At 69.9% G+C, this 55,195-nt stretch carries 57 protein-coding genes, 1 tRNA gene and 1 pseudogene (2 of these 59 only partly in view); 23 read left to right on the top strand and 36 right to left on the bottom strand.

The annotated features are described in order from the left end of the window. Positions 1-452, bottom strand: partial view of an ABC transporter ATP-binding protein gene (locus ACWDR4_RS02745; RefSeq protein ID WP_450402976.1) — the 5' portion only. 154 nt of this gene lie to the left of the window's left edge; only the first 452 of its 606 coding nucleotides appear in the window; its start codon is at positions 450-452; its stop codon lies off the left edge, out of view. 440 nt (positions 453-892) lie between these two features. Between ACWDR4_RS02745 and ACWDR4_RS02740 the strand changes: the two genes are divergently transcribed. Beyond that, positions 893-1,180, top strand: a complete 288-nt coding sequence (locus ACWDR4_RS02740; protein WP_450402974.1) for a hypothetical protein — start codon at positions 893-895, stop codon at positions 1,178-1,180. Continuing rightward, a complete protein-coding gene (locus tag ACWDR4_RS02735) occupies positions 1,170-1,826 on the top strand; it encodes an endonuclease/exonuclease/phosphatase family protein (protein WP_450402972.1) in 657 nt (218 codons plus the stop codon). The genes ACWDR4_RS02740 and ACWDR4_RS02735 overlap by 11 nt, the downstream gene beginning before the upstream one ends. 4 nt (positions 1,827-1,830) lie before the next feature. Here the strand turns inward: ACWDR4_RS02735 and ACWDR4_RS02730 are convergent, their stop codons facing one another. The 5 genes from ACWDR4_RS02730 to ACWDR4_RS02710 all read right to left on the bottom strand — a co-directional run bounded on the left by ACWDR4_RS02730 (position 1,831) and on the right by ACWDR4_RS02710 (position 8,489). Then, positions 1,831-4,170 (bottom strand): bifunctional serine/threonine-protein kinase/ABC transporter substrate-binding protein, encoded by a 2,340-nt coding sequence (locus ACWDR4_RS02730; RefSeq protein WP_450403349.1) that lies wholly within the window; start codon positions 4,168-4,170, stop codon positions 1,831-1,833. 35 nt (positions 4,171-4,205) lie between these two features. Beyond that, the gene (locus ACWDR4_RS02725; protein WP_450402969.1) at positions 4,206-6,413 is read right to left on the bottom strand and encodes a bifunctional serine/threonine-protein kinase/ABC transporter substrate-binding protein; all 2,208 of its coding nucleotides are present in this window, start codon (positions 6,411-6,413) and stop codon (positions 4,206-4,208) included. After that, complete coding sequence (locus tag ACWDR4_RS02720) at positions 6,410-7,027, bottom strand: hypothetical protein (protein WP_450402967.1); 618 nt, start codon at positions 7,025-7,027, stop codon at positions 6,410-6,412. Before ACWDR4_RS02720 ends, ACWDR4_RS02725 begins: the two co-directional genes overlap by 4 nt. A gap of 292 nt (positions 7,028-7,319) precedes the next feature. Next, a complete protein-coding gene (locus ACWDR4_RS02715; protein WP_450402965.1) occupies positions 7,320-8,042 on the bottom strand; it encodes a hypothetical protein in 723 nt (240 codons plus the stop codon). Positions 8,043-8,075: 33 nt separating this feature from the next. Beyond that, positions 8,076-8,489 carry a DUF6924 domain-containing protein gene (locus ACWDR4_RS02710; RefSeq protein WP_450402963.1) on the bottom strand — a complete coding sequence of 138 codons (414 nt, stop codon included), beginning with the start codon at positions 8,487-8,489 and terminating at the stop codon, positions 8,076-8,078. A gap of 62 nt (positions 8,490-8,551) precedes the next feature. Between ACWDR4_RS02710 and ACWDR4_RS02705 the strand changes: the two genes are divergently transcribed. Then, positions 8,552-9,523, top strand: a complete 972-nt coding sequence (locus ACWDR4_RS02705; RefSeq protein WP_450402961.1) for an NAD(P)-dependent alcohol dehydrogenase — start codon at positions 8,552-8,554, stop codon at positions 9,521-9,523. Positions 9,524-9,608: 85 nt separating this feature from the next. Here the strand turns inward: ACWDR4_RS02705 and ACWDR4_RS02700 are convergent, their stop codons facing one another. After that, a complete protein-coding gene (locus ACWDR4_RS02700; protein WP_450402958.1) occupies positions 9,609-11,636 on the bottom strand; it encodes a flavin monoamine oxidase family protein in 2,028 nt (675 codons plus the stop codon). A gap of 302 nt (positions 11,637-11,938) precedes the next feature. On the opposite strand from ACWDR4_RS02700, the gene ACWDR4_RS02695 reads away from it, so the two are divergent. Further along, positions 11,939-12,247, top strand: a complete 309-nt coding sequence (locus tag ACWDR4_RS02695; RefSeq protein WP_369033468.1) for a hypothetical protein — start codon at positions 11,939-11,941, stop codon at positions 12,245-12,247. Between the two features lie 84 nt (positions 12,248-12,331). On the opposite strand, the gene ACWDR4_RS02690 is transcribed toward ACWDR4_RS02695, so the two are convergent. Then, entirely contained in the window at positions 12,332-13,288 is a 957-nt protein-coding gene (locus ACWDR4_RS02690; RefSeq protein WP_450402955.1) for a GlxA family transcriptional regulator, read from the bottom strand. A 95-nt stretch (positions 13,289-13,383) separates the two neighbouring features. On the opposite strand from ACWDR4_RS02690, the gene ACWDR4_RS02685 reads away from it, so the two are divergent. Continuing rightward, positions 13,384-13,836 (top strand): hypothetical protein, encoded by a 453-nt coding sequence (locus tag ACWDR4_RS02685; protein ID WP_450402951.1) that lies wholly within the window; start codon positions 13,384-13,386, stop codon positions 13,834-13,836. A gap of 92 nt (positions 13,837-13,928) precedes the next feature. On the opposite strand, the gene ACWDR4_RS02680 is transcribed toward ACWDR4_RS02685, so the two are convergent. Further along, complete coding sequence (locus tag ACWDR4_RS02680; RefSeq protein ID WP_450402949.1) at positions 13,929-14,435, bottom strand: hypothetical protein; 507 nt, start codon at positions 14,433-14,435, stop codon at positions 13,929-13,931. A 100-nt stretch (positions 14,436-14,535) separates the two neighbouring features. After that, positions 14,536-15,864, bottom strand: coding sequence for a DUF445 domain-containing protein (locus ACWDR4_RS02675; protein ID WP_450402946.1), 1,329 nt, complete (start codon positions 15,862-15,864; stop codon positions 14,536-14,538). Positions 15,865-16,113: 249 nt separating this feature from the next. On the opposite strand from ACWDR4_RS02675, the gene ACWDR4_RS02670 reads away from it, so the two are divergent. Continuing rightward, complete coding sequence (locus ACWDR4_RS02670; protein WP_450402943.1) at positions 16,114-17,460, top strand: SGNH/GDSL hydrolase family protein; 1,347 nt, start codon at positions 16,114-16,116, stop codon at positions 17,458-17,460. A gap of 268 nt (positions 17,461-17,728) precedes the next feature. On the opposite strand, the gene ACWDR4_RS02665 is transcribed toward ACWDR4_RS02670, so the two are convergent. The 4 genes from ACWDR4_RS02665 to ACWDR4_RS02650 form a co-directional block, all read right to left on the bottom strand. Then, complete coding sequence (locus tag ACWDR4_RS02665; RefSeq protein ID WP_450402941.1) at positions 17,729-18,463, bottom strand: DUF1707 SHOCT-like domain-containing protein; 735 nt, start codon at positions 18,461-18,463, stop codon at positions 17,729-17,731. 42 nt (positions 18,464-18,505) lie between these two features. After that, positions 18,506-19,513 (bottom strand): ABC transporter ATP-binding protein, encoded by a 1,008-nt coding sequence (locus tag ACWDR4_RS02660; protein ID WP_450403346.1) that lies wholly within the window; start codon positions 19,511-19,513, stop codon positions 18,506-18,508. A 2-nt stretch (positions 19,514-19,515) separates the two neighbouring features. After that, on the bottom strand, positions 19,516-20,340 hold the full coding sequence (locus ACWDR4_RS02655) for an ABC transporter permease (RefSeq protein ID WP_450403343.1): 825 nt from the start codon (positions 20,338-20,340) through the stop codon (positions 19,516-19,518). Between the two features lie 109 nt (positions 20,341-20,449). Further along, positions 20,450-21,250: an ABC transporter permease gene (locus ACWDR4_RS02650; protein WP_450402938.1), complete on the bottom strand. Its 801-nt coding sequence runs from the start codon at positions 21,248-21,250 to the stop codon at positions 20,450-20,452. A gap of 212 nt (positions 21,251-21,462) precedes the next feature. On the opposite strand from ACWDR4_RS02650, the gene ACWDR4_RS02645 reads away from it, so the two are divergent. Further along, complete coding sequence (locus ACWDR4_RS02645) at positions 21,463-23,928, top strand: transglycosylase domain-containing protein (RefSeq protein ID WP_450402935.1); 2,466 nt, start codon at positions 21,463-21,465, stop codon at positions 23,926-23,928. Positions 23,929-24,000: 72 nt separating this feature from the next. Here ACWDR4_RS02645 and ACWDR4_RS02640 read toward each other — a convergent pair whose 3' ends face one another. Both ACWDR4_RS02640 and ACWDR4_RS02635 read right to left on the bottom strand, forming a co-directional pair. Further along, positions 24,001-24,357 carry a GroES family chaperonin gene (locus tag ACWDR4_RS02640; RefSeq protein WP_369033459.1) on the bottom strand — a complete coding sequence of 119 codons (357 nt, stop codon included), beginning with the start codon at positions 24,355-24,357 and terminating at the stop codon, positions 24,001-24,003. A gap of 21 nt (positions 24,358-24,378) precedes the next feature. Further along, complete coding sequence (locus ACWDR4_RS02635) at positions 24,379-24,708, bottom strand: DUF3618 domain-containing protein (protein ID WP_450402932.1); 330 nt, start codon at positions 24,706-24,708, stop codon at positions 24,379-24,381. Between the two features lie 165 nt (positions 24,709-24,873). Here ACWDR4_RS02635 and bcp point away from each other — a divergent pair, with 165 nt between their 5' ends. From bcp to ACWDR4_RS02615, 4 genes are all read left to right on the top strand, one after another. Continuing rightward, the gene (bcp, locus tag ACWDR4_RS02630) at positions 24,874-25,341 is read left to right on the top strand and encodes a thioredoxin-dependent thiol peroxidase (RefSeq protein WP_389358045.1); all 468 of its coding nucleotides are present in this window, start codon (positions 24,874-24,876) and stop codon (positions 25,339-25,341) included. 245 nt (positions 25,342-25,586) lie between these two features. Then, positions 25,587-27,764, top strand: a complete 2,178-nt coding sequence (locus ACWDR4_RS02625; protein ID WP_450402928.1) for an RICIN domain-containing protein — start codon at positions 25,587-25,589, stop codon at positions 27,762-27,764. Positions 27,765-28,150: 386 nt separating this feature from the next. Then, complete coding sequence (locus ACWDR4_RS02620; RefSeq protein WP_450402925.1) at positions 28,151-28,864, top strand: HNH endonuclease signature motif containing protein; 714 nt, start codon at positions 28,151-28,153, stop codon at positions 28,862-28,864. Positions 28,865-28,953: 89 nt separating this feature from the next. Continuing rightward, positions 28,954-29,036: transfer RNA gene (locus ACWDR4_RS02615), tRNA-Leu, on the top strand. A 65-nt stretch (positions 29,037-29,101) separates the two neighbouring features. On the opposite strand, the gene rdgB is transcribed toward ACWDR4_RS02615, so the two are convergent. The 4 genes from rdgB to ACWDR4_RS02595 form a co-directional block, all read right to left on the bottom strand. Then, entirely contained in the window at positions 29,102-29,704 is a 603-nt protein-coding gene (gene rdgB, locus ACWDR4_RS02610; protein ID WP_450402922.1) for an RdgB/HAM1 family non-canonical purine NTP pyrophosphatase, read from the bottom strand. A gap of 43 nt (positions 29,705-29,747) precedes the next feature. Further along, on the bottom strand, positions 29,748-30,176 hold the full coding sequence (locus ACWDR4_RS02605; RefSeq protein WP_450402919.1) for a hypothetical protein: 429 nt from the start codon (positions 30,174-30,176) through the stop codon (positions 29,748-29,750). Positions 30,177-30,308: 132 nt separating this feature from the next. Continuing rightward, complete coding sequence (rph, locus tag ACWDR4_RS02600; protein ID WP_450402916.1) at positions 30,309-31,046, bottom strand: ribonuclease PH; 738 nt, start codon at positions 31,044-31,046, stop codon at positions 30,309-30,311. Between the two features lie 128 nt (positions 31,047-31,174). After that, complete coding sequence (locus ACWDR4_RS02595; RefSeq protein WP_450403341.1) at positions 31,175-31,453, bottom strand: glucose PTS transporter subunit EIIB; 279 nt, start codon at positions 31,451-31,453, stop codon at positions 31,175-31,177. 192 nt (positions 31,454-31,645) lie between these two features. Between ACWDR4_RS02595 and ACWDR4_RS02590 the strand changes: the two genes are divergently transcribed. Further along, positions 31,646-32,893: a PTS transporter subunit EIIC gene (locus ACWDR4_RS02590; protein ID WP_450402914.1), complete on the top strand. Its 1,248-nt coding sequence runs from the start codon at positions 31,646-31,648 to the stop codon at positions 32,891-32,893. Between the two features lie 76 nt (positions 32,894-32,969). Here ACWDR4_RS02590 and ACWDR4_RS02585 read toward each other — a convergent pair whose 3' ends face one another. Further along, entirely contained in the window at positions 32,970-33,722 is a 753-nt protein-coding gene (locus ACWDR4_RS02585; RefSeq protein WP_450402912.1) for an MBL fold metallo-hydrolase, read from the bottom strand. 205 nt (positions 33,723-33,927) lie between these two features. Between ACWDR4_RS02585 and ACWDR4_RS02580 the strand changes: the two genes are divergently transcribed. Continuing rightward, complete coding sequence (locus ACWDR4_RS02580) at positions 33,928-34,395, top strand: type II toxin-antitoxin system PemK/MazF family toxin (RefSeq protein ID WP_450402909.1); 468 nt, start codon at positions 33,928-33,930, stop codon at positions 34,393-34,395. 53 nt (positions 34,396-34,448) lie between these two features. On the opposite strand, the gene ACWDR4_RS02575 is transcribed toward ACWDR4_RS02580, so the two are convergent. From ACWDR4_RS02575 to clpS, 7 genes are all read right to left on the bottom strand, one after another. Further along, entirely contained in the window at positions 34,449-35,399 is a 951-nt protein-coding gene (locus ACWDR4_RS02575; RefSeq protein WP_450402907.1) for a PLP-dependent cysteine synthase family protein, read from the bottom strand. 16 nt (positions 35,400-35,415) lie between these two features. After that, positions 35,416-35,694 (bottom strand): MoaD/ThiS family protein, encoded by a 279-nt coding sequence (locus ACWDR4_RS02570; RefSeq protein ID WP_235478314.1) that lies wholly within the window; start codon positions 35,692-35,694, stop codon positions 35,416-35,418. 121 nt (positions 35,695-35,815) lie between these two features. After that, complete coding sequence (locus ACWDR4_RS02565; protein WP_450402904.1) at positions 35,816-35,914, bottom strand: putative leader peptide; 99 nt, start codon at positions 35,912-35,914, stop codon at positions 35,816-35,818. Between the two features lie 99 nt (positions 35,915-36,013). Further along, positions 36,014-36,436, bottom strand: coding sequence for a Mov34/MPN/PAD-1 family protein (locus tag ACWDR4_RS02560; protein WP_450402901.1), 423 nt, complete (start codon positions 36,434-36,436; stop codon positions 36,014-36,016). Between the two features lie 142 nt (positions 36,437-36,578). After that, complete coding sequence (locus ACWDR4_RS02555) at positions 36,579-37,991, bottom strand: amino acid permease (RefSeq protein WP_450402898.1); 1,413 nt, start codon at positions 37,989-37,991, stop codon at positions 36,579-36,581. Between the two features lie 231 nt (positions 37,992-38,222). Next, positions 38,223-38,828, bottom strand: a complete 606-nt coding sequence (locus ACWDR4_RS02550; protein WP_450402896.1) for a DUF2017 domain-containing protein — start codon at positions 38,826-38,828, stop codon at positions 38,223-38,225. A gap of 60 nt (positions 38,829-38,888) precedes the next feature. Beyond that, the gene (gene clpS, locus ACWDR4_RS02545) at positions 38,889-39,197 is read right to left on the bottom strand and encodes an ATP-dependent Clp protease adapter ClpS (protein ID WP_053741646.1); all 309 of its coding nucleotides are present in this window, start codon (positions 39,195-39,197) and stop codon (positions 38,889-38,891) included. A gap of 87 nt (positions 39,198-39,284) precedes the next feature. On the opposite strand from clpS, the gene ACWDR4_RS02540 reads away from it, so the two are divergent. The 5 genes from ACWDR4_RS02540 to ACWDR4_RS02520 all read left to right on the top strand — a co-directional run bounded on the left by ACWDR4_RS02540 (position 39,285) and on the right by ACWDR4_RS02520 (position 43,889). Continuing rightward, positions 39,285-40,625 carry a nicotinate phosphoribosyltransferase gene (locus ACWDR4_RS02540; protein ID WP_450402894.1) on the top strand — a complete coding sequence of 447 codons (1,341 nt, stop codon included), beginning with the start codon at positions 39,285-39,287 and terminating at the stop codon, positions 40,623-40,625. A 166-nt stretch (positions 40,626-40,791) separates the two neighbouring features. Next, entirely contained in the window at positions 40,792-41,376 is a 585-nt protein-coding gene (locus ACWDR4_RS02535) for an isochorismatase family protein (protein ID WP_450402891.1), read from the top strand. 229 nt (positions 41,377-41,605) lie between these two features. Beyond that, the gene (locus tag ACWDR4_RS02530) at positions 41,606-41,950 is read left to right on the top strand and encodes a histidine triad nucleotide-binding protein (protein WP_450402888.1); all 345 of its coding nucleotides are present in this window, start codon (positions 41,606-41,608) and stop codon (positions 41,948-41,950) included. Between the two features lie 14 nt (positions 41,951-41,964). Continuing rightward, positions 41,965-42,873: a ribonuclease Z gene (locus tag ACWDR4_RS02525; RefSeq protein WP_450402886.1), complete on the top strand. Its 909-nt coding sequence runs from the start codon at positions 41,965-41,967 to the stop codon at positions 42,871-42,873. Between the two features lie 20 nt (positions 42,874-42,893). After that, positions 42,894-43,889 (top strand): adenosine deaminase, encoded by a 996-nt coding sequence (locus tag ACWDR4_RS02520; RefSeq protein WP_450402883.1) that lies wholly within the window; start codon positions 42,894-42,896, stop codon positions 43,887-43,889. 3 nt (positions 43,890-43,892) lie between these two features. Here the strand turns inward: ACWDR4_RS02520 and ACWDR4_RS02515 are convergent. Further along, positions 43,893-45,100, bottom strand: a pseudogene (locus tag ACWDR4_RS02515) (MFS transporter). A gap of 494 nt (positions 45,101-45,594) precedes the next feature. On the opposite strand from ACWDR4_RS02515, the gene ACWDR4_RS02510 reads away from it, so the two are divergent. From ACWDR4_RS02510 to ACWDR4_RS02490, 5 genes are all read left to right on the top strand, one after another. Beyond that, on the top strand, positions 45,595-46,722 hold the full coding sequence (locus tag ACWDR4_RS02510; RefSeq protein ID WP_450403339.1) for a carbohydrate kinase family protein: 1,128 nt from the start codon (positions 45,595-45,597) through the stop codon (positions 46,720-46,722). Positions 46,723-46,887: 165 nt separating this feature from the next. Further along, a complete protein-coding gene (locus tag ACWDR4_RS02505) occupies positions 46,888-47,946 on the top strand; it encodes a PhoH family protein (protein WP_450402880.1) in 1,059 nt (352 codons plus the stop codon). A gap of 13 nt (positions 47,947-47,959) precedes the next feature. Further along, the gene (ybeY, locus tag ACWDR4_RS02500) at positions 47,960-48,457 is read left to right on the top strand and encodes an rRNA maturation RNase YbeY (protein WP_450402877.1); all 498 of its coding nucleotides are present in this window, start codon (positions 47,960-47,962) and stop codon (positions 48,455-48,457) included. Beyond that, the gene (locus ACWDR4_RS02495) at positions 48,454-49,794 is read left to right on the top strand and encodes a hemolysin family protein (RefSeq protein ID WP_450402874.1); all 1,341 of its coding nucleotides are present in this window, start codon (positions 48,454-48,456) and stop codon (positions 49,792-49,794) included. The genes ybeY and ACWDR4_RS02495 overlap by 4 nt, the downstream gene beginning before the upstream one ends. Further along, positions 49,791-50,150 (top strand): MmcQ/YjbR family DNA-binding protein, encoded by a 360-nt coding sequence (locus ACWDR4_RS02490; protein WP_450402871.1) that lies wholly within the window; start codon positions 49,791-49,793, stop codon positions 50,148-50,150. The genes ACWDR4_RS02495 and ACWDR4_RS02490 overlap by 4 nt, the downstream gene beginning before the upstream one ends. A gap of 7 nt (positions 50,151-50,157) precedes the next feature. On the opposite strand, the gene ACWDR4_RS02485 is transcribed toward ACWDR4_RS02490, so the two are convergent. The 7 genes from ACWDR4_RS02485 to ACWDR4_RS02455 form a co-directional block, all read right to left on the bottom strand. Next, on the bottom strand, positions 50,158-50,532 hold the full coding sequence (locus ACWDR4_RS02485; RefSeq protein WP_450402869.1) for a hypothetical protein: 375 nt from the start codon (positions 50,530-50,532) through the stop codon (positions 50,158-50,160). 49 nt (positions 50,533-50,581) lie between these two features. Further along, on the bottom strand, positions 50,582-51,775 hold the full coding sequence (locus ACWDR4_RS02480) for a hypothetical protein (protein ID WP_450403336.1): 1,194 nt from the start codon (positions 51,773-51,775) through the stop codon (positions 50,582-50,584). Between the two features lie 197 nt (positions 51,776-51,972). Continuing rightward, positions 51,973-52,392 carry a hypothetical protein gene (locus ACWDR4_RS02475; RefSeq protein WP_450402867.1) on the bottom strand — a complete coding sequence of 140 codons (420 nt, stop codon included), beginning with the start codon at positions 52,390-52,392 and terminating at the stop codon, positions 51,973-51,975. After that, complete coding sequence (locus tag ACWDR4_RS02470; RefSeq protein WP_450402864.1) at positions 52,386-53,153, bottom strand: M23 family metallopeptidase; 768 nt, start codon at positions 53,151-53,153, stop codon at positions 52,386-52,388. Before ACWDR4_RS02470 ends, ACWDR4_RS02475 begins: the two co-directional genes overlap by 7 nt. Positions 53,154-53,212: 59 nt before the next feature. Next, positions 53,213-54,088 carry a C40 family peptidase gene (locus ACWDR4_RS02465; protein WP_450402862.1) on the bottom strand — a complete coding sequence of 292 codons (876 nt, stop codon included), beginning with the start codon at positions 54,086-54,088 and terminating at the stop codon, positions 53,213-53,215. A 183-nt stretch (positions 54,089-54,271) separates the two neighbouring features. Further along, positions 54,272-54,754, bottom strand: coding sequence for an RNA polymerase sigma factor (locus ACWDR4_RS02460; RefSeq protein ID WP_450403335.1), 483 nt, complete (start codon positions 54,752-54,754; stop codon positions 54,272-54,274). A gap of 148 nt (positions 54,755-54,902) precedes the next feature. Continuing rightward, positions 54,903-55,195 carry the 3' portion of a M15 family metallopeptidase gene (locus ACWDR4_RS02455; RefSeq protein WP_450402859.1) on the bottom strand. It continues 406 nt past the right edge of the window, so the window shows 293 of its 699 coding nt (coding positions 407-699); its start codon lies off the right edge, out of view; the stop codon is at positions 54,903-54,905.

Here is a 55,195-nt window from a genome sequence, read left to right as displayed (position 1 = left end):
GTGTCCCAGTCGAACCCCTGATACGGCTCGTCCAGCAACAGCACTTGAGGATCGTGCATCAGCGCCAGCGTCACGTTCAGCTTCTGCCGCGTCCCGCCGCTGAGAATCCCTGCCCGCTCATCGGCGTAACCGGCGAACCCCAGCACGTCCATGACCTGCTCGGCATACCGCAGATCGGTCAGACGGTAGGCCCTCTGGAAGAACCTCAAGTGCTGGCGGACAGTCAGCGCGTCGTTGAGGACCACGTGCTGCGGGCAGTAACCGAACCGACCACCATGACGGACCGTGCCGCGTGAGGGCCGCAACTCACCGGAAAGGATCTTCAGCAGAGTTGATTTACCGGCGCCGTTCTCCCCGACGATCCCACACAGCGTTCCTGCCCGAAGCCGTATGTCGATGCCCCGCAGGACCACACGCCGACGGTAGGCGTGATGCACATCCCTGACCTCCACGCCCGCCTCCCCCGTACAACCGGACCAACCACGACCGGGTTTCCCAACGACCATGGCGCGGAGAAGATACGGGCCGGAGATACGAGCCCCATGTCAACGGTTCGACGTCGGTGTGCCAGGACAGGTCCTGGTGGACGACAGGTCCTGGTGGACGATGATCAGCGGTCCCGCCTCGACCGACACGTCCGCGCCGGCCATGACGAAGAAACCGAATCCCGCGCCGGAGAACTCGTCGTGCAGGGAATCCCTGGTTCCAGGGTGCGCGCATCTCTATGAGGTCGCCAGTTGCCGGTTGTCCGGGCCTTGATGACAGCTGAGGTTGCGGGTCGGGCCCGTTGGAGGAAGCTGGAAGTACGGGGAACATGAGGGAACTGCGGGGGTGGTTTCGAGTCGCTGGTCCCTTTCTCTCCCCCTTTCCTTGCCCCTTCCGGAGGTCCCGGATGACCACGCTGCGACTGGCCACGTTCAATGTCGAGAACCTCTTCGCGCGCTGGCGCTTCAAGGACGGCGTGAATCCCGCGGACGCAAACAAGCGGGGCTGGATGGTCGATCGGACTCAATTCGCCGAGCTGGGTCAGGACGAAAAGGCCATCACCGGAGCCGCGTTGCGCGAGGTCGGCGCGGACGTGCTCGCGCTCCAGGAAGTGGAGAACGTGGACACGCTCAAGCCACTTCCGCGCGCGTTCGCTCGGTGCGGCGTATCCGTACGTCGCCGGGGTGGACGGTAACGACCCGCGGCTGATCGATGTGGCCGTACTCTCCAGGTTCCCGATCACCCACATCCGCTCCCACCAGCACTTCCTGGACCCTGCCAGCCCTACGACGGCGCTGTTCTCCCGGGACTGTCTCGAAGTCGACGTGGAGGTCGGGGCGGGCGCCTCGAAAAGGACGGTGACGCTCTACGTCAACCACTTCAAGTCGATGAGTGGTGGCCGGAGACAGACCCGCGAGAAGCGAGTACAGCAGGCCGCGAAAGTCAGGGAGCTCGTCACCGAGCGCTTCGGTCCCACCCCGGGCGACAGTCCGTTCGTGATCCTGGGAGATCTCAACGACTACATGGAGACGAACGCGGAAGGAAGCCCGGCCATAGGCGATCTGGTCGACTGGGACCAGGTGGAGAACGTCGTGACCCGACTGCCCACGGACGAGCAGTGGACCCACTTCTGGGCCGAAGAAGACGAATACCGGCAGCTGGACTACCTGTTGCCGTCGGCCTCGCTCGCCGCCGCGACCGTCGCGGTCCCCGAAATCTTCCGCCAGGGACTGCCACTACGGGCGGTCAAATACACGGGACCGCACCTCATAGGCGTGGGAAAGGACAAGCCCAAGGCTTCCGACCACTGTCCGGTCGTCTTCGAGCTCGAGGTCGCGTGAGGACTCAAGTCTCCTTGACCTGGTCGTAGCGGCCCAAGAAGCGCGGCGTCCCGTTCCGCACACGGTGGAGGAAGAGCCCGCCGACCCAGTGGAACTCGCCGACCGGTGCGTCGAATTCGATGGTCTTGGCGAGCCCCTTGTACGTGGTCGCCCGGAGTCTGCGCACCATGGCGCCCCGCTCGGCGGCCTCGGCGTCGCCCAGCTCGCGCAGGCCCTGGGCGACGAAGAGCAGCGCGTCGTACGCCTCCAGCGCGAAGTGCTCTACGGCGCGTACCGCGAAGCGCTTCCTGTACGTCGTCACGAAGCTGGACGCGGCGGGCAGTGCGGTCGGGTCGACGTAGGTCGTGGCGATCACCCAGCCCTCGGCCGCCGGGCCCGCCTCCGTGAGGAACGCGGCCCCCAGGACGGGTTCCGGCGCCATGCACGTACCCCGGAAGCCGGCCTGTCGCAGCTCGCGGGCGCAGCGGGCGGCCCGGCTCGGTGAGATCCCGCCGTACACCACGGCCTCCGCCCCGGAGGCGAGCACGGCGGCGGCGACCGGGCCGAAGTCCTCGCTGTCCGCGGGGACGACATGGGTCGTGGTCGTGCCCTCGGAGGGTGGGTACGTGGCCAGGTCCTTGACGATCTGCCAGCTGACGCGGCTTGCCGCCCTGTCGTCGACGAGGGCGGTCCTGCGGCTCTTCTCGGTGTGGGTGAGGTAGTGGATGAAGGCCGTCGACAGAGAAGCCTCGTCGGGTCTGAGCTGGAAGAACGCGCGGGTGGCGGTCTTCGAGTACACGTTGACGCCGGAGGAGACGGTCACGTAGGGCAGCAGGGCCTTCTCGTAGGGGGCGGTGGCGGCCTCGGACGAGGCGTTGCCGGTCGGGCCGATGACGACGAGCACGTCGCGGTCCGCGACGAACCTGCCGGCCACCTCCACGGCCCGCTTCGCCTGTCCCGCGTCGTCGAGGACCTTCAGGGCCAGGTCGAAGGTACGGCCGTCACGAGGGCGGGAGTTGACGTGCTCCACGGCCAGCCGCGCGCCCCGCTCCTGGGCCCGGCCGATCGCCTTGTCCGCTCCGGACAGGTCCGCGTGCAGCCCGATGACGTACTGGGGCAGGGGTCCGGAGCCTGTCGAGGCGGCACCGCCCGACGCCGGTCTTGAGGCGGCCCAGGCAGCGAGTCCGCCGCCGGTCAGGGCAACTCCGGCCGCCGAGCCCAGGGTCAGCAGGCGGCGCCGGGAGAGCGTGGGCTGCTCCGGCGGCTGTACGAGCGTGGCCGGCCCGGGGTCGGGCAGGGCCAGGACAGCGGCCGAGCGTTCCGCGATCAGCCGGGGCAGCGCGGGCGGCAGCCAGGCATCCTCCCTGTCGTCCTCTCCGGCATCCTCCCAGCCGTCCTCCCGAGAGCCTTCGCGCGCGCTCTCCCGAGAGCTTTCCCCCACGCTCCCCCGAGAGCCTTCCTGCGCGCTCCCCCGTTCGCTCCCCTGTCCACCCGCACCACCCGCACCGGCCCCACCGGCACCACCGGCACCACCGCCACCACCGCCACCCGCCCCACCACCCACACCCGCCAGCGCATCCCGTACCTCCCGCGCCGTCGGCCTCGCTCCCGGGTCCTTGGCAAGGCAGCCCGTGAGCAGTGGGACCAGCGTCCACGGCGCGGCGTCGAGGTCCGGTTCCTCGTGGACCGTGCGGAAGATGACGGCCGCCGCCGTGCCCGTGCCGAACGGGCGGCGGCCGGTCGCCGCGTACGCCAGGACGCAGCCCAGCGAGAAGACGTCGCTCGGCGGGCCGATGTCGCCGGACCGTGCCTGCGCCTGCTCAGGTGAGAGGTAGCCGGGCGAGCCGATCACCACGTCGGTCGCGGTCAGCGCGGTGGCCGTGGTGGAGCGCGCGATGCCGAAGTCGATCAGCCGGGGGCCGTCCAGGGCGAGCAGGACGTTGTGCGGCTTGACGTCCCGGTGCACCAGGCCCGCCGCGTGCACCTCGGTGAGCGCCTCGGCGAGGCGGGCGCCCAGGGCTCGTACCGTACGTTCCGGCAGCGGCCCGTGCAGCGTGACGGCCTCGGCGAGCGAGGGGCCGGGGACGAAGCCGGTCGCCAGCCAGGGCTCGTGGGCCTCCGGTTCCGCCGCCGTGACCGGGACGACCCAGCGCCCGGTGAGTCCGCCCGCCGCCTCGGCCTCGCGGCGGAACCGGGTGCGGAAGTCGGGGTCGGCCGCGTACTCGGCGCGGATCACCTTCAGCGCGACCAGCGCCCCGCCCGTCGAGCGGGCCAGGTAGACCACGCCCATACCGCCCGCGCCGAGCCGGCCGAGCAGCCGGTGGCCGCCGACGGAGGGCGGGTCGCCCGGCTTGAGCGGGTGCACTCCTACGTGGCTCTCCGAGTGCATCCCGCTCACCGCTACAGCTCTTTGGGGGCTTCGCCGACGAAGCGGAACCGGCCGCCCTCGACCCGGTGCAGGAAGATTCCCCAGCCGGTGAACTGGCCGTCCGCCGGCCTGAAGGTGAACTGCTTGGTGATGCCCTGGTAGCTGCTCTTGCGCAGCAGGCCCACCAACTCCTTGCGGCCCGGCGGCCGTCCGCGCCTCGTGGCCTTCACCAGCTCCTGGAGGACCAGGTTGACGGTGTCGTACGCCTCGGCGGCGTAGTAGCCGGGCGCGGCACCGTAGCGCTTGCGGAAAGCGGCGGTGAAAGCCGCCGCCGCGGGCACGGCGGTGGGGTCGACGAAGGAGGAGCACAGCACCCACCCCTCGGCCGCGTCCCCCGCCAGCTCCAGGAAGGCCGGGTCGATCACGGCCTGCGAGGCGATCCGCGGGCTGTCGAACCCGGCCGCCGACAGTTCCAGGGCCGCCCGGGCCGCGCCCTGGGCGTAGCCGGCGTAGGCGAAGGAGCCGATCCCGGCGCGCAGCATGTCGGCGATGACGGGTCCCAGGTCGTCCGTGCCCGCCGGGATCACCCGGGGGTAGGCCGGCCGGCTCATCTCGCGCAGCATCCAGGCGGTGATCGTGGCGGTCTCCTGGGCGTACGTGCTCCCGGTGCGGTCCTGGAGCAGCCCGGGGCGCCGCGTGTCCGTCTGCCGCAGGAGGTGGATGCTGATCGGGAGGGCGACGGCCGCGTCACTGGGGCGGCACTGGAGGAAGGACCGGTACTCCTCACTGGCCAGGGTCAGTTCTCCGGCCGAGACAGAGAGCAGCGGCAGCAGTGCCTCGTCGTACGTGCCGAGGACCGCCTGGGCCGTCGCGCTGCTGGTCGGGCCGAGCACGGCGAGCACGTCGGCGTCCCCGATCAGCTTCTTGGCGGCGGCCGGCGCCCGCTCCGCGCTGCCGCCGTCGTCGGCGGTCTTGAGGGTCAGCTCGAAGGGCTTGTTCCTACGGGAGTTGAACTGCTCGACCGCCAGCCGCGCGCCCCGCTCCTGCGCCTGCCCCACCGTCTTCTGCGCCCCGCTCAGATCCGCCTGTACGCCGAGGGCCCAGCGGCGGGCCGCCGGTGCGGCCGGGTCGTCCTCGTCGCGCAGGGCGGCCCAGGCCGCGGCCCCGCCCGCCGCCAGGAGCACCGCCGCGCCGGAGGCCAGGAGCAGCCGCCGGCGGCCGGGCGACGCCGGCGCCGTGTCGTCCGGTGCGTCGACGACGGTCGGCTCGATGTCGGGGAGCGCCAGCATCTCGGCCGAACGCTCGGCGATCACCTGTACGACGTCCTCGGGCAGCCAGTCGAGCTGCCCGCCCTCGGGGATCGCGTCCTCGACCAGCAGGACCGTGCCGATCTGCTCGGCCGTCGGACGGTCCGCCGGGTCCTTCGCCAGGCAGAGGCGCAGCAGCGTCAGCAACTCGACGCCCGCTGTGCCTTCCCCGGATTCCCCGGATTCCCCGCCTTCCCCGCTTACCTCGGATTCCTCGGCTTCGATGCCCGCGAGGTCGGGTTCGTCGTGGACCGTGCGGTAGAGCAGGGCGTCGACCGTGCCGGTGCCGAACGGCGGACGGCCGCTCGCCGCGTACGCCAGCAGACAGCCCAGCGAGAAGACGTCGCTCGGCGGGCCCACCTCCGCGCCGCGTGCCTCGGCCTGTTCGGGGGAGAGGAAACCGGGCGTGCCGACGACCATGTCGGCGGAGGTGATCGCGGTCTCGTCGGTCGCGCGGGCGATCCCGAAGTCGATCAGGCGCGGACCGTCCACGGCCAGCAGGACGTTGGCGGGCTTGACGTCGCGGTGGACAAGGCCGGCGGCATGCACCTCGCGCAGTGCGGCGGCGAGCATGCGGCCCAGGACGCGCACGCTCCGGGCGGGCAGCGGACCGTGCCGGGCGACCGCCTCCTCCAGCGAGGGGCCCGGCACGAAGGCGGTGGCCAGCCAGGGCGCCGCCGCGTCCGGGTCGGCGCCGGTGACCGGTACCGCCCAGGGGCTGCTGACCCGGCGGGCCGTCTCGACCTCACGGCGGAACCGGGCTCGGAAGTCCGGATCGTCCGCGTACTCGGCCTGGATGACCTTGACGGCGGTCAGTGTCCCGGCCTCCGTACGGCCGAGGTAGACCACGCCCATGCCGCCGGCACCGAGCCGGGCCAGCAGCCGGTGTCCGCCGATCGAGGAGGGGTCGGTGGGGAGCAGCGGGACGCTCATTCCGGCGCCTCCAGTCCGTCCTCGGCGAGGCTCAGCATCCGGGTCACTCCCTGAGTCAGCGCGGCGTCGACCTCTGCGTCGGTCCGGCCCTCGGCGCCCCTGCCGACGCCGGCCACGGTGACCTGGCCCACGCGGCTCTGCACCCAGTGGTAGTAGAGGGGGCCGCCGAGTTCGTCGCTGAAGTACTTGCCGTATTCCGCGAGCGTGTCCTCGGAGGTGAAGTTGTTCCGCAGGCCGTAGTCCGTCCCCTGGGAGCTCAGTTCGGTGATCCGCTCGCCCTGGCGGAGCTGCTGGTCGGGGCAGCGCAGCGCTTCTTCGAGGGTCCCGGCCATCTCCCAGTCGGCGTCCGTCTCGGCCCGGTGCACGGTGACGACCGCGGCGACACGGATCGGGCCCTTGCCGTCCTCGGCGGGCAGTTCGCTGTAGCGGGTGAGGGTGGCGAGCACCGTCTCGGGCAGCCGCTCGCGCTGCCAGACGCAGTTCACGTCGAGCGCGGGCCGGAAGGCGGGGTCACTCTCGTACGGGTCGCGCTTCACGAAGCCGGGGCCCCAGTTGACGGGCGCCGCGGCGACGGCGCGGGCCAGGCGCAGGGCCTCCGCGCGGGTCTTCGGCACGCGGTCGGGGTCGGGGGTGAAGCCCAGACCTGTGGTGGCGGAGGTGGGAGTCGGGGCCGGGCTGGAACGTGTGCCGCTGCTCGCAGCCGCGCCCTCGGAACCGGCGGGCTTGGCGGAATCAGCGGAATCGGCGGTCCCGCCCCCTCCCGTTCCTGAACAACCGGCCAGTAACAGGCCGGTGGCCAGTAAGACGCCGCAGCACCGCCGCGCAGGTCTTCGGATCACCGTCAACGCCCCCACTCCGCAACCGTGTTGCCCCCGCGTGGAGCGTAGCGACTATGCCTCCGGCGCACTACGAAATGGCCGCCTCCCGTTGACGGATTGCCCGTCTCTCCTCCCGCCAACGCCCCCACGCGAGCCCGAACCCCACCCCGGCGATCAGCGCCGGCACGGTCAACTCCGTTGCCAGTGAGGCCACCCAGTCCGGGTTCATCCGTCGCGTCAGACCGCTGGTGAACCGGCAGGTCGCCTGCGGTGGAAGGAAGCTGTACGACAGAGTCGTCGGCGGGTTGTACTTCCAGTCCGCGCCCGCCGCGCAGGCCGACGACGGGCCCGCGAGCAGCTTCCAGCCGGCCAGTGCGTAGAACATCAGGAACGCCGAGCCGGTCACGAAGAAGGCCACCGCTGTACGGCGCAACTTCGCGGCCCTGGACACCGGCATCACCAGAGCGCCGCCGAGCCGTGGCTCGAACCACTCCGCGACCAGGGCCACGAGCAGGCAGACGACCAGGACCAGCATGCTGAGCCACAACAGCCCGCCGAGGACGAACCCGCCCCCGATGGACGTCACGTCCCCGTGCTCGAACTCGCAGATCGTGGCCGGGGGAAAGGCCCGGTTCCGGATGTCCCCCAGCTTGCCCGGGCCCGTCACCAACCCCTGCGCGCACTGCTCGTCGAACTCCAGCATGCCGAACAGCGCCAGCGCCGAGCCGACCACCACCGCGCCGAACGAGATCCCGGCCGCGATCCACAGGCCGCCCGTCCGGTAGCCGCCGTACGTGCGCGTGTTTGACATTCGCGCACAGTAACGGAGCGCGGGGCCGGTGGGTCAGAAGCCCCGGTGCACTCCGTCCTGGTCGACAGCCGCCGCGAACTCCCAGAAGTCCATGTTCGCGATCGACAGGTTGTTCTCGATGCCCCACAGCTCGCTCGCCACGACCCGGAGACAACGCCCGTACTCCTGCCGCAGATCCACGACGAGAAGGGGGAACTCCCGCGAGGCCAGGGCCGGCGCGTCCGCCAGGACGAGGATCGGGTGCTCGTACGCGGCCGGGAGCGCGGCGAGCGCCTCCTCCGTCGTCAGTCCGGCGAACCGCTGGTCGGTGACGAGTTCGACGTACGGCAGGAAGTCGTCCTCGCTCGGTGTGGCGAGGGCCTGGCCCAGGGCCTCCCACTCGGTGTCGCCGGAGAAGTCGGTACGCAGCACCAACGTGCCTGCGGTGCACGGCAGTTGTTCGGTCATCCGCGCAGAGTACTGCCGCTGCGGAGGTGTGGACCGAGGCGCGTCGCCGCTACAGTCCGCCCATGAAGGCAGCCGTGCGTGACCGGTACGGACCCCCGGACGTCGTCCGGATCGTCGAGATGGACAAGCCCTCGGTCGGAGATCACGACCTCCTGGTGAGGGTGCACGCGACGACCGTCAACCGGACCGACTGCGCCTACCGCGCCGCCCGGCCCTTCTTCATGCGCGCGCTCACCGGGCTCACCCGGCCGCGGCTCACCGTGCTCGGCACGGAGTACGCGGGCGTGGTGGAGGCGGTCGGCGGCGGCGTCCTGTCCTTCGCCGTCGGTGACCGGGTGTTCGGGTACAACGAGGGCCCGTTCGGAACCCATGCCGAGTACGTGTCCGTTCCGCACGACGGGGCCGTCGCGACCATGCCGGGCGGCATGACCTTCGAGGAGGCCGCTCCCGGTACCGAGGGCGCGCACTACGCGCTGGCGTTCGTCAGGAAGTCGGGCGTCGGGGCCGGGCACGACGTCCTCGTGTACGGGGCGACCGGCGGTATCGGCTCGGCGGCGGTGCAGTTGCTGAAGCAGCGCGGGGCAACCGTGACCGCGGTGTGCGACACGGCGCATCTGGAGCTGGTGAAGGGGCTCGGCGCGGACCGGGTCGTCGACCGCACCGCCCGGGACTTCACCCGGGACGAGCAGCGCTACGACGTGGTGCTCGACGCCGTCGGCAAGAGTACGTTCGGGCGCTGCAGGCGGCTGTTGAAGCCTGGCGGGGCGTATTCGTCCTCGGAGTTGGGCCCCTGGGGCCAGAACCTGCTCCTGCCGCTCGTCACACCGCTGTTCCGGGGGCGGAAGGTGCTGTTCCCCTTCCCCGTGGAGGGTCAGGAGATGGTGCGGTTCCTCCGGGAGCTGATGGCGGCCGGGGAGTTCAGGCCTGTCATCGACCGGCGGTACCCGCTGGAGCGGATCGCCGACGCCTACCGGTACGTCGAGACCGGCCAGAAGATCGGGAACGTGGTCATCACCGTCGTACCGCCGGACTGACCTGAACCGACCTCGGCTGCAGCCCCAACTGGCCTCAACCGAGTGCAGAAGAGCCCAGTCCGGCGTAGCGGAAGCCCCTGCCGGTTCAGCCCGTGTGGACCTTCAGTGCTGTCCGGACAGCGGATTCGAGTGCGCCTTCGATCCAGGCGGGCTTGATGGAGGTGTGGCAGCCCGCGAAGTGCAGCGGCCCCTCGGAGGTCGGGACGTCGGGGAACAGTTCCGCGTGCTGGCCGGGGAAGAGGACGGAAGCCTCACCGTAGGCGTAGTGGTCGCGCATCCAGGACTGTGTCCTGCACTTGTTGGTGAAGAAGACCTCGCACCGGCGGCCGAAGACGGCCTGGATCCCGGCGAGCGCGCGCAGATACCGCTCCTCGTCGGCGAACGCGTCCCACTTGAGGGCGTCGTCCGCCCAGCTGTAGGAGGCGAGCATGACTCCTCCGTCGCTGCCCTCCATGGGGCTCGCGTGTTCGAAGTACATGAAGCGGTTGGCGTTGTCGCTCACGGATCCGCCGCCACGGACATGCGCGGCCTCCGGTTCGCCGCTCACGCCGGGCCCGGGCCGGAAGACGGTGAAGCACTCCTTGAGTCCGCCGGGGATCGTCACGCCCAGGTTCTTCACGGACGCGTGCGCGCCTAGGTGCCTGGCGTCCCTGACCCCGCCCGCCCGGTACTTGTCGTAGAGATTGCCCTCGATGGAGTTCAGCGCCTCCCGCCACTGCTCCTCGGTGAACTCCCACCAGCGCTGGGAGAACTCCACCAGCACCTTGGTCGCGGCGTCGTAGTGCAGCTCCGTGACGGCCCGGCGCTTGCCGTAGGAGAGCGGCGGGTCGAAGGTCACGTGGCGCAGTCCGGAGAAGGGGACTGTGACGATCGCCTCGTCGCCCTCGAAGACCTCGGTGGCACCCCCCTCGCCGGTCTGGCACTCCTCCGACACGGTGTGCACCCTCACCTTGCCGCCGTCGCGTTCGATGCGTACGGCGCGCCGGTCGAGCCTGACCTTTCCCTTCACCGGCGCGTACAGCGCGTCGGCAAGCACCGCTGTGCCGCCCTTGAGCTCCCAGAACTTGGTGCTCGGGGCGATCAGCACGCTGGAGAGGAAGCTGTGCACGAAGGAGAGGTGCAGCCGCGAGGTCAGGTTCTGGATCGTGCCGATGAGGTCGACGGTCCTGGTGTCGAGCCCGGCGACCTCGGTGAGATACCGGTACATGGACCAGTGACCGTACTTCTTCAGGACCGTGATCCACCCGTTGACGAGGGCGGTTCCTTCCTTGTCCTGGACCAGCCGACGTGCGGGTGCGAGGGCCTCGGTGAGGATGGCGGAGGCGGTCTTCGTGCGGTTGGGGCCGGTGACGCCGAAGGTGTCGTTGATCTTTTCGGGGTTCTTCTCGTAGTCGGCGCGGCGCATGTGCACGCCGTTGACATGGATCCAGGTGCGGTTGGCCTTCCGCTCCGGGTTGTCGACGTCCACGTCCACCAGATAGAACTCCTGGCGCGCGAGGTCGAACTTCTTGATCAGCGCCATGAGGAGCGGGTGGCTGTCGGGCAGCCGCATGGCCCCGGCCTCGGCGTACTGCCTGGGGTCGGCGAACGGCTGCTCGCCGTTCTCGTGGCCGCCCTTGCGGAAGGTCTTGATGCGCCCGCCGACGCGATTGCCGTTGGCCTCGATCACGACGACCTCGTGGCCCGCCCGGTTGAGCAGGTCGGCCGCGAGCAGGCCGGCCGGTCCGGCGCCGATGACCAGCACGCGTTTCGTGGCCTTCGCCCGCCCGGCGGGCAGGCCGTTCTCGATGGCCCTGAGGTATGCGGGGACAAGGGAGTTGTCGTGCTCGTCGTAGACGGCGATGGCGCGGGCGACCGTCCGGTACGCCTGGTGGTCGATGCCGGGCGGCGCCGTGGCCGGTGCCGTGGCCGGTGCCGTGGCCGGTGCCGTCGAGGGTGCGGTGGCAGGACTCAGCGCGGTCGCGGGCGCGGCGGAGGCGACGGCGAGCCCGGCGGCGAGCGCCGAGGCACCGGTCGCCGTGACCACGGCGCGGCGCGAGGGTGGGGAGGCGGGTGAAGCACTCGGAGCGAGCTGCTCTTCACTCTGCTGTGTGCTCAGGTTCTGTGTGCTCATCACGTTTCACTCTTGGCGCATGGGCCGTGCGGAGTAAGCGCATTCACACGGAAGAGGACCGCAAACCACTCGAACCACTGAGATCGGCTGGTCACCGGGAGGCGAGAAACGCCTTCATCTCGTCGTACAAGCGTCTCGGCGGGCCCTCCCGGTATTCGGACGGGACCGGCCTTGTTTTTCCTGAACCTGGATCGCGGCTGGGCGCCCACCGGGCCGCCGCCACCCCGCCGGACGAGGCGTCCAGGATCACGCGTTAGCCTCGCCCCGTACGACATGACCGACCGCGCGGGAGGCAGGCCACCATGGCGAAGACGACGAAGGTTCCTACGGCGCTCGTGGCGGCCGGCGGGCTCGTCGGCGGGTACGGCGTCGCCCGCTGGAGCAGGAACCGGCAGCTCGGCGGGGCCGTACTGGCCGTCGCGGGGACTGTCGCCGCGCAGCAGTGGCGGGAGCAGGCGGGGGTGGCTGCCGCCGGGGCGCTGACCGTCGCGTATGTCGGCGCCTTCGCGGGATCGCACCCCCTGGCCAAGAAGGTGGGTGCATGGCCGGCGGTGTTCGGGGTCGCCGGGGCTGTCGCGCTCGCGTCCTGGGTTGTCGCCGACCGGCGTTAGGGGTTGTCTGTCCGGTGCGGCGCCGTTGTGGCTGGTCGCGCAGTTCCCCGCGCCCCTAAAAGGGGGGGCCTGCGGCCCGCCCTTCTAGGGGGCTGTCTGGAATGTCCTTCTGTATGTGTGCGGGCTTGTTCCTACCACCCTCTTGAAGCGGTCCCGGAAGGCCGTCGGTGAGCCGAAACCCGTCTGGGCGGCGATCCGTTCGACCGGGTAGGTCGTCGTCTCCAGCAGGTGCTGCGCCCGCCGCACGCGCGCCCGGTGCAGCCACTGCAGGGGCGTCGTACCGGTCTGCTCGCGGAAACGGCGGTTCAGGGTACGGGTGCTCATGCCGGCCTGTGCCGCGATGTCGGCCAGGGTCAGGTCGTCCCGGTCCGCCTGCTCCTCCAGCCAGCGCAGCACCGGTTCCATCGTCGCGCCCGCCGGGGCCGGCGGCTGGGCCTGGACGATGAACTGGGCCTGCCCGCCCTCCCGTTCGAGGGGCATCACGCACATCCGGGCCGTCTGCGCGGCGACCGCCGAGCCGTGGTCGTTGCGGATCATGTGCAGGCACATGTCCATGGCCGCCGCCGCGCCCGCCGAGGTGAGGAACCGGCCGTTGTCGACGTAGAGGACGTTCGGGTCGACGGTCACCTTCGGGTACATGGCCGCGAGATCCTGGGCGGCGATCCAGTGCGTGGTCGCGCGCAGCCCGTCCAGCAGTCCCGTCGCCGCGAAGAGGAACGCGCCGACGCAGATCGAGGCGATCCGTGTCCCGTTCGCCGCCGCCGCGCACAGCGCCTCCGCGACGCCCGGCGGCAACGGCAGGGTCGGGTCGGCGGTGCCCGGCAGGATGATCGTGTCGGCGTCCGCGAGCGCGTCGAGCCCGTACGGCGCCCGGACGCTGAACGGCCCCGCGCCCACCTCGTCCCCCGCCGTCACCGAACAGACCCGTACGCGGTACGCCTCCCGCCCGTCCGGCAACCGCGCCCAGCCGAAGGTGTCGATCGGCGCGGAGAGATCGAACGGGATGACCCCGTCGAGGGCCAGTACAGCGACGGTGTGCATGGTGAGAGCGTAGAGGCCGGCCCTGGCGAGAATCCGTTGACCCCTGGCAGAACCGCCACTTCTGCGTGCCCCTCCCCCGCGCCTAGCGTCACCCCGTGACCAAGTTTCTCCTCGCCGTCCATGTCCTTGCCGCGATCGTCGCCGTCGGTCCCGTCACCGTCGCGGCCAGCATGTTCCCGCCCAGCGCGCGGAAGGTGCTTGCGGCGCCCGACGATCTCCGGGCGCGTGAGGTCGTACGGCTGCTGCATCGGATCTGCCGGGTGTACGCGGGAGTCGGCATCGCCGTGCCTGTGTTCGGGATCGCTACGGCGAGCAGTATGGGGGTGATGGGCGATGCGTGGTTGATCGTTTCCATGGGGCTGACTGTGGCGGCGGCGATCGTGCTTGTTGTGCTGGTGCTGCCTCGGCAGGAGAGTCTGCTCGTCGAGGGTGGGGCGGATCGGGCGGTGACCGTTCAACTCGGGATGTTCACCGGGGTGTTCAACCTGTTGTGGGCGACGGTGACGGTGTTGATGATCGTGCGCCCGGGTTCCACTACAGGGGCGTAGGGCCGGTAGTACGTCGTCTGCGGGTTCGTCGTGGCTGGTCGCGCCCACGCGGCGGTAGCCGCAAATCGATACAGCCCCGCGCCCCTAGGGGTTCACCGCAGGCCCCGCTGGGAGCTCACGGCCGACACCAAACCCTCCATCGACTCCTCCTCCACCCGGAACGCTCGGCCCACTCCCGCCGCGACCAGTGCGCCCGCCGCGATCACCAGGGTGAAGAAGGCCCAGGTCAGGGGCCAGGCGTTGGCGAAGCCGTCGGGTGGGCCGGTATGCGTGCGCAGGGAGATGTACATGAGGGCCGCCGGGGGGACCGCCACCAGCAGCAGGGGCCAGCCCCGGCTGTCGCGGTAGCCGAAGTAGGCGGCCAGGAGGAGGAGTACGACGCCCAGGGCGACTACCCCGACGCCCGTCACCGGGGTCGTCTCCTGGGTCGAGCCCACGCTCTCGACGCGGTTGCGCAGATCCCAGGGGACGCAGACGACGTACGACGCCGAAGCGACCACGACGCCGAGTGCGCGCGTCAGCCAGCGCTCGGCCCAGGGACGCGCCCCCAGCGGCCGGAGCAGCTTCCCGGTAGTGCCAGTACCAGTCATCTCGGTCATACGTACGAGGGTTCCCTGTTCGGGGGCGGTCCGACAGAGTACGGATACTCAGGTGCGGGTACCTGGTTGCTGTACCTGGCTGCTACCTGGTTGCCGCCGGTCACACCCCTACCGCCCGCGAGAGCGTGTAGATGAGCAGGCCGGCCAGTGAGCCGACCACCGTGCCGTTGATGCGGATGAACTGCAGGTCGCGGCCGATGTGCGCCTCGATCTTCTTCGTCGTGTGCTCGGCGTCCCAGCCCGCGACCGTGTCCGTGATCAGGGAGGTGATCTCGCCCTGGTAGGTCGTCACGACGTACACCGCCGCGCCCTCGACCCAGCCGTCCACCTTGTTCTGCAGCCCGGCGTCGACCGACATCCGCGACCCCAGCGACAGCAGCGACGCCCGTACGCGCAGCCGCAGCTCGCTGCGCTCGTCCTCCGCCGCCGAGACGATCATCGAGCGTACGGCCGTCCAGGCGGACGCGATCAGGTCCTGGACCTCGCCGCGCCCGAGCACCTCGGTCTTCAGCCGCTCGACACGCGCGCGGGTGTCCGTGTCGGACTGGAGGTCGGAGGCGAAGTCGGTGAGGAAACGGTCGAGGGCGCCGCGCGCCGGGTGGGCGGGCGCGTCGCGCATCTCGGTGACGAAGCGCAGCAGCTCCTTGTAGACGCGCTCGCCGACCTTCTTGTCGACGAACTTCGGCGTCCAGCCGGGCGCGCCGCCCTGCACGGCGCCCATGACCTCCTCCTCGTGCAGGACGAGCCAGTCGTGGGCGCGTACGCAGATCAGGTCGACGACCCGCTTGTGGCCGCCGTCGGCGACGACCTTCTCCAGCATCTTCCCTATGCCGGGCGCGATCTCCTGGGCGTCGGCCCGCCGGGTGATGGCCTCGCCGACGACCGCCTGGACGTCGGAGTCGCGGAGGACCGTGAGCGCGCCGCGCAGTGCGGCCGACAGCTCCGCCGTGACACGGTCCGCGTGCTCCGGCTCGGCGAGCCAGACGCCGAGCCGGCTGCCGATGCCGACGGCCCGCAGCCGCTGCCGTACGACGTCCTGGGAGAGGAAGTTCTCACCCACGAACTCCCCCAGCGACACACCGAGTTGGTCCTTCTTGGTGGGGATGATCGCGGTGTGCGGGATGGGCAGGCCGAGGGGACGGCGGAAGAGGGCGGTGACCGCGAACCAGTCGGCCAGCGCGCCGACCATGCCGGCCTCGGCCGCCGCGGCGACATAGCCCGCCCAGGCACCGGCGCCCTGGTCACCGGCCCACTTGGCGAGGACGTACACGACGGCGACGAAGAGCAGCAGCCCGGCCGCGGTGAGCTTCATCCGGCGTACGCCGCGCATGCGCTCCTCGTCGGCGGGACCGAAGGCGGTCATGGCACGCCCCGGGACGGTACGGCCGCCCGTACCGCCCACACCGTCCCCTGATCCTGTCGCCGCCACTTCCGTCCGTTCCGTCGCTTCCGTTCTCTCCACTCGATCCACTTGCTCCACCGTTCAGTGATCCTTCTCCGTGATCCCTCACACATTGTCCCTTCCTGACCTACTCCCGGAACGGAACAGGAGTTCCCCACGTATATCCGGAGGGAGCCCGGACGCAGCATTCGGCGGGCGCCCACAGGCCCATCCCGCATCATGGGCTCAGCCCACCGGAGCCCCACGCTCCCCGCCGTACGAGGAGTCACGCATCCCATGACCAGGCGCCACGGTTATGGCCTGCTCGCCGCGATGGTCACGCTCGTCGTGGCCGTTTCCGCCGCGATCTACGTCGGGGCGACCCTCGACGACGGCAGCCGGCACACGAAGGCCGTCAGCCGCGCCCGCGGCGACTCGGGCAACGCCGTCGCCCCCGCGTCCACCGGCGCGTGGGTCGGCACCTGGGCCGCCTCCCCGGTCGACGGCGAACCGGGCACCCAGGCGAAGGGCCTGGCCGGCCGCTCCCTGCGCAACGTCGTCCACACGGCGGCGGGCGGTACGAGTGCCCGCGTCACGCTCTCCAACCTGTACGGCAAGCAGCCGCTGACCATCGCGCACGCCTCGATAGCCGTCGCCGCCGCCGAGAACAGCGCTGCCGCCGACGCCTCGACGATGCGCCGGCTCACCTTCGGCGGCAGCCCCTCGGTGACGATCCCGGCCGGACGGCAGATCGTCTCGGACGCGGTCCGGGTGACCGTCCCGCGCGACACCGACCTCCTGGTGACGACGTACTCGGCGGTCCCGTCCGGCCCGGTCACCTACCACCCGCGCGCCCGCCAGATCTCGTACGCGGCGGTGGGCGACCGCACCGAGGACCCGACGGCCACGGCGTACACCGAACAGACCGAGGCCTGGCGGTACGTCACCGCCGTGGACGTCCTCAGCAACCAGGCCGACGGGACGGTCGTCGTCCTCGGCGACTCGCTCGCCGCGGGCAGCACGTCCAGCGTGGGCACCAACAGCCGGTGGCCGGACGTCCTGGCCGACCGCCTCCACTCCGCGGCGGAGTCCGGCACGGACGTGCCCCGCTACAGCGTCGTCAACCAGGGCATCGGCGGCAACCGCGTCCTGCGGCACGGTGGCATCGGCACGCCGGCGCCCAACGCCAGCGGGCTGACACGGTTCGGGCGGGACGTCCTCGACCGTACGAACGTCAAGGTCGTCGTCATCGACCTGGGCGTCAACGACATCCTGCGCGCCCCCGACCCCAAGGCCCTGAGCGCGTCCTCGATCGTCGCGGGGCTGCGCGAACTGGTGGCCGAGGCGCATGGGCGGGGCCTGAAGGTGGTGGGGGCGACGCTGATGCCCTTCGGGGGCTTCCACGGCTACTCGGCGGCCACGGAGGCGCTACGGCAGTCCGTGAACGCGCAGATCCGGGCGGGGCGGGTGTACGACGCGTACGCGGACTTCGACAAGGCGGTGCGCGATCCGTACGACCCGCGCCGCTTCCGGGCGGAGTACGACTCCGGGGACCATCTGCATCCGAGCGACCGGGGGTACGCGCGGATGGGTCAGGTCTTCGACCTGGAGAACCTGAAGGGGGCGGCACCGGCGAAGCTGTGAGCCACGGCTGAGGGCCGGTGGGGGCTGGTCGCGCAGTTCCCCGCGCCCCTGAAAGCCCGTCCGTCCCTCGCTGTTCGGCTGCGGGCCCGTGGGGGCTTGTCGCGCAGTTCCCCGCGCCCCTGAAGGGGCGCCCCAGTTGGCCGGGGTTCGCAGGTACCCGCATAGCTGCGGGCATGCGTGCCGCTAGGGGCGGCACGGGTGGGCGCAGGCGGCGCCCCGTTAGCGCCGGGCTGCGCGACCCACCCCCGAGCCCAGCAGCGCTACCGGCTCAGTCCTCGTCCCGCTTGTGCAGGTCGTGCATGCCGTGGTGGAAACCGGAGCCGGAGCCGGAGCCGCCAAGCTCGCGGCCCTCCCTCCGTTCCAGTTTCTCCTGGCGCCGTTCCTCCTTCAGGCGCTGTCGTTCCGCCTTCGGCAGTTTGCGGGACACCCCTACCCCGCCCCAGAACGTGAACCCCTGGATGATCACCCGTGGCGCACCGGGGTCGCCAAGGACCCCTTCCTGGCTGTGGTCGAAGCCCCCCATGATGCCGATGCCCCGCACCACGACCTCGACGCCGGGCGGCACGATCACGCCCATGCCGCCCATGATCACGGCACAGTTGACGACCACCTCACCGTCCGCGAAGTTCGCGTCCCGCAGATCGATCTCCCCGCCGCCCCAGAACACGAACGTGTTGAACCGCCGGGGCATCGTCCAGCGCCCCTTGCGCTGGAACCCGCCCATGACCGCGACACCCCACCGCGAGGACCCCTCGCCCCCGACGATCCGGTCCGGCCAACTCCCGTCCCCCACAGGCCTCTTGACCATGTTCACCGCGGCCCCCGGCAGGTCACGCGTGATCGGCGTCAACTCACCGTACGTACGCGCCTGGTACGTCGCGTCCAGCCGTTCCTCGAACTCGGCCATGTCGAGCCGGCCCTCCGCGAGGGCGTCCCGCAGGACCTCGGCGACTCGTTCACGATCGGCGTCGGAGGCGCGCAGCTCCGGAAGGTCGTCCGTCATACAGGCAGCCTACGAGGTCCCACCAGATCCCCGCGAGGGCCGCTACGGGACCGCCTTCCCCGACTTCTCCCCTGATTTCCCCGCCTGCTCCGCGTACATCTTCGCGATCACCGCCTCGATGTCCGGCTCCCGCACCGACAGGTCCACCAGCGGATACTCCGCCGCGATCCGCGCGACCAGCGGAGCCGCCGACTCCGACGCCGGGAACGCCAGCCACTGACGGGGCCCCTCGACCCGTACGACCCGTGCCGACGGCACCTCGATCGGCGGCAGCTCGCGCTCCAGGTCCACGACGAGGGTCCGCTCGCTGTCGCCCACCTCGTGCAGGCCGGTCAGCGGGCCGTCGTACATCAGGCGGCCATGGTCGATGACCATGACCCGCGAGCACAGCTGTTCGATGTCCTGGAGGTCGTGGGTCGTCAGCAGGACCGTCGTGCCTCGTTCGGTGTTCAGGTCGCGCAGGAACTCGCGGACCCTCGCCTTCGAGATCACGTCCAGGCCGATCGTCGGCTCGTCGAGGTACAGCACCTCGGGGTCGTGCAGCAGCGCCGCCGCGATGTCGCCCCGCATCCGCTGGCCGAGGGACAGTTGGCGGACCGGTACGTCCAACAGGTCGGCCAGTTCGAGGAGTTCGACGCAGCGGTCGAGGTTCTCCTTGTAACGGGCGTCGGGAATCCGGTACATGCGGTGCATCAGGCGGTACGAGTCGATCAGCGGGAGGTCCCACCACAAGGTTGTCCGCTGTCCGAACACCACACCGATACGCCGCGCGAGGCGGGTGCGTTCCCGGGACGGGTCGATGCCCGCCACGCGCAGCCGGCCGCCGCTGGGGGTGAGGATGCCCGTCAGCATCTTGATGGTCGTGGACTTCCCGGCGCCGTTGGGGCCGATGTAGCCGACCATCTCCCCTCTCGCCACCCGGAACGAGATCGAGTCGACCGCCCGTACCTCGCGCCGCTCGCTCCGCATGAACCCGGTCTTCTTGCGTACGTCGAACACCTTCTCGACGCCGTCCAGTTCGATGAAGGACTCCACAAACGGCTCCACGATCACTAACTCCCCGTGCTCCGGTACGAACGAAGTCCCGCCCGCCAGGCCAGCCCGGCCAGCGCGCAGCAGCCCGCCGCCACGACCGGCGGCAGGAACGCCACCCACTCCGGCAGGTCGAGCGGGTAGGGGCGGCCCAGCACGTACAGCGCGGGCAGCCAGTTGACGAAGGCCAGCGGGAAGACGAACGTCACCCCGCGCACCAGGTCCTGCGCGAAGAGGCCCGGCGGATACTGCAGCAGCGTGGCGCCGCCGTACGTGAACGCGCTCTGCACCTCGGCGGCGTCCCGCGCCACGAACTGGAAGGCCGCGCCCCCGACGAACACCGCGCAGAAGATCGCCCCGCCGCTCACCATCATCACCGGCACCAGCAGCACCTTGAGCGCCGTCCAGTGGACGTCGTCGAGGGCGAGCAGGGCGTAGCCGAGCACCAGCAGGCCCTGGGTGATCCGGCCGAGGCGGCGCAGGGCGAACCGGTCGGCGGCGACCTGCGCGAGCACCGGCGCCGGCCGCACCAGCAGCGTGTCCAGGGTGCCGTCGCGGACCCGGCGCCCCAGCCGGTCCATCGACCCGACGACGAGGTCGGCGATCCCGAACGCGGTCGACGACAGCCCGTACAGAAACGCGATCTCGGGGAGCGAGTAGCCGCCGAGGCTGTCGATCTGCGAGAACATCAGCACGATCGTCAGGAAGTCGAGGGCGGTCGCCACGAAGTTCCCGAACGTGGTCATCGCGAAGGAGGCCCGGTAGGCCATCGTGGAGCGGATCCACATCGCGACGATCAGACGGTAGGCCCGTACGCCGTCGAGCACCCGGGCGGTACGGCTCAACGGCCCGTCGTCCCAGCCGTCGCCGTCCCGGTCGTCACCGGTTCGCGAACCGCCCCCGGCATCGGACCGCACCGCACCCGCGACACCCGCGACATCCACGACGCCCCCGTCATCCACCCTGAACCACCACCCGCCGAGTAGCGACCGCCTGCACCGCGCGCCCCGCCGCCAGCAGCGCGACAGCCCACCCGGCCTGGAAGGCATACGTGCCCACCGGATCCGCCTCCCCCATCAGGACGTCCGCCGGCGCCTGGATCAGCGCCGCCCACGGCAGCGCCCGCACGATCTCGCCGAGCACCCCCGGGAAGACGTTCAGCGGGAGCACCATGCCCGAGCAGAAGACGCCCGCGAGCCACGCCATCTGGATGATGCCCGCGCCGTCGAGGAGCCAGAACGCGGCCAGGGACACCAGGAAGCGGATGCCGTAGCTGACCACCACCCCCAGCACCACCGCGACCAGGAACGACAGCCAGGGCAGCACGGACGTCGGCAGCGTCAGGTCGAAGGCCCACGCGCCGAACGCGACCGGGATCAGCCCCCGGCCCAGCAGATGGAACATGGCCCGGCCCAGGTCCTGGGCCAGCCACCACAGCTGGAGGTCGGCGGGCCGGTAGAGGTCGATCGCGATGTCACCCGTACGGATGCGCTCGATCAGCTCCTCCTCGAAGCCCGCGCCCATCACGCACATCGTCATCAGCAGCGCCTGGCCCAGCCACACATAGGTCAGGGCCTGGGACTGGTCGTACCCGCCGAGGTGCGGTCGCTCGTCCCACAGGGCGATGTAGGTGTAGGCCAGGATCACGCCGAAGACGGTGTTGGTGAACACCCCCGCGAGTGTGGCCGCACGATAGGTGGCATACCGTCGGAAACCCCCCGCAGCGACGGCCGCGTACAACCGCCCAGAACCCACGACACCAGTCCTCTCCCCCGTACTCGGACCGAAACACAGGAGCCTAGTCCGCACCCTTCCCCGCCCGCCACGCGTTTTCCGGCAGGACGCGTGCCGAGGTCAGGGAACTGATCGCGTGGTGCGACAGTCTTCAAGAGGGGGCGTAAAAGACGTTTGAACGCGTGAGAGGTCGTACGGGAACGTACGACGCGAAACAGGAGTCCGTGCACCACATGAGCGACCAGCCAGAGCCGCAGCAGCCGACGCAGGGCTGGGCACCGACAGAACCCGAACTGCCCGAAGGCACGGAGGGCGAGAAGCCCGGTGAGTCCGGCAAGCCCGGGAAGCCGAAGCGGCCCCGGCGCACCGGATGGCGTCGGCTGGTCCCGACCTGGCGGTTCGTGCTGGGCACGTTCGTGCTCGGGATCCTGCTGGTCGTCGGCCTGTTCGCGTTCGGCTACTACGCGGTGAACATCCCGGCGGCGAACGCGGCGGCCACCAAGCAGAGCAACGTCTACCTCTACGCCGACGGCAGCCAGCTCGCCCGCGACGGCGAGGTCAACCGGGAGAACGTGCCGCTGTCGCAGATCTCCAAGGACGCCCAGCACGCCGTACTGGCCGCCGAGGACCGCGACTTCTACACCGAGTCGGCGGTCGACCCGAAGGCGATGCTGCGCGCCGCCTGGAACACGGTGACCGGCAAGGGCAAGCAGTCCGGGTCGACGATCACCCAGCAGTACGTGAAGAACTACTACCTGGCGCAGGAGCAGACCGTCACCCGAAAGGTGAAGGAGTTCTTCATCTCGATCAAGCTGGACCAGGTGAAGTCGAAGGACGAGATCCTGGAGGGCTACCTCAACACCAGCTACGCCGGCCGCAACTCGTACGGTTTGCAGGCCGCCGCCCAGGCCTACTACGGCATCGACGCCATCGACCTGACCGCGGGCCAGGGCGCCTACCTCGCCGCGCTGCTGAACGCGCCGAGCGAGTACGACGTGATCGCCCACCCCGAGAACCGGCCGGCCGCGCTCGCCCGCTGGAACTACGTCCTCGACGGCATGGTCAAGAAGGGCTGGCTGACCGAGGCCGAACGCAAGGCCACCACCTTCCCCGAGCCGAAGCAGTCGATCGTCTCGACGGGCATGTCCGGCCAGCGCGGCTATCTGGTCAAGGCGGTCGACGACTACCTCTTCGACAACAAGATCATCACCGAGGAAGAACTCCAGGCCGGCGGCTACCGCATCACGACCACCCTGCAGAAGCCCAAGCAGGACGCCTTCGTGAAGGCGGTCAACGACCAGGTGATGAAGAAGCTCGACAAGAAGAACAACAAGGTCGACAACTACGTCCGCGCGGGCGGAGTCGCCATCGACCCGGCGACCGGCAAGGTCCTCGCGATGTACGGCGGCATCGACTACACCAAGCAGTACGTCAACAACGCGACCCGCCGTGACTACCAGGACGGCTCCACCTTCAAGCCGTTCGTGTTCACCTCGGCCGTCGAGAACGGCTCGGTGACCCAGGACGGCCAGACGATCACCCCGAACACGTACTACGACGGCACCAACGAGCGCCCGGTCCAGGGCTGGAACGGCGACGAGTACGCCCCCGAGAACGAGGACCAGGTCTCGTACGGCGACATCACGGTCCGTACGGCCACGGACAAGTCCGTCAACTCGGTGTACGCGCAGCTGGCGGTGGACGTAGGGCCCGCGAAGGTCAAGCAGACGGCGATCGACCTGGGCCTCCCCTCCGACACCCCGGACCTGAACCCGTACCCGTCCATCGCCCTCGGCACGTCGACGGCCAGCGTCCTCGACATGGCGGAGGCGTACGCCACGCTCGCGAACCACGGCAAGCACGGCACGTACACGATCATCGAGAAGATCACCAAGGACGGCGAGGCCGGTTCGGTCACCCTCCCGAAGCAGAAGACGAAGCAGGTCGTGTCGCGGGAGGCCGCCGACACGACCACCTCGGTCCTGCAGAGCGTGGTGGAGAGCGGTACGGCGACGGCCGCGCTGGAGGCCGGCCGCCCGGCGGCGGGCAAGACCGGCACCGCCGAGGAGGACACGGCGGCCTGGTTCGCCGGCTACACCCCCGACCTGGCGACGGTCGTGTCGGTGATGGGCCAGGACCCGGACACCGGCAAGCACAAGTCCCTCTACGGCGCGATGGGCCTCGACCGCATCAACGGCGGCGGCGCCCCCGCCGAGATCTGGGCCCAGTTCACGAAGGCGGCCCTGAAGGGCAAGAAGGCGAAGGAGTTCGACCTCCAGCTCCAGGAGGGCGCCGAGGAAGAGCAGGCCCCGCCCGCCGACACCCGGCCCGACCCCGGCACGGACGCCGGCCAGGACAACGGCGGCACCACGGACGGCGGCCGGGAGACCCCGGGAGCGACAACCGGCGCGACAACCGGGGCCACCCCGACGACCGGCGGCACGACGACGGACGGGACCACCGCCACAGGCGGCACGACGACGACCGGCGGTACGACGGACACCGGCGGGACCACCACGACCGGCGGTACGACGGACACGGGCGGCACGACCACCACCGGCGGTACGACGGACACCGGGGGCACGACGACCGACGGCGGCACCACCGACACCGGCGGCACGACGGACACGGGCGGGACCACGGGAGGGACGACACCGGGAGTGACGACGGGCGCGCTGACCACGTCGAGAAGGAACTGACACCAGACCGACGCCGACGGGAAAGGGGCTGGTGACGATGGTCACCAGCCCCTCCTCGCTCTTGCCGCTGTTCTACAGGTACAGGCCGGTCGAGTCCTCGGAGCCCTCGAACCGGTCGGCGGCGACGGCGTGCAGATCACGCTCACGCATCAGCACGTAGGCGACGCCGCGCACCTCGACCTCGGCGAGGTCCTCCGGGTCGTACAGGACGCGGTCGCCCGGCTCCACCGTCCGTACGTTCTGCCCGACCGCGACGACCTCCGCCCAGGCCAGCCGGCGCCCGACGGCCGCGGTGGCGGGAATCAGGATGCCGCCGCCGGAACGCCGCTCGCCCTCGCTGGTGTCCTGCCGCACGAGCACCCGGTCGTGCAGCATCCGGATGGGCAGCTTGTCGTGATGGGTGCTCTGCTCATTGCTTTTGGCGCTCACACTCCGAACCTACCTGCCTCGTCAGCCCTTGCGCCGCCGGGTTCCCAAGGCGAGCAGCCCCACGAGCCCCGCAGCAACGAGGGCGACGGGCACGATCCGCTCCAGCCGGGGCGCCCCGTCCTCACGGACGAACCGCCCCTTGACGTCCCCGACAACGCGGTTCACGCCGACGTAGGCACGCCCAAGGGTGTGATCGATGTGGGAGACGACCTTGGCCTTGGCATCGCCGACGATCGTCTTCGGGTGCACCCGCACCCCGATCTCGTCGAGCGTCTCGGCCAGCGTCTCGCGACGGCGCTTGATGTCCGCCTCGATCTGCACCGGTGTTCTGCTGTCCGAGGTGTCCGCCACCGTACGCCCTCCGAAGTCCGCTGATGCATTGATGCACTGCTGCCCTGCTCCGGACAGTCTGTCAGCTCTGCTCGGGACCGCACTGTCAGCACCCCCGGTTAGGCTCGACCCGCGCCCTTCGAGGGCGCACGTGGACGCACCAGGACGTACGAGGAGACCAGACGGATGAGCGAGCGACTCCAGCCCGGGGATGTGGCCCCCGCCTTCACCCTGCCCGACGCCGACGGCAACGAGGTGTCGCTGGCCGACCACAAGGGCCGCAAGGTCATCGTCTACTTCTACCCGGCCGCCCTGACCCCCGGCTGCACCAAGCAGGCCTGCGACTTCACGGACAACCTCGACCTCCTGGCCGGCGCGGGGTACGACGTCATCGGTATCTCCCCCGACAAGCCGGAGAAGCTCGCGAAGTTCCGCGAGAAGGAGGACCTGAAGGTCACCCTGCTCGGCGACACGGACAAGACGGTCCTGGAGGCGTACGGCGCCTTCGGCGAGAAGATGAACTACGGCAAGACGTACGTCGGTGTCATCCGCTCCACGGTGATCGTGGACGAGGAGGGCAAGGTCGAGCGCGCGCTGTACAACGTGCGGGCGACGGGACACGTGGCGAAGATCATCAAGGACCTGGGGATCTGAGGGGCCTGGGTATCTGAGGCCCAGTTCCCCCCTTCCCCCTCCCTTCACGGGCAGCCCGTGCCGGTTCTATTCCGGCACGGGCTTTTTGCGTCGCCGCACCTTCAATTCACCTTCACCAACCCTTGCTTCACCAGCTGACACAGGTGACCCACAGCCATAGGTTCAGACCAAGCACCTCGCGTCACACGCGCCTCTCACGAGTCGAACGCATCATCCGTCCCCCCACGGAAGGCTCTCCCCCACCTATGTCCAGACCTCTGTCCCCAGCCGTCTCCCTCGCGGCGGCGGTCACCGTCGCCGCCGCCTCGCTGGTCGCCGCCACCCCCGCACCGGCGGCAGCCGCGCTGCCCAGCGACTTCGCCAGCGTCATGAACGCCGCCAGCGGCCGGTGTCTCGACGCCCGCTCGGCCGCCACGGCGAACGGCACCGCCGTACAGCAGTACTCCTGCAACAACTCCACCGCCCAGCAGTGGAGTTTCACCGACACCGGCGGCGGCTACGTCCGGATCAACAACCGCAACAACACCAGCCAGGTCGTGGATGTCACCGGCGTGTCCACGGCCGACAACGCGGCCATGCAGCTGTGGGCGTGGGGCGGCGGCGCCAACCAGCAGTGGCTGCCGGTCCACGAGGGCGGCGGCGCCTACCACTTCGTCAACCGCAACAGCGGCAAGTGCCTGGACGTCCCGGCCGCCTCGACCGCCGACAGCGTGCAGTTCGTGCAGTACACCTGCAACGGATCAGCGGCCCAGCGCTTCCAGGTGACGCCCGTGGCCCAGTCGACGGCCAACCCCGACCTCGGCCCGAACGTGGTGATATTCGACCCGTCGATGTCGTCGACGACGGTCCAGAACCGGCTGAACGGCATCTTCTCGCAGCAGGAGACGAACCAGTTCGGCTCCCAGCGCTACGCCGTGCTGTTCAAGCCGGGCGCCTACAACGCGGACGTCAACGTCGGCTTCTACACCCAGGTCGCGGGACTCGGCCTGTCCCCGGACGCGGTGACGGTGAACGGGGCGGTGCACGCGGAGGCCGACTGGTTCCAGGGCAACGCGACGCAGAACTTCTGGCGCGGCGCCGAGAACCTCTCGGTCAACCCGACCAGCGGCAGCGATCGTTGGGCGGTCTCGCAGGCGGCGCCGTACCGGCGTATCCATCTGCGCGGCAACCTCGCCCTGGACGACGGCGGTTGGTCGAGCGGCGGGCTGCTCGCCGACAGCAAGATCGACGGGCAGGTCAACTCCGGCAGCCAGCAGCAGTGGCTGACCCGCAACTCCCAGCTCGGCAGCTGGACCGGCGCCAACTGGAACCAGGTCTTCGTCGGCAGCCAGGGCGTGCCGGGCACCAGCTTCCCCAACCCGCCGTACACGACGGTCGCGCAGAGCCCGGTCAGCCGGGAGAAGCCGTTCCTCTACGTCGACGAGAACGGCGCCTACCAGGTGTTCGTGCCGTCCGTGCGCACCAACTCCACGGCGACCAGCTGGGCGAACGGCTCCCCCACCGGCAACTCACTGTCCCTGAGCACCTTCTACGTCGTGAAGCCGGGCGCGACCGCCTCGGACATCAACGCGGCGCTGGCGGCGGGCAAGAACCTCCTGGTCACCCCGGGCGTGTACCACCTGAACCAGACGCTCCAGGTGAACCGCGCCGACACGGTCGTCCTGGGTCTCGGCCTGGCCACGTTCATCCCGGACAACGGCATCACCGCGATGAAGGTGGCCGACGTCGACGGCGTGAAGATCGCGGGTGTGCTCTTCGACGCCGGCACCACCAACTCGCCCTCCCTGCTGGAGGTCGGCCCGGCCGGCTCCGCCGCCTCCCACGCGGCCGACCCGAGTTCCCTGCACGACGTGTACTTCCGCGTCGGCGGCGCCGCCGTCGGCAGGGCGACCACGAGCCTCGTCGTCAACAGCGACAACGTCATCGGCGACCACACCTGGATCTGGCGCGCCGACCACGGCGACGGAGTCGGCTGGAACACGAACACCGCGGACACCGGCCTGATCGTCAACGGTGACAACGTGACGATGTACGGCCTGTTCGTCGAGCACTACCAGAAGTACCAGACCATCTGGAACGGCAACGGCGGCCGGACGTACTTCTACCAGAACGAGATGCCGTACGACCCGCCGAACCAGGCGGCCTGGATGAACGGCTCCACACTGGGCTACGCCGCCTACAAGGTCGCCGACTCGGTCACCACCCACCAGGCCTACGGCCTCGGCAGCTACTGCTTCTTCAACGTCAACCCGGGCGTGGCCGCCGAACGCGCCATCGAGGCCCCGAACCGCTCGGGCGTCCGCTTCCAGAACATGGTGACGGTCTCCCTGGGCGGCGTCGGCACCATCTGGCACATCGCCAACGGCACGGGCGGCCCGTCCAACACATCCACCAACGTGGCCAACCTGACCAACTACCCATAGCCCACCGCTTGTCGGCCGCCTCTCACCCGGGGGGCGGCCTCCTATTTCGGGCGTGACGGTCCGATAAGCGGTTCGTTACTCCGTACGAGATCACGAACTGGTGGTCGGGAATCGGAGGGGACACGCAGCGATGCCATCCACAGACCCGTACGACAAGGAGCGGCTCGCACCGGTCGTCGCCGAAGCACGCAACTGGACGGACCTGATGCGGCGGCTCGATCTCCGGCCCAGCGGAGGCCAGCGGCGCGTTCTCCAGGAGAAAGTCGCCGGTCATGGACTGGACACCAGCCACTTCGTGAAGCGGAGCCCGTGGCGCAAGTACCCGGACGCCGCCATCGCGGAAGCTGCCACTTCGTCGTCGTCGCTGCGCGAAGTGGCCCTGAAGCTTGGGAGCCACCCCCGCCACCGGAACTCTCTCCCACATCAAGCGTCGCATCGACGCCGCAGGCATCGACCTCAGCCACTTCCCCGGCGCGAATCGCGCGGAGTTGGACCTGCCCTTCACCCCCGAGGAACTGAGGGCAGCGGCGGCGGACGCCACCAGCGTGCGTGGCGTGGCGCGCGCCCTGGGCGTACCGGACGACAGTCGGTCTCGTGCGACGTTGAGTCGCATGCTGCGTACACAAGGCGTCAGTACGGAGCATTTCCCGCATCGGCGCGCGACCATCCCCGAAGACAGGCTTCGCGACCTCGTACCGCGCTCCACGAGCTACGCCGACGTGATGCGCGGCCTCGGCCTGGACGTCAATGACATCAACCACCGGCGAGTCCGTCGCACGGCAGCCCGCCTCGGCCTCGACACGAGCCACTTCAAGCGGCGAGCCTGGGGCCGACCCGATGCGCCAACACCGGCGCCCATTGCCCACCGGGTACTTGTCCTTCTGCCCCACCAGGCAGGCCGGACCAACAGGGCTCAACTCCACCGCGCCCTGAGCGAGGTCGGAGTGCCTTACTCATGCGTGAGTTGCGGCAACACCGGTGAGTGGCTCGGCCGCCCGATCACCTTGCAGATCGACCACATCAACGGAGACTGGCACGACAACCGCCAGGAGAACCTGCGGTACCTGTGCCCGAACTGCCACGCCCTCACAGATACGTAGTGCCGGCAGAAAGAGAGAACGCCACTCGCCGGATAGCCGCGTCCCCCGTACACTTGCACCCGCCCGTCATGCTCAACGGCGGGCGACTGGCGGCCTTGGCGGAACGGCAGACGCCTCGCATTTAGGGTGCGATGGGAGCAATCCCGTGAGGGTTCGAATCCCTCAGGCCGCACTTACCTTTACTTACATGGTCCGGCTTGCGACTTCTGCAAGCCGGACCGTCTTGGTTAGCGCTCCTCAGCCCAACAACTCCCGAACCACCGGCACCAACCCCCGGAACGCCTGCCCCCGATGGCTGATCGCGTTCTTCTCCGCCGCCGTCAGCTGTGCGCACGTCCGGGTGTCGCCCTCCGGCTGGAGGATCGGGTCGTAGCCGAAGCCGCCCGTGCCCTCCGGGGTGTGGCGGAGGACGCCCCGCAGGCGGCCCTCGACCACCCGTTCCGTGCCGTCCGGCAGAGCCAGTGCCGCCGCGCAGGCGAAGTGCGCGCCCCTGTGTTCGTCCGCGATGTCCGACAGCTGGGCGAGCAGTAGTTCCAGGTTCGCTCGATCATCCCCATGCTGTCCCGACCAGCGGGCCGAGAAGATGCCCGGGGCGCCGTTCAGTACGTCCACGCACAGGCCCGAGTCGTCGGCCACCGCCGGGAGGCCCGTTGCCTGGGCCAGGGCGTGGGCCTTGAGCAGGGCGTTCTCCGCGAACGTGATGCCCGTTTCTTTGACGTCGGGGATCTCCGGGTAGGCGTCCGCGCCGACCAGGTCCATGGGGAGGGCCGCGTCGGCGAGGATCTGCCTCAGCTCGGTGATCTTTCCGGCGTTACGGGTGGCGAGGATCAGGCGTGTCATGGCGTCCAGTATCCCGGCAGCCCCGGGCTCGCCTGCGACTCGTTTACGACGTGCAGACCTTTGTCAGTTCACCAGCCGCGTCCGTCACGCCGCTGATGTCCGGGGTCTCGTCGCCGTTCTTGATGGCCGTCTGGACGTTGTTCACGGCCGCGTTGAGGTCGTCGACCGCCTTGTTGACGTCGGCGTTGTCCGTCTTGTCGCCGATGTCGTTGAGGTTCTTGTCGATCGAGTCCAGGGCCTCGGACGCCTGCGTCGGGTCGTTCGCCGCGTTCTCGACCGCCTGCTGGAGGTCGGAGACGCTGGTGGCGATGGCGTCGGCGGTCTGGACGCAGTCCAGGGCCTTGTTGACGGCGTCGCATCCGGTGGTGAGCCCGGCGGTCAGCGCCACGGCTGCCACCGTGGCGGCAATGGCGGTGGCACGGCGCCCCCGTCCGAGTCCTCGGGCGTTTCGGATTCGGCGGCTCACGGGCATTGTTGGGGTTCCCTCCGTTGACTGTTCGGGCGTACGGCGGCATGCCGTACGCCCACGTTCCTGCGCATCCCTGGAGACGCGCTGGATCAGGTGTGCGGTTGCCCGCCACCGCCACCCTATTTGGTCTGCCCTTTACCTTTCCAGGGCTTCGTCCAGCGCCTTGCGCTGGAGTGCCGCCAGGTCCGTGCAGCCGGCGACCGCGAGGTCGAGGAGGGAGTTCAACTCGTCGCGGGCGAAGGGCTCCGCCTCCGCCGTGCCCTGGACCTCCACGAAGCGGCCGTCGCCGGTGCAGACGACGTTCATGTCCGTCTCCGCGCGTACGTCCTCCTCGTAGCAGAGGTCGAGCAGCGGGACTCCGCCCACGATGCCCACCGACACCGCGCTCACCGTGCCGGTGAGGGGCTGGCGGTTGGCCCGGATCAGCTTCCTGGCCTGGGCCCAGGCGACGGCGTCGGCCAGGGCGACGTACGCGCCGGTGATGGCCGCCGTACGCGTGCCGCCGTCGGCCTGGAGGACGTCGCAGTCGAGGACGATCGTGTTCTCGCCGAGCGCCTTGTAGTCGATCACCGCGCGCAGGGAGCGGCCGATCAGACGGCTGATCTCGTGCGTACGGCCGCCGATCTTGCCGCGGACGGACTCGCGGTCACCGCGGGTGTTCGTGGCACGCGGGAGCATCGAGTACTCGGCGGTGACCCAGCCCTCGCCGCTGCCCTTGCGCCAGCGCGGGACGCCCTCGGTGACGGAGGCTGTGCAGAAGACCTTCGTGTCGCCGAAGGAGACGAGGACAGAGCCCTCGGCGTGCTTGCTCCACCCGCGTTCGATGGTGACGGGGCGGAGCTGTTCGGGGGTGCGGCCGTCGATACGTGACATGGCGACGAGCCTAGCCGTAACGGCGGAAGGGGCCCTTCCCGTGGTCGGGAACGGCCCCTCAGGGGTGAACATCCGTACCAGGTACGGAGGTTCGGGAGTTCGGGGATTCGGGGATTCGGGCCCGGGAACTACATCATGTCCTCGATGTCCGCCGCGATCGGGTCGGCGTCCGTGCCGATGACGACCTGGATCGCGGTGCCCATCTTGACGACGCCGTGGGCGCCGGCGGCCTTCAGGGCCGCGTCGTCGACCAGCGCGGGGTCGACAACCTCGCAGCGGAGGCGGGTGATGCAGCCTTCGACCTCTTCGATGTTGTCGAGGCCGCCGAGCCCGGCGACGATCTTCTCTGCCTTGGTGGACATGTCCTTCTCCCTGGTCCGAGCCTGTTCCGAGCCGCTTTGTCGCAGTAACCCACAGTTGACCGATCTTCGCGAGCGGTCTGCGAACGGTACGCGCGCTGTCCTCGCACCGTTCGCCGACTGGTCTACACCAGTCTGAATCCGTTGTGAAATCGTGGGTTCCTTATGCGCCCTTCACCGTGCTACAACATGGTCTACACCACTGACTGGTGTAGACCATGTTCACCCGTTGGAGGAAGTATGAGCACCGCCACCACCGCGGCGGTCCCCGCGAAGAAGAGGGGATCCGGCCTGTTCCAGGGCCTGCAGAAGGTCGGCCGCAGCCTGCAGCTCCCGATCGCCGTACTTCCGGCGGCGGGCATCCTGCTCCGGCTCGGCCAGCAGGACGTCCACGACAAGTTGAACCTGCCGGACAAGGTGACGGCGGTGTTCGCCACCGCCGGTGGTGCCATCTTCGACAACCTGCCGATGCTGTTCTGCATCGGTGTGGCGATCGGCTTCGCCAAGAAGGCGGACGGCTCCACCGCACTCGCCGCCCTCGTCGGCTACCTGGTCTACAGCAACGTCCTCAAGGCGTTCCCGGTCACCGAGGCCAAGGTCCAGGCGGGCGCCGACATAGCCGCGACCTACAACAACCCCGGTGTCCTCGGCGGCATCGTGATGGGTCTGCTGTCCGCCGTACTGTGGCAGCGCTACCACCGCAAGCAGCTCGTCGACTGGCTCGGCTTCTTCAACGGCCGCCGCCTCGTGCCGATCATCATGGCCTTCGTCGGCACCGCGATGGGCGTCTTCTTCGGCCTCGTCTGGGAGCCGATCGGTGAGGGCATCTCCGACTTCGGCGAGTGGATCACGGGTCTCGGCTCCCTCGGCGCCGGTCTGTTCGGCCTGATCAACCGCGCGCTGATCCCGGTCGGCATGCACCAGTTCGTGAACACGGTCTCCTGGTTCCAGATCGGCGACTTCACCGACGCCTCCGGCGCCGTCGTCCACGGTGACCTCAACCGCTTCTTCGCCGGCGACCCGACCGCCGGTCAGTTCATGTCGGGCTTCTTCCCGATCATGATGTTCGGTCTCCCGGCCGCCGCGATCGCCATCGCGCACTCCGCCCGCCCCGAGCGCCGCAAGGCCGTGATGGGCATGATGATCTCGCTCGCGCTGACGTCCTTCGTGACCGGTGTGACCGAGCCCATCGAGTTCTCGTTCATGTTCATCGCCCCGCTGCTGTACGTGATCCACGCGGTCCTGACCGCCCTGTCCATGGCGATCACCTGGGCCCTCGGCGTCCACGCGGGCTTCACCTTCTCCGCCGGCTTCATCGACTACGCCCTGAACTGGAACCTCGCCACCAAGCCCTGGCTGATCATCCCGATCGGTCTCGTCTTCGGCGCGATCTACTACTTCCTCTTCCGCTTCGCGATCACCAGGTTCGACCTCCAGACCCCGGGCCGCGAGCCCGTGGAGGAGATCGAGGACCTCACCAAGGCATAGCCGCACAGGGATACAGCGTGACGTGGGCCCCGGAACCGACACGGTTCCGGGGCCCACCTCATGCCGCACCAAAGACTCAGATCTCGTACGACGCCCTCGGCATCGCCAGTTCCACCGGCCCCCTGAACACCTCGCGTGCGTCGGCGAGGTTCACCTGCGGGTCGGTCCACGGGGGAATGTGGGTCAGTACGAGCTTGCGCGCGCCCGCGCGGTTCGCCGTCTCGCCCGCCTCGCGGCCGTTGAGGTGCAGGTCCGGGATGTTCTCCTTGCCGTGCGTGAACGCGGCCTCGCAGAGGAACAGGTCGGTGTTCCGGGCGAGTTGGTCCAGCGCGTCGCTGACGCCGGTGTCCCCGGAGTACGTCAGTGACTTCCCGGCGTGCTCGATCCGGATGCCGTACGCCTCCACGGGGTGACGGACCCGCTCGGTGTGGACGGTGAACGGGCCGATGTCGAAGGTGCTCGGCTTGACCGTGTGGAAGTCGAAGACCTCGCTCATGGAGGAGGCGGTGGGGGTGTCGGCGTAGGCGGTGGTGAGGCGGTGTTCGGTGCCCTCGGGGCCGTAGACCGGGATCGGGTCGCAGCGACCGCCGTCGTGCCGGTAGTACCGTGCGACGAAGTACCCGCACATGTCGATGCAGTGATCGGCGTGCAGATGGCTGAGAAAGATGGCGTCGAGGTCGTAAAGACCGCAGTGGCGCTGCAGCTCGCCAAGGGCACCGTTGCCCATGTCGAGAAGCAGCCGGAAGCCGTCGACCTCTACGAGGTAGCTCGAACAGGCCGATTCCGCGGACGGGAACGACCCCGAGCAGCCGACGACGGTGAGCTTCATAAAGCAGAAACCTCCGCTGGCGGGGAGCATCAAAACAAACGTGACGGGGTTCTTGCGGTCCGTCGAGCGTAAGGCGCAAAACCTCCCGTCGCTCCTCCGCCAAGGGCTGTTGTGGGCGAACTCACCTGTGCTGTCACCGGTTCGGCTGGACCTGGAGTGCCGGTAGCGCGGGCGGGTCGGGGGGTGCGCCGGTACCGTCTTCCGTATGGACACGTCATGGTGGCTCGCCCTGGCGGCCGTCGTGCTGCTCGCGCTGGTCGCGGCGCTGGTGGACGGCTGGGGGCGCGGGCATCGGCCCCGGAGTCGCGGGGGCAGGCCGCCGGGACGGGCGGAGGGGCCGCAGCGGCAGCGGGGGCGGTCCGCGCGGCCCCGGCCCGCGGAGATCTGGTGGGCGAACGTGCCCTTCGAGGACGGTCCCGGAGGCAAGGACCGGCCGTGTCTGGTGCTCGCGGTGCACGGGCGGCACGCGACCGTCGCGAAGATCACCAGCAAGTACCACGACGAGCGGCCGGGGGTGATCCCGATGCCGCCGGGTGCGGTGGGCGACGCCCAGGGCCGGCCGAGCTTCCTGGAGACGGACGAGCTGCGTGACCTGCCGGTGTGGGAGTTCCGGCGGCGGGTGGGGGTGGTGGACCCGGCCCTGTGGGACCAGGTCCGACACCTCGCCACGTGATCGACGGGAAACCGCGGGACTTCGGCCGGTTAGGGCCTTACGGCCTTACGGCTTCACGCCCAGAGCTGGCCTTGCAGCGTCTCGATCGCTTCCTCCGTCGTGGCCGCCGTGTAGACGCCTGTCGAGAGGTATTTCCAGCCACCGTCGGCGACCACGAAGACGATGTCCGCGCTCTCGCCCGCCTTGACGGCCTTGTTGCCGACGCCGATCGCGGCGTGCAGCGCGGCGCCGGTGGAGACGCCCGCGAAGATGCCCTCCTGCTGGAGGAGTTCACGGGTACGGGTGACCGCGTCCGCCGAGCCGACCGAGAAGCGGGTCGTCAGTACGGAGGCGTCGTACAGCTCCGGTACGAAGCCCTCGTCGAGGTTGCGCAGGCCGTACACCAGGTCGTCGTAGCGCGGCTCGGCGGCGACGATCTTGACGTCCGGCTTGTGCTCGCGGAGGTAGCGGCCGACGCCCATCAGGGTACCCGTGGTGCCCAGGCCCGCCACGAAGTGGGTGACGGAGGGGAGGTCGGTGAGGATCTCCGGGCCGGTGGTGGCGTAGTGGGCGCCCGCGTTGTCGGGGTTGCCGTACTGGTAGAGCATCACCCAGTCCGGGTGCTCGGCGGCCAGCTCCTTGGCGACCCGTACGGCCGTGTTGGAGCCGCCGGCGGCGGGGCTCGGGATGATCTCGGCGCCCCACATGGCGAGCAGCTCGCGGCGTTCCTGCGAGGTGTTCTCGGGCATCACGCAGACCATGCGGTAGCCCTTGAGCTTCGCCGCCATGGCGAGCGAGATGCCGGTGTTGCCTGAGGTGGGCTCCAGGATCGTGCAGCCGGGGGTGAGCCGGCCGTCCTTCTCGGCCTGTTCGACCATGTGCAGGGCGGGGCGGTCCTTGACCGAGCCGGTGGGGTTGCGGTCCTCCAGCTTCGCCCAGATCCGTACGTCGGCGGACGGCGACAGCCGCGGCAGGCGCACCAGGGGGGTGTTGCCTACCGCGGCCAGCGGCGAGTCGTAGCGCATGGGTGCCAGGGGCCTGTCAGGCCATGCCGCCGGCGACGGCCGGCAGGATCGTCACGGTGTCGCCGTCGGCGAGCTTGGTGTTGATGCCGTCGAGGAAGCGGACGTCCTCGTCGTTGAGGTAGACGTTGACGAAGCGGCGCAGCTTGCCGTCGTCCACGATGCGGGCCTGGACTCCCGCGTGCCGGGTCTCGAGGTCGGCGAACAGCTCGGCGAGGGTCTCCCCGGCACCGGGGACGGCCTTCTCGCCGTCGGTGTAGGTGCGGAGGATGGTCGGGATGCGGACCTCGATGGCCATGGCTCGGGGCTCCTGTCGGGAGTGGTAGGTCGATGGGCGCGCGGCGGCGCGAAAAGCGGCTTGGAGCGGGTCATGCGTGTGAGGCGCCGCGGCTCACGGCCGTACGGCGGCGGGGCCGGCGTCAACAGATGGCGCTGGCCAGCCTGCACAGATCGACGTGCAGCCGCGCCACGAGCAGCGGGCTGCCCGGCGTCTTCTCGCTCACGTCGTAGGAAACCATGGGCTCATCGTATCGATTCCCGGTCCGGATCCCGGAGGGCTGTCCCGCATTCTGGACATTTTCGGGCCGACTGATGAGATCGGCAGGTTTTGGGGGCGATCAGTACGCTTCCACGATCTTGACCTCTTCCTCCGTGACCTCGCCCTCGACGATCCGGAACGAGCGGAACTGGAACTCGCCGAGGCCGTCGGTGTCGGCCGTGGAGACCAGGACGTAGTGGGCGCCGGGTTCGTTGGCGTAGGAGATGTCGGTGCGGGAGGGGTAGGCCTCGGTCGCGGTGTGGGAGTGGTAGATCACGACCGGTTCCTCGTCGCGGTCGTCCATCTCGCGGTACAGCTTCAGCAGGTCCCCGGAGTCGAACTCGTAGAACGTGGGTGACATGGCCGCGTTCAGCATCGGGATGAAGCGTTCGGGGCGGTCCGAGCCCGCCGGTCCTGCGACGACGCCGCAGGCCTCGTCGGCGTGGTCCTTGCGGGCGTGGGTGACGATCTGGTCGACGAGGGCCTGGGTGATGGTCAGCATGTTCGTCAGGATAAGCAACGGTGGCAGGCGTGTGGGCAGTCCCGTACCGAGGGGTGGTACGGGACTGCCCACATGTCGGGATCTATTCGGTTGTTCGTTGACTGCGGGGCGGTGGGGGCTTGTCGCGCAGTTCCCCGCGCCCCTATCGGGGCGCTGTCACCTGCGGAGTGCGGGACTTGAGGATTGTCCAGCCGACGCCGAGAGCCGCCGCCCAGCCCGCCATCACGTACAGACAGACGCGGGAGTCGGCGTCGTATGCGATGAGGCCTGTGACGAAGAGGAGGAAGGCGATGGCGATCCAGCTGCACTTCGAGCCGCCCGGCGCCGGGAAGGACGAGGCGGGCAGGCGGCCCGCGACCACGCCCCGGCGGTAGAGGACGTGGCTGATCAGGATCATCAGCCAGGTCCAGATGCCGGCGGCGGTGGCGACGGACATGACGTAGCCGAAGGCCTTCTCCGGGACGACGTAGTTGAGGACGACGCCGATGCCCATGAAGGCGACGGAGATGGCGATGCCGAAGGCCGGGGTCTTCGTCGTCGACAGCTTGCTGAAGACTTTGGGGGCCTCGCCGTTGTCCGCGAGGGTACGGAGCATGCGGCCCGTCGAGTACATGCCCGAGTTGCAGGAGGAGAGGGCGGCCGTCAGCACCACGAAGTTGACGATGCCCGCGCCCGCCGGGATGCCGATCTTCGCGAACGCCTCGACGAACGGGCTGACGCCCGGGGCGAACTCGGTCCACTTCACGACGCAGAGGATGACGGTGAGGGCGCCGACGTAGAAGAGGGCGATGCGCCAGGGGAGGGTGTTGATGGCCTTGGGGAGGGTCTTCTCGGGGTTCTCGGACTCGCCGGCCGTGACGCCGACCAGTTCGACGGCGAGGTAGGCGAACATCACGCCCTGGAGGGTCATCAGGGACGAGCCGATGCCCTTGGGGAAGAAGCCGTCGAAGGCCCAGAGGTTGGAGACGGCGGCCGTGTCACCGGCGGAGCTGAAGCCGAAGGTGAGGACTCCCAGGCCGATCACGATCATGCCGATGAGGGCGGTGACCTTGACCATCGAGAACCAGAACTCCAACTCGCCGAAGACCTTCACGGAGATCAGGTTCACGCCGAAGAGCATCACCAGGAAGACCAGGGCCGTCACCCATCGGGGGACGCCGGGGGCCCAGTAGTTGACGTAGATGGCGGCGGCCGTCAGCTCGGCCATGCCGGTGACCACCCACATCAGCCAGTACGTCCAGCCGGTGAAGTAGCCGAAGAACGGGCCGAGGAACTCCCGTGAGTACTCGGCGAAGGAGCCGGAGACCGGGCGGTAGAGGAGCAGTTCGCCGAGGGCCCGCATGATGAAGAAGACGATCACGCCGGCCAGGGCGTACATGAAGATGAGGCTGGGGCCGGCCTTGGCGATGTTCGCCCCGGCGCCCAGGAAGAGGCCGACGCCGATGGCGCCGCCGATCGCGATCATCTGGACCTGGCGGCTGCCGAGCCCGCGCTCGTAACCCTCTTCGGATGTCTTTTCCGGTGTCTTTTCCGAGCCGACCTGAGCGGAGGTCATGTGTGGTGCGCCCTTCTTCTCGGTCCCCCCGGACTGGTGGAGCGTGAAGATCTATCACGGCCGCACCGTTGATCACCGGGGCGAGTTGTGGGGCACACCACAGGAAGAAGGGGTCAAACGGAGCACGGAAGGGACACAGCCGACGGCAGCGGTAACGCGATCGTTATCCGGATTTGAGCGTCCGCTGAGCGAACACAGAACCATCACATAACGGGAGATACCCGTCCCGTCTCATGGCATGAGTGTGGAGACGAGAGTCTCCTGCAAGCCGCCCAGCCACAGATACGCCATCACCATCGGCTTACGAGGGTCCTCGTCCGGCAGCCGGTAGAGGAGGTCGGTGTCCTCCTCGTCGATGACGTCCAGCCGGGAGCCGATCGCCAGGCGCAGGTCGTTGAGCGTGCCCAGCCACCGCTGGGACTCCTCGTGGGTCAGCTTGAGCACCGCGCCGCCGTCACCGGCCGGCGTCAGCGAGTCCAGCGAGCGGATCACCGCGAGGGCGCTCTCCCGCTTGCCGGTGCGCAGGTCGTTCTCGGTGAACCGGCGGAACTCGGCGGCGTACTCCTTCTCCTCCTGGGCCCGCTCGGGCGACGACGGTACGTCGACGGGGTCGCCGTAGGCGTCCGGGAACAGGCGTCTGAGCACCGGGTCGGAGGGCGGCTCGCTCGGGCCGTCGGCGAACAGCTCGGCGAGCGGGTCGTCGGGGGCGTCCTCGGCGGGGCCGGGGCCGATCAGCTCCAGGAGCTGGACGGCCAGCGACCGGATGATCGAGATCTCGACGTCGTCGAGCGCGACGGCCGCGCCGCCGCCGGGGAGCGGTTCGAAGTGTCCTGGCATGAAGTGGTTCGCTGCTTCCGGTCCTGCGAGCTGGGTCGGGTTGCTTCGCGTCGCTTCGGGTTACTTCCGGTCCTGCTGGAGGGTGGCCCACAGACCGTAGCCGTGCATGGCCTGTACGTCGCGTTCCATCTCCTCGCGGCTGCCGCTGGAGACGACGGCCCGGCCTTTGTGGTGGACGTCCTTCATGAGCTTGGTGGCCTTGTCCTTCGGGTAGCCGAAGTACGTCTGGAAGACGTACGTCACATAGCTCATGAGGTTGACCGGGTCGTTGTGGACGATGGTGACCCAGGGGACGTCGGGCTCGGGTACGGCGAAGGTCTCCTCCGCCGACTCGGTGCGTTCGATCTCTACGGGAGCGGGTGACGTCACATGCCCATGCTGCCACCAGAAGGGGGTCCCGGGCCAAACGGACCCGGAAATCGTCAAAGTGACGAGATGGGGGTAGCATCCCGTCACATGAACACAGCGGACCTCGGGCTGCCGGTGGATGTTCCCTCTACGGCGCTCTTCACGGATCACTACGAGCTGACGATGCTCCAGGCCGCCCTGAAGGCGGGCACCGCCGACCGGCGGTCCGTCTTCGAGGTCTTCACACGGCGGCTGCCGGAGGGCCGGCGCTACGGCGTCGTCGCGGGCACCGGGCGGGTGCTCGACGCGGTGGAGAACTTCCGGTTCGACCCGGACGTCCTCGGCTTCCTGCGCGAGCGCGGGATCGTCAACGAGGAGACCCTCCAGTGGCTGGCCTCGTACCGGTTCGGCGGGGACATCTGGGGCTATCCCGAGGGCGAGGTCTATTTCCAGGGCTCGCCGATCCTCCGCGTCGAGGGCTCCTTCGCGGAGTGCGTGCTGCTGGAGACGGTGATCCTCTCGATCCTCAACCACGACTCGGCGATCGCGGCGGCGGCGTCCCGGATGGCCTCGGCCGCCGGTGACCGCCCGCTGATCGAGATGGGCGCCCGGCGCACCCACGAGCTGGCCGCGGTGGCCGCCTCCCGGGCCGCGTACGTCGGCGGTTTCACGACCACGTCCGACCTGGCCGCCGGTTTCCGCTACGGCATCCCGACCGTCGGGACGAGCGCCCACGCGTTCACCCTGCTCCACGACCGCGAGCGGGACGCCTTCCAGGCCCAGGTCGACTCGCTGGGCCGGAACACGACGCTGCTGGTGGACACGTACGACGTCGCCGAGGCGGTACGGGCGGCGGTGGAGGTCGCCGGGCCCGAGCTGGGCGCCGTGCGCATCGACTCCGGGGATCTGCTGCTGGTCGCGCACCGGGTACGGCAGCAGCTGGACGCGCTCGGGGCGGAGCGGACGCGGATCGTCGTGACCTCGGACCTCGACGAGTACGCGATCGCCTCACTGGCGGCGGCGCCCGTGGACGCGTACGGGGTCGGCACCCAGCTGGTGACGGGTTCCGGCCACCCGACGTGCTCGATGGTCTACAAGTTGGTGGCCCGCGCGGAGTCGGCGGACCCCAGCGCTCCCCTCGTCCCCGTGGCGAAGAAGTCGAGCGGCGGGAAGACGTCTGTCGGGGGCCGGAAGTGGGCGGCCCGGCGGCTCGACCGGGACGGGATCGCGGAGGCCGAGGTGATCGGTACGGGACCGGTGCCCGGGGAGCTGGCGGAGCGGCAGCTGCTGGTCGAGCTGGTGAAGGGCGGCCGGGTCGTCGCCCGCGAGCCGCTGGACGTCGTACGGGACCGGCATGCCACCGCGCGCGCCAATCTGCCGCTGTCGGCGACCCAGCTGTCGCGCGGGGAGGCGGTCATTCCGACGGAGTACGTCCAGTTGCCTGTCTGACACCCCCGGTACGACTCCCGGTTCACAGGGGCAACGGGCGTCCTCGCGCGCCGGTTGCCCCGAATGCCCCCTCCCGAAGTGGGGCCGAAGTCTCTAGGCTCGGTAGTTCACATATTCATATTCATCTGGCCGGGCCCGCACCCCTCCGTACGAAGGAAGACCGACCATGCGCCGCGCCCTGATCGTCGTCGATGTGCAGAACGACTTCTGCGAGGGAGGCAGTCTCGCGGTGGCCGGGGGTGCCGACGTGGCCGCCGCGATCACCGAGCTGATCGGGCAGGCCCCCGCCGGATACCGCCACGTCGTGGCGACCCGCGACCACCACATCGCCCCCGGTGGCCACTTCGCCGACAACCCCGACTTCCGGCACTCCTGGCCCGCGCACTGTGTGGCCGGCACGGAGGGGGTCGGCTTCCATCCGAACTTCGCCCCGGCGGTCGCCTCCGGCGCGATCGACGCGGTCTTCGACAAGGGGGCGTACGCGGCGGCCTACAGCGGGTTCGAGGGCGCCGACGAGAACGGGGTCACGCTGGGCGACTGGCTGCGGGCGCGGGAGATCGACGAGGTGGACGTGGTCGGCATCGCGACCGACCACTGCGTCAGGGCGACCGCCCTGGACGCGGTTCGGGAGGGGTTCCGTACGCAGGTGCTGCTGGATCTGACGGCCGGGGTGGCGGAGGGGACGACGGAGCGGGCGTTGGAGGAGTTGCGCGGGGCGGGCGTGGAACTGTCGGGCAAGCCGGTGGTGTAGCCCGGTTTCCTTCGCCCCCGCCGCCCCTACCCGTCCCATCCTCGGGGGCTCCGCCCCCGAACCCCCGTTATCGCGCTGAACGCGCTCGTCCTCAAACGCCGGACGGGCTGACTACCCAGCCCCCAGGGGATAGCGAGTCTGGCTTTGGGCTTCCGCGTCGGGGCGGTCGCACGTCGACGCCCGATACGATGCCGGACGTAATCATCGACCGGCGTCAGGAGGCACACGCATGGCGGACGACAGCTGTCTGTTCTGCAGGATCGTCGCGGGGCACATCCCGGCGACCATCGTCCGCGAGACGGACACCACCGTCGCCTTCCGGGACATCAACCCCCAGGCACCGACCCACATCCTGGTCATCCCCAAGGTCCACCACCCCGACGCGGCCTCCCTCGCCACCGCCGAACCTGCCATCGCCGCCGACATACTGCGCGAGGCCGGCGAGATCGCGGCCGAGGAGAAGCTGGACAGCTACCGCCTCGTCTTCAACACCGGCAGCGGCGTCGGCCAGACCGTCTTCCATGCCCATGTACACCTCCTCGGAGGACGCGGCATGCAGTGGCCGCCCGGGTAACGGAGTAATCGGTCTTGTCCGGACGTGAATTGGTGGTCCTCGGCACCGCCAGCCAGGTACCCACCCGGCACCGCAACCACAACGGCTACCTGCTCCGCTGGGACGGCGAGGGCCTCCTCTTCGACCCCGGCGAGGGCACCCAGCGCCAGATGCTGCGCGCCGGGGTCGCCGCCCACGACCTCAACCGGATCTGCGTCACGCACTTCCACGGGGACCACTCCCTCGGGCTCGCCGGAGTCATCCAGCGCATCAACCTCGACCGCGTCCCGCACGAGATCACCGCGCACTACCCCTGCTCCGGACAGAAGTTCTTCGACCGGCTGCGCTACGCCACCGCCTATCGCGAGACCGTCCAGATCGGGCAGGTGCCGGTCGCGGGGGACGGCGGCGTGCTCGCCACCACCCCCGGTTACCGGCTCGAAGCCCGGAAGCTCTCCCACCCCGTCGAGTCCTACGGCTATCTCCTCGTCGAGCCCGACGGGCGCCGCATCCTGCCCGAACTGCTCGCCGCGCACGGCATCAAAGGGCCCGACGTCGGACGCCTCCAGCGCGAGGGCTCCCTCGGCTCCGTCACCCTCGACGAGGTCAGTGAGCTGCGGCGCGGGCAACGGTTCGCCTTCGTGATGGACACCCGGTTGTGTGACGGTGTGCACGCGCTCGCCGCAGGCTGCGACATGCTCGTCATCGAGTCGACCTTCCTTGATCAGGACCAGCAACTCGCCTCCGATCACGGTCACTTGACTGCCGGTCAGGCGGGAGCCGTTGCCCGGGACGCCGGCGTACGGCATCTCGTCCTCACCCACTTCAGCCAGCGCTACTCCGACCCCGACGAGTTCGAGCGGCAGGCGCGGGCGGCGGGGTACGAGGGGGAGCTGACCGTCGCCCATGATCTGCTGAGGGTGCCGGTTCCGAAACGGACGTAAACCGGTCGTACGATTCCCTGATGTCCATCCCCAAAGCCGAACTGCACCTCCACATCGAAGGCACCCTCGAACCCGAGCTGGCCTTCGCGCTCGCCGCGCGCAACGGCGTCGTGCTGCCGTACGCCGACACCGAAGAGCTGCGCAAGGCGTATCTCTTCGAGGACCTGCAGTCCTTTCTGAACCTGTACTACGAGCTGATGTCCGTTCTGCGCACCGAGCAGGACTTCGCGGACCTCGCGAACGCCTATCTCGCGCGGGCCGCCGCACAGGGCGTACGGCACGCGGAGATCTTCTTCGATCCGCAGGCCCACATCGCCCGGGGGGTGGAGATGGGGACGGTCGTGGAGGGGCTTTGGCTCGCGCTCCGCGACAGCGAGTCGACACACGGCATCTCCACTCAGCTGATCATGTGCTTCCTGCGCGACGAGTCCGCCGCGTCCGCGATGGAGACCCTGGACGCGGCCCGCCCCTACCTCGACCGGATCGCCGGCGTCGGGCTCGACTCCGCCGAGGTCGGGCATCCGCCGGTGAAGTTCCGCGAGGTGTACGAGGCCGCCGCCGGGCTCGGGCTGCGGCGCGTGGCGCACGCCGGTGAGGAGGGGCCGCCCTCGTACATCACCGAGGCCCTCGACATCCTCGGCGTCGAGCGCGTCGACCACGGGCTGCGCTGCATGGAGGACCCGGAGCTGGTCGCGCGGCTCGTGCGGGAGCGGGTGCCCCTGACCCTCTGCCCGCTGTCCAACGTACGGCTGCGGGCCGTCGATGTCCTGGCCGAGCATCCGCTGCCCGCCATGCTCGACGCCGGTCTCCTCTGCACGGTCAACTCCGACGACCCCGCCTACTTCGGCGGGTACGTCGGCGACAACTTCGGGGCCGTACGGGAGGCCCTGGGCCTCGGTGAGGAGCGGCTGCGCGAGCTGGCGCGGAACTCCTTCCTGGCGTCGTTCCTGGAGCACGACGAGGAGCGGCGGGCTCGCTGTCTCGCCGAGGTGGACGCGTACGAGTTCACGCGGTGACCGTCAGGCCACCGGGCGGTACTGCTCGGTGGCCCTGACCGTGGTGAGCCTCAACGCGCGGGACGGGGACGGGGTGCGCAGCGCCACGGCCGTCATCGGGACCGCGATCAGCAGCAGGCCGGCGGCGAGGACCGCGCCCATCGCCGGATAGCCCGTGTGCGCGGACAGCAGGCTGCCGGTGAGCGGGCCGCACGCCGTGCCCAGCGAGGACGCCGAGCCGACCAGGACCGCCCAACGGCCGCGCGGGTCCAGGGCGGCGGCCAGACCGATCACGTACGACAGCACGATCGGGTACAGCGTGTTCCAGGCGATCTCGCCGGCCGCGAAGGACATCAGGTCGGTCGCGGACGCGCTCAGCACGATGCAGCCCGCGATGACGGCCGTACCCGCGCCGATCGGCAGTGCGCGGCCCAGCCGCGTACCCAGCGCCCCGGCGCCGATGACCCCGAGCAGTCCCGCGCCGAGTGCGATCGCGAACACCGCGCCGACGGTGGCCTCGGAGAGCCCGGCCTGGGTGAGCCCGATCCGGCCGCTGACCCCCAGAGGGAGTTCTGGGCGAGGGACCAGCAGGTCATGGTGGCGGCGAGGACGACGCCCGCGCGGAGGCGGGGGAGCGGGCTTCGAGGCAGGGCGGTCACCAGGGCTGCGGTGGCTGTGGCGTCGCGTCGGGGGAGGGCGGCCGTCAGTGGCCATACGACGGCTGCCGTCAGGGCCAGTGCGGCCAGGGGGAGGCCGTGGCCCGGGCCGAGGTGCGGGACCGTCAGATAGACGGTGCCCGCGAGGGCCGAGACGCTCAGCAGCCCCAGGGTGGTCGTGCGGTGCGGGTCGGGGCGGCCGGCGATCCCGGTGGCGGCGACCGTGGTGGCCGTACCGGAGCCGAAGCCGCCGACGACGGCTCCGATGATCACGGCGTACACGCTGGTGGTGAGGGCGGCGGTGCCGTAGCCGAGGACGGCGAGCGCGAGGCCGACGCGGGCCAGGGCGCGTGGGCCGATGCGGTCGACCCGGGAGGCGAGCAGAAAGCCCGCCGCCGCCGAACTCAGCAGCAGCGCACTGCCGATGGCACCGGCCTGCGTGGGGCTCAGCGGGAGGTACGCGTCGAGCCTGCCGACGGTGGTGGGCAGGAGGTACGGCGCCAAGTACCCGGCCGTGAAAAGGGCGATGAGGGCCTGCCCGGCGGATGGGGTCGGAGGAAAGAAGCGGTGCCTCATCAACCAAGGTGAGCGGGGTGTGGTGCGTGCAGCTGCAAGGCGGAGGAGGGCGTCGACGCGATGGGGGTCCCCCCGCGCGAGGTTGTTCGAGCGTGGGGGAGTCGGCAACCGACGACAACGCCGCAGATGTGCGTGCCACACCCCGCGTCTCCGACACGATCCGACGGGTAGGCCCTCAGGCCAGGGCTGGGTGGAGCGGGGGGAGAACACGGGCGTTCCTGGGCGTGCGAAAGCGAATGTGACGGCTCGACAAGCGGGTGTGGCGGCTCAATGCGGGGGTTGGGCGTCGACCGTCGACGGACAGGAACGCGCGGGCAATTTGTATCAAGCGGGGGGCGGGGGAAGGGAATCGGGTGGGTGTGATGTGGGGCACTTCGGTGTTTGAGGTGGGGGAAGCGGGGTATTTGTAGTGGCCCCCCGGAGTGGAGTGACGGGCCGCTGTCAGTGGGGTGGTGCAGACTGGCCTGATCCGCACCGTCGTCAGGGAGCGCACCGTGATCGCGTCCACCGCGTCCACCGGAGAGGGATCTTCCTACCGCCAGGCCCAGGTCGATCCCCTGGCCGCCCTGCGCGCGCCCCACGATCCGCCGTGGGACGTGTATCTGACGGGCACGGTCTTCCTCGACATCATCTTCACCGGGCTCGACTCCGCGCCGGTGCGCGGCACCGAGTCCTGGGCGCGCGGGATGGGGTCCAGCCCCGGTGGGGTCGCCAACATGGCCACCGCGCTGGCCCGGCTCGGCCTGAAGACCTCCCTCGCCGCCGCCTTCGGGGACGACCACTACGGGGAGTACTGCTGGGACGCCCTCGAACAGGGCGAGCACATCGACCTCTCCACGTCACGCACGGTCCCCGGCTGGCACTCCCCGGTCACGGTTTCGATGGCGTACGAGGGTGAGCGCACGATGGTCTCCCACGGCCATGAGCCGCCCCCGGAGGAACCCTCCCCGGAGTGCCCGCCGCACGCCCGGGCCGCCGTCGCCTCCCTCACCCCGGGCGTCCGCGCCCCCTGGATCGCCGAGGCCGCCGGCAAGGGCGCCCGGATCTTCGGCGACGTCGGCTGGGACGACACCGGCCGCTGGGACCTCGCAGGACTCGCCGACCTGGAGCACTGCGAGGCCTTCCTGCCCAACGCGGAGGAGGCGATGCGTTACACCGGCACCGACTGCCCCCGCAAGGCGGCCCGCACCCTCACCGATCACGTACCGCTCGCCGTCGTCACCCTCGGTGCGGAGGGCGCGTACGCCGTGGACGGGCGGACCGGGGAGACGGCCGAGGTGCCCGCCATCGCCGTGGAGGCCCTCGACCCCACGGGCGCCGGCGATGTCTTCGTCGCCGGCTTCGTCACCGGCACCCTCGCCGACTGGCCGCTCGCCGACCGCCTCGCCTTCGCCGGCCTCACCGCCGCCCTCTCCGTCCAGGACTTCGGCGGCTCCCTCTCCGCGCCCGGCTGGTCCGAGATCGGGGCCTGGTGGCGCGAGATCCAGTCGTACGAGCACCAGGACCCGGCGGCGCTTCGCCGGTACGCGTTCCTGGCGGACCTGGTGCCCAGGACCGCGAGACCGCGCCCGTGGCCGCTGCGGCGGGCCGTGCCGACGATCGGTTTCCGCAGATCGGCGTGAGTGCCTGTTCCTGAGCCTGCCGGACGCCCCGGCCGCCACGTCACCGGACCGTGAGCCAAAACCCCTACGGCGTTGTCAGTGCACCGTCGTAGGCTGGGAGCGGAAGGCTACCCACGTGGTAAGCGAGCCTCATTGAGGAGGTCGTGCAGGCCTACGAGCCGGCCCATGACTCAGACACCCACAGCTCAGCCCCCCGCGCGGGGGCAGGCACGAGCGCAGTTCACCGTCCCGGCCACGCATCCCATGGTGTCCCTGCTGGGTTCGGGCGACGCCCTCCTGCGCGTGATCGAGAAGGCCTTCCCGGCGGTCGACATCCATGTCCGGGGCAATGAAGTCAGCGCCGTTGGCGAAGCGGTCGAGGTCGCCCTCGTCCAGCGGCTGTTCGACGAGATGATGCTGGTGCTCCGCACCGGACAGCCGATGACGGAGGACGCGGTGGAACGCTCGATCGCCATGCTCAGAGCGAGCGGGAACGGGGAGGGTGACGGCCAGGAGACCCCGGCCGAGGTCCTCACCCAGAACATCCTGTCCTCGCGGGGCCGCACCATCCGCCCCAAGACCCTCAACCAGAAGCGCTACGTCGACGCCATCGACAAGCACACCATCGTTTTCGGCATCGGCCCGGCGGGCACCGGCAAGACGTACCTCGCCATGGCGAAGGCCGTGCAGGCGCTTCAGGCCAAGCAGGTCAGCCGGATCATCCTGACCCGCCCGGCGGTCGAGGCGGGCGAGCGGCTCGGCTTCCTCCCGGGCACGCTGTACGACAAGATCGACCCCTACCTGCGCCCGCTGTACGACGCGCTGCACGACATGCTCGACCCGGACTCGATCCCGAAGCTGATGGCCTCGGGGACGATCGAGGTCGCGCCGCTGGCGTACATGCGTGGCCGTACGCTCAACGACGCCTTCATCATTCTGGACGAGGCCCAGAACACCAGCGCCGAGCAGATGAAGATGTTCCTCACCCGGCTCGGCTTCGAGTCGAAGATCGTCGTCACGGGTGACGTCACGCAGGTCGACCTGCCGTCCGGGACAAAGTCCGGTCTGCGGCAGGTGCAGGACATCCTCGAAGGCCTCGACGACGTCCACTTCTCGCGGCTCACCTCCCACGATGTCGTCCGGCACAAGCTGGTCGGCCGTATCGTCGACGCGTACGAGAAGTACGACAGCGAGAACGGTACGGAGAACGGCACCCACAAGGGCGTCCGAAACAAGCGGAAGTAGACAGACCAGCACCATGTCGATCGACGTCAACAACGAGTCCGGAACCGAGGTCGACGAGCAGGCGATCCTCGACATCGCCCGCTACGCGCTCGCACGGATGCGCATCCACCCGCTCTCCGAACTCTCGGTGATCGTCGTGGACGCCGACGCCATGGAGCAGCTCCACATCCAGTGGATGGACCTGCCCGGTCCGACCGACGTCATGTCCTTCCCGATGGACGAGCTGCGTCCGCCGTCGAAGGACGACGACGAGCCGCCGCAGGGGCTTCTCGGTGACATCGTGCTCTGTCCCGAGGTCGCCGAGAAGCAGGGCAAGGAGGCCGAGACACAGCACTCCATGGACGAGGAACTCCAACTCCTCACCGTCCACGGCGTGCTGCATCTCCTCGGGTACGACCACGAGGAGGCGGACGAGAAGGCCGAGATGTTCGGCCTCCAGGCCGCCATCGTCGACGGCTGGCGCGGCGAGCGCGGGATGACCGGTCCGTCGCCCGCCCCGACCGTGTCATGAACCCCCAACTCGTCACCGGTGCCATAGCGCTGGTCGTCGTCGCCTGGCTCGCCGCCTGCGCGGAGGCGGGCCTCGCGCGAGTCTCCAGCTTCCGCGCCGAGGAAGCCGTACGCAGTGGCCGGCGCGGGAGTGCCAAGCTCGCGCAGATCGCCGCCGACCCGACCCGCTATCTCAACGTGGCGCTGCTGGTGCGCGTGGTCTGCGAGATGGCCGCCGCCGCGCTCGTCACTTACGCCTGTCTGCAGGAGTTCGACCGGACCTGGCAGGCCCTCGCCGTCGCCATCGGCGTGATGGTGCTCGTCTCGTACGTCGCCGTCGGCGTCTCGCCAAGGACCATCGGGCGTCAGCATCCTCTCAACACGGCCACGGCAGCCGCGTACGTCCTGCTGCCGCTCGCCCGTGTCATGGGGCCGATCCCCTACCTCCTCATCCTCATCGGCAACGCCCTCACCCCTGGCAAGGGCTTCCGGCGCGGGCCGTTCGCCTCCGAGGCGGAGCTGCGGGCGCTGGTGGACCTGGCCGAGAAGGAGTCCCTCATCGAGGACGACGAGCGCCGCATGGTGCACTCCGTCTTCGAGCTGGGCGACACCCTCGTACGGGAGGTCATGGTCCCGCGTACGGACCTGGTCGTCATCGAGCGGTACAAGACGATCCGGCAGGCGCTCACCCTCGCGCTGCGCTCCGGGTTCTCGCGCATTCCGGTCACCGGGGAGAGCGAGGACGACGTCGTCGGGATCGTGTACCTGAAGGACCTCGTCCGCAAGACGCACATCAGCCGGGACGCGGAGAGCGAGCTGGTGTCGACCGCCATGCGGCCCGCCGCCTTCGTACCGGACACGAAGAACGCCGGTGATCTGCTCCGCGAGATGCAGCGCGACCGCAACCACGTCGCCGTCGTCATCGACGAGTACGGCGGCACGGCCGGCATCGTGACCATCGAGGACATCCTGGAGGAGATCGTCGGCGAGATCACCGACGAGTACGACCGTGAACTCCCGCCCGTGGAGGAGCTGGGCGACGAGCGCCACCGCGTCACGGCCCGCCTCGACATCACCGACCTCGGCGAGCTGTACGGGCTGGAGGAGTACGACGACGAGGACGTGGAGACGGTGGGCGGGCTGCTCGCGAAGGCGCTCGGCCGCGTACCGATCGCCGGTGCCTCGGCCGTCGTCGAACTGCCCGACGGGCGCGAACTGCGGCTCACGGCGGAGGCCGCGGCCGGGCGGCGGAACAAGATCGTGACGGTGCTCGTCGAGCCGGTCGACCACACCGGTTCACCGGAGGAGGAGAAGGCCGAGGAGGCCGAGGAGGACGGGAAGGAGCGGAGCGGCGCGTGACTCCGCAGGAACTGCGTGCTTTCTGTCTGTCCTTCAACTCCGCTGTGGAGGACTTCCCGTTCAGCCCGGGGATCTCCGTCTTCAAGGTGCTGGGCAAGATGTTCGCCCTGTCCTGGGTGGACGACCGGCCGCTGAAGGTCAACCTGAAGTGCGGCCCGGAGGACGCGGTCCGGCTGCGCGCCGAGCACCCGGGGCTGGTCATCCCCGGGTATCACATGAACAAACGGCACTGGAACACCGTGACGGTCGACGGGGAGTTGCCCGATCAGCTCGTGCGCGAGCTGATCGAGGACTCGTACGACCTGGTGGTGGCCGGCCTGCCGCGCGCGGAGCGGTTGCGGCTCGACCGGCCCTAGTACCGAACTAGCACTCGCCGCGCCAGGTCACCTTTGTAAAGACAAGCGGGTGGAAGCTGTTGAGGCCGTAGTCGCCCGGGCCGGGGTTGTAGTGCAGGCAGGTCGATTCGGCGTCGCCGTCAATCTCGAACTCGACCTGGATGTGGTCGAGGCCGGGAAGCGGTGTGCCGTTGTTGAAGATGGACCGGCCGGTCACTCTGCCCGACCAGTTGCCGCCCGACTTCAGGACGAGCTGGCCCGTCGAGTACTCACCCGCGTAGATGCAGAAGTTGCCCTTGCCGCAGCCCGCCGGGTTCGGCTCGGCCGAGGCCGTCGGCGCCGTCCCCAGCACTCCGGCGAACGCCGCCACCGCGGCCAGGGTTCCAAGTGCGCGCTTGTTCATCACAGTTCTCCGTTTTGTTCGAGGGTCGTCTTGCAACAGGGACGGTGGGTCAGCAGACCGGTACGCCCGGCACCTGGTTCTCCGGCACGCTGAGATAGATGTTGGTCATGTAGCCGCCGTACTGCGGCAGTTGGGCCCACCAGTCGTTGACGTAGGGCGGTTCGCTGACCTGCTGGCCGCGCTTCTGGCAGCCGACCAGGACCTCGACGCCGGCGGGCAGTGTCGTGACCGCGCCGGAGGTGGTCGTCGCCTGGGTGCGGACCCGGACCCCGCTGCCCCAGGTGCCGATCCACGTGCCGGCCGGGCGGGAGGCGCCGGGGACGTCCAGCGAACGGGTCAGCCGCCCGATGTCCGTGTAGGCCTTGCCGTAGGACGTTCCGCTGGGGTGCAGGGTGAAGACCGCCACGATGGAACGGTCGCCCGCGCCCACCACACCCGTCGTGTGCAGTGCCGGCCGGGAGAGGTCCACGGCGTCGGCGCCCGCCGGTGCCTGTGCGACCGTGCCGGCCGGTTCCTTCGCGGCCTTCGTGGCATTCGTGACCGTCGCGGCCGGCGCCGTGCATCCGCCCGAACTGAAGCCCGACCAGCCCTGCTTGACGGCCCAGGGGCGGTTGAAGGAGCCGGCGATGCCGAAGTGCTGGTCGTAGCCGTCGGTGGCGCAGCGGGTGGACTGCCGTAGGTCGCCGAGGACGTAGTCGCGGGTCGCCGCGGGAGCGGAGTCGAGCAGATGGCGGTAGATCTTCACGGTGTCACGGGCCGAGAGAGCCGTGTAGCCCCAGTAGCCGGGGTGGGTCGACGGTGGCCGGGCGGTGTCCGTCAGGCCGAGCCGTGTGACCATCCGGTCGACGATCGCCCCCGAGCCGTTGTTCGCCCAGAACGTGCTCGCGGCCCCGTCGTCGCTGCCGCGCAGCATGGTGTCGATCCGGGCCCGGTCGGCGGCCGACAGGGCGTCGGGGCTGCGGTTCCAGAGCACGTCCAGGGCGATCAGCAGCTTCACCACGGACGCGGACCGGAACTGCCCGGCGCTGTTCAGCTGCTCGGTGAACGTGCCGGTCTGGCGGTCGAAGACGGCGACGCCCGCCGTCACCCCGGCCGGCACATCGGCTTGCACCACTGCCGGGCTCGGCGAGGGGGACTCGACGGAGGCGACGGATACGGCGGTCGCGGTGGTGCACACGAGCGCGGCGAGGGCGGCGGCCAGCACGCCCGCCCGCATCGCGCCCCGTGCGCGGCTCAAGGTCATCATGGTCGTCCTCGGGATCTGTTGAGGTGGCTGAGGTGGTCGAGGTGGGTGTGCGTCGCTCGCACTACTGGTAGGACGGGGTCGCGACCCGTGCCGTATGAGGACCCGGGCGAGGGTCTGCATGAGAATCCGAACGCCGGATGCCCCCGGGACCACGAACAGGTCCCGGGGGCATCCGGTCGGTGCGGGCGGTCCGTTCAGCAGGTCGGCAGACCCGTGTCCGGCTCGTTGTCACCGCCTCCGACGAGGAAGATCTCGCTCATGTACGCGGACGGGGCCATGCCCACCGCCGGGGTCTTGACCCACCAGGTGTGCCAGTAGCCGCCGTAGGTCGCCCGGCCGCCCTGGGTCTGGCACAGCACCCTGAGCCAGCCCCCGTCGGGTGACGTCGCGATGACCGGGGCCTGCGAGTTGGGGGCGGACCGCAGATTGACGTTCGACCCCCAGATCGGGCACCGGTACGTTCCCGGGTAGTCCGGGTCGGGGGTGCAGGGCGCCGAGTCGGCGGCCCGCGCGGACGAGGTGAGGCCGGGTGAGAGGAGCAGCCCGGCGGCCAGCGCGACCGCCGCGACACCCCTCGTACCGACGCGGAACCGGCTCAGGGTGTCGGTCAGCATTCGCGCACCCCCGGCAGCCAGGCGGCGGGGTGGTCGATGTAGATGTTGGTGATGTAGCCGCCGAGCGCCGGGATGTAGGACCAGGCGTCGTTGGTGTAGCCCTCGGCGGTGACCGAGTCGCCGTGCTTCTGGCACTCCACGTAGACCGGCGTCGGCCCGGTCAGCGTGCGCACGACCGCCGCGTTCAGGCGGGCGTCGGCGCGGACCCGGACCGAGGTGCCCCAGGTGGTGAAGTTGGTGCCGGGCGTACCGCTGCCCGGGGTGCACGGCAGGCCCACACCGCGCGCCGACAGGTAGTCGACAGGGTTGATGCCCCGGCTGGCGGACGCCGAAGCGTACGTCCTGAGGTGCAGGTGGACGCCGGTGGAGTCCCCCTCGGAGCCCATGCGCGCGATGTGCTGACCGGCGCTCACCTGCTGGTTCACGGAGACGAGACGCTCGTACATGTGGCCGTACTCGGTGATGGTGCCGTCGTCGTGCCTGATGCGGATCCACTGGCCGTAGCCGCTTGCGGGGCCGGAGGCGATGACGGTGCCCGCCCCGGTGGCGTAGATCGCCGTACCGCGGCTGTTGGCGATGTCGACGCCGTCGTGACCGGAGTGCCACCCCTGGGTCACCGTGCCGGCGGCCGGGCAGGAACCGGTGGCCGCGGCTGCGGCGGGGGCGGCATCGGCCTGGCCGGCCGCGAGCGGGATCAGCCCGGCCGCGGCGACCGTGGCGACGAGCATGCCGATGGACTTGGAGCGCTTGAGTGCGCGCATGGCGGAGTCTCCTGTGTGAAGGATGAGAGGGATGAAAGGGGTGAGAGGGAAGCGGCTGACTAGCAGTTGGGCACACCGGGCAGCCAGGCCGCCGGGTCGTCGATGAAGATGTTCGAGATCCATGCCTTGTACTTCGGCAGGTAGGACCAGGCGTCGTTGACGTAGCCCTCGGCGCTGACCGTCTCCCCGTGCGCCTGGCAGAGCACGTCCACCGCCGTGGGGCGGGGCAGCCGGGTCACGGGAGGCTGGCGGGTGCTCGCATCCGGACGGAGGGCCACATCGGTGCCCCAGGTCATGAACCGCTTCGTGCCCGCGGGCGGCTGCTCGGTGCCGGCGATGCGCAGGGCACCCGCGTACTGGGAGTTCAGCCGTACGTCACTGACCATCACGAGCGTCCCGGACTCCCGGGCCTCGACCATCTTTCCGTTGCCGAGGTAGATGGCGATGTGGTGGACGCTGCCGAGGTTGGCCGGGTCCGACCCCCACAGCAGCAGATCGCCCGGCTGCAACGGAGCGATCCCCTGGTCGCGGGTGAACCGGGCGGTGGCGCCGCTCCACTGGGCCTGGTTCCACGACCCCTCGGGCAGGGCGATGCCCGCTCCCTGCCAGGCCGCGTACTGCACCAGGTGCGAGCAGTCGAAGCCCTTCACCTGGCTGTCGTGGGCGCCGGGGCCGCCGCCGGGGTAGTCCTGACCGAACGTCGGCCCGTGGATGGAGCCGCCGCCCCACGAGTACGGCACCCCGATCTGCGAGCACGCGGCGTTGACGATGGCCTGTGCCTGAGCGGACGCGTTCGCCAGGGGACGGCAGTCGGCGGCGGCCACGGTCTCCGAGGCGGCCGGCGACACGGCGGCCGTCGCCGTACCGGTACAGGCGAGCGCGGTGGCGAGCAGCAGTCCTCCCGCCATCGCGAGTGTGCGGTTGGTGCGGCGCATGTGGTTCCCCCTTGGGTGGTTGGCGCGATGTGCGCAAGTGCTGTACGGGTGATCGGCGTACGGCATCCGGCAGTTGGTCGGGCTGCCTCGTGTCGTCGTCGTGCGTGCTGTCGTCGTCCATGTCGGCCGAGTGGCGGGCCGCTCGGCCGACATCGTGGACGAGATCGGCGTGGAGGCCGGTTCCTACACGTCGAGGGCGGCGCGGATCTTGGCGAGGCCGCGCATCCGGTTGCGCTGCACCGTGCCGCGGTGCGCGCCGAGTTGCTCCCCCGCCATGTCGTGGGTCAGGCCCTCGATGTCGACCAGGATCACGGCCGCCGCCTCCTTGGGGGACAGCCCGCGCAGCAGCGCGGCCGTCACCGCCTCGGCCTCCCTGCTCGCGAAGCCGCCGTCCCAGCCGCGTTCCGGCAGCCGGTCGGTGCAGCGCTCCTGGCGCGAGGGATGCCGCCACAGGTCGCGCAGCAGGTTCAGGGCCGCCGCGCAGGTGTAGGCGTACGGCTGCTGCTGACGCGTCAGGGTGTGGGCACGGGCCCGGCGGGACAGTCTCAGGTACGTCTCCTGCAGCAGGTCGTCGGCGTCGTGCGGATTGCCGGTCAGGGCCAGCAGCCGGCGCCGCAGCCGCGGCATCACGGCGGTGAAGGCCTCGTCGAACTCGGCCGTGGTCATGTGGTCGGTGAAGACGGTCGTAGTCGTCGTTGCGGTCGTTGCGGCGGTCGCGGCGGTTTTGGACGACGTGGTCAGCGTCGTCTTTGCCGTCGTCTTCGACGTCGTGATGCAGGTGTTCTCCACGGTGTTCCCCCCGGGTCCGGCTGTCTCAGACTGTGGTTGGGCAGGTGCCTTCGGAGCTGCGGTGTTGCGGGTGGTTCGGAGCGGCGGGACCGTACTTGGCGGCCGGCGCCTCGGTCAGGAGCGCCCAGTACCGGTCTCCGTACGACCAGTGCCACCACTCGGTCGGGTAGTTGACGAACCCCGCCGCGGCCATGGCCCGGCCCATCGCCGCCCGGTTGGCCCGGGCCTCGGCGTCGATGTTGACCGCGGCGGTGCGGCAGCCGCCCTCGCTCTCCTCGGGGGTGGCGTTGACCTCCGTACCGAGAAATAGTTCGGCAC

This window comes from Streptomyces sp. NPDC000878 (assembly GCF_053599695.1).
Note: the sequence above shows the minus strand (reverse complement) of the source record. Positions and strands in the feature narration are given on the sequence as shown.

Excerpts from the sequence above, each read along its gene's own strand:
- ACWDR4_RS02590 (WP_450402914.1), top strand. The coding sequence starts at position 31,646 with ATGAGCACCGCCACCACCGCGGCGGTCCCCGCGAAGAAGAGGGGATCC.
- ybeY (WP_450402877.1), top strand. The coding sequence starts at position 47,960 with ATGTCGATCGACGTCAACAACGAGTCCGGAACCGAGGTCGACGAGCAG.
- ACWDR4_RS02520 (WP_450402883.1), top strand. The coding sequence starts at position 42,894 with ATGTCCATCCCCAAAGCCGAACTGCACCTCCACATCGAAGGCACCCTC.
- ACWDR4_RS02690 (WP_450402955.1), bottom strand. The coding sequence starts at position 13,288 with ATGCACACCGTCGCTGTACTGGCCCTCGACGGGGTCATCCCGTTCGAT.
- ACWDR4_RS02505 (WP_450402880.1), top strand. The coding sequence starts at position 46,888 with ATGACTCAGACACCCACAGCTCAGCCCCCCGCGCGGGGGCAGGCACGA.
- ACWDR4_RS02580 (WP_450402909.1), top strand. The coding sequence starts at position 33,928 with ATGGACACGTCATGGTGGCTCGCCCTGGCGGCCGTCGTGCTGCTCGCG.
- ACWDR4_RS02530 (WP_450402888.1), top strand. The coding sequence starts at position 41,606 with ATGGCGGACGACAGCTGTCTGTTCTGCAGGATCGTCGCGGGGCACATC.
- ACWDR4_RS02465 (WP_450402862.1), bottom strand. The coding sequence starts at position 54,088 with ATGCGCCGCACCAACCGCACACTCGCGATGGCGGGAGGACTGCTGCTC.
- ACWDR4_RS02535 (WP_450402891.1), top strand. The coding sequence starts at position 40,792 with ATGCGCCGCGCCCTGATCGTCGTCGATGTGCAGAACGACTTCTGCGAG.
- ACWDR4_RS02645 (WP_450402935.1), top strand. The coding sequence starts at position 21,463 with ATGAGCGACCAGCCAGAGCCGCAGCAGCCGACGCAGGGCTGGGCACCG.
- ACWDR4_RS02495 (WP_450402874.1), top strand. The coding sequence starts at position 48,454 with ATGAACCCCCAACTCGTCACCGGTGCCATAGCGCTGGTCGTCGTCGCC.
- ACWDR4_RS02555 (WP_450402898.1), bottom strand. The coding sequence starts at position 37,991 with ATGACCTCCGCTCAGGTCGGCTCGGAAAAGACACCGGAAAAGACATCC.
- ACWDR4_RS02550 (WP_450402896.1), bottom strand. The coding sequence starts at position 38,828 with ATGCCAGGACACTTCGAACCGCTCCCCGGCGGCGGCGCGGCCGTCGCG.
- ACWDR4_RS02475 (WP_450402867.1), bottom strand. The coding sequence starts at position 52,392 with ATGCTGACCGACACCCTGAGCCGGTTCCGCGTCGGTACGAGGGGTGTC.
- ACWDR4_RS02700 (WP_450402958.1), bottom strand. The coding sequence starts at position 11,636 with ATGAGCACACAGAACCTGAGCACACAGCAGAGTGAAGAGCAGCTCGCT.
- ACWDR4_RS02605 (WP_450402919.1), bottom strand. The coding sequence starts at position 30,176 with ATGCCCGTGAGCCGCCGAATCCGAAACGCCCGAGGACTCGGACGGGGG.
- rdgB (WP_450402922.1), bottom strand. The coding sequence starts at position 29,704 with ATGACACGCCTGATCCTCGCCACCCGTAACGCCGGAAAGATCACCGAG.
- rph (WP_450402916.1), bottom strand. The coding sequence starts at position 31,046 with ATGTCACGTATCGACGGCCGCACCCCCGAACAGCTCCGCCCCGTCACC.
- ACWDR4_RS02460 (WP_450403335.1), bottom strand. The coding sequence starts at position 54,754 with ATGACCACGGCCGAGTTCGACGAGGCCTTCACCGCCGTGATGCCGCGG.
- ACWDR4_RS02480 (WP_450403336.1), bottom strand. The coding sequence starts at position 51,775 with ATGACCTTGAGCCGCGCACGGGGCGCGATGCGGGCGGGCGTGCTGGCC.
- ACWDR4_RS02715 (WP_450402965.1), bottom strand. The coding sequence starts at position 8,042 with ATGTCAAACACGCGCACGTACGGCGGCTACCGGACGGGCGGCCTGTGG.
- ACWDR4_RS02670 (WP_450402943.1), top strand. The coding sequence starts at position 16,114 with ATGACCAGGCGCCACGGTTATGGCCTGCTCGCCGCGATGGTCACGCTC.
- ACWDR4_RS02665 (WP_450402941.1), bottom strand. The coding sequence starts at position 18,463 with ATGACGGACGACCTTCCGGAGCTGCGCGCCTCCGACGCCGATCGTGAA.
- ACWDR4_RS02470 (WP_450402864.1), bottom strand. The coding sequence starts at position 53,153 with ATGCGCGCACTCAAGCGCTCCAAGTCCATCGGCATGCTCGTCGCCACG.
- ACWDR4_RS02585 (WP_450402912.1), bottom strand. The coding sequence starts at position 33,722 with ATGAAGCTCACCGTCGTCGGCTGCTCGGGGTCGTTCCCGTCCGCGGAA.
- ACWDR4_RS02725 (WP_450402969.1), bottom strand. The coding sequence starts at position 6,413 with ATGAGCGTCCCGCTGCTCCCCACCGACCCCTCCTCGATCGGCGGACAC.
- ACWDR4_RS02625 (WP_450402928.1), top strand. The coding sequence starts at position 25,587 with ATGTCCAGACCTCTGTCCCCAGCCGTCTCCCTCGCGGCGGCGGTCACC.
- ACWDR4_RS02540 (WP_450402894.1), top strand. The coding sequence starts at position 39,285 with ATGAACACAGCGGACCTCGGGCTGCCGGTGGATGTTCCCTCTACGGCG.
- ACWDR4_RS02705 (WP_450402961.1), top strand. The coding sequence starts at position 8,552 with ATGAAGGCAGCCGTGCGTGACCGGTACGGACCCCCGGACGTCGTCCGG.
- bcp (WP_389358045.1), top strand. The coding sequence starts at position 24,874 with ATGAGCGAGCGACTCCAGCCCGGGGATGTGGCCCCCGCCTTCACCCTG.
- ACWDR4_RS02485 (WP_450402869.1), bottom strand. The coding sequence starts at position 50,532 with ATGAACAAGCGCGCACTTGGAACCCTGGCCGCGGTGGCGGCGTTCGCC.
- ACWDR4_RS02560 (WP_450402901.1), bottom strand. The coding sequence starts at position 36,436 with ATGCTGACCATCACCCAGGCCCTCGTCGACCAGATCGTCACCCACGCC.
- ACWDR4_RS02565 (WP_450402904.1), bottom strand. The coding sequence starts at position 35,914 with ATGGTTTCCTACGACGTGAGCGAGAAGACGCCGGGCAGCCCGCTGCTC.
- ACWDR4_RS02740 (WP_450402974.1), top strand. The coding sequence starts at position 893 with ATGACCACGCTGCGACTGGCCACGTTCAATGTCGAGAACCTCTTCGCG.
- ACWDR4_RS02680 (WP_450402949.1), bottom strand. The coding sequence starts at position 14,435 with ATGACCGAGATGACTGGTACTGGCACTACCGGGAAGCTGCTCCGGCCG.
- ACWDR4_RS02570 (WP_235478314.1), bottom strand. The coding sequence starts at position 35,694 with ATGGCCATCGAGGTCCGCATCCCGACCATCCTCCGCACCTACACCGAC.
- ACWDR4_RS02710 (WP_450402963.1), bottom strand. The coding sequence starts at position 8,489 with ATGACCGAACAACTGCCGTGCACCGCAGGCACGTTGGTGCTGCGTACC.
- ACWDR4_RS02575 (WP_450402907.1), bottom strand. The coding sequence starts at position 35,399 with ATGCGCTACGACTCGCCGCTGGCCGCGGTAGGCAACACCCCCCTGGTG.
- ACWDR4_RS02695 (WP_369033468.1), top strand. The coding sequence starts at position 11,939 with ATGGCGAAGACGACGAAGGTTCCTACGGCGCTCGTGGCGGCCGGCGGG.